This window comes from Deltaproteobacteria bacterium (assembly GCA_009930495.1).
Taxonomy (GTDB): Bacteria; Desulfobacterota; Desulfovibrionia; order Desulfovibrionales; family Desulfomicrobiaceae; genus Desulfomicrobium.
Window position 1 is genome coordinate 1 of the sequence record RZYB01000005.1, and the last position, 41,424, is coordinate 41,424.

At 57.6% G+C, this 41,424-nt stretch carries 47 protein-coding genes; 10 read left to right on the forward strand and 37 right to left on the reverse strand.

Annotation, left to right across the window (positions count from 1 at the left end; all coding sequences use genetic code 11):
* The 4 genes from EOL86_01185 to EOL86_01200 all read right to left on the reverse strand — a co-directional run.
* Positions 1 to 611 (reverse strand): transposase (locus EOL86_01185; GenBank protein NCD24195.1); only part of this gene is annotated, 611 nt, incomplete at its 3' end.
* Positions 611 to 835: a type II toxin-antitoxin system HicA family toxin gene (locus tag EOL86_01190; protein NCD24196.1), complete on the reverse strand. Its 225-nt coding sequence runs from the start codon at positions 833 to 835 to the stop codon at positions 611 to 613. The genes EOL86_01185 and EOL86_01190, both read right to left, overlap by 1 nt.
* Position 836: 1 nt before the next feature.
* Complete coding sequence (locus EOL86_01195) at positions 837 to 1,070, reverse strand: DUF1902 domain-containing protein (protein NCD24197.1); 234 nt, start codon at positions 1,068 to 1,070, stop codon at positions 837 to 839.
* Between the two features lie 326 nt (positions 1,071 to 1,396).
* Complete coding sequence (locus EOL86_01200; protein ID NCD24198.1) at positions 1,397 to 1,873, reverse strand: hypothetical protein; 477 nt, start codon at positions 1,871 to 1,873, stop codon at positions 1,397 to 1,399.
* Positions 1,874 to 2,182: 309 nt separating this feature from the next.
* Between EOL86_01200 and xrtD the strand changes: the two genes are divergently transcribed.
* Positions 2,183 to 3,742, forward strand: coding sequence for a VPLPA-CTERM-specific exosortase XrtD (xrtD, locus tag EOL86_01205; GenBank protein ID NCD24199.1), 1,560 nt, complete (start codon positions 2,183 to 2,185; stop codon positions 3,740 to 3,742).
* A 125-nt stretch (positions 3,743 to 3,867) separates the two neighbouring features.
* Here xrtD and greA read toward each other — a convergent pair whose 3' ends face one another.
* The 18 genes from greA to EOL86_01295 form a co-directional block, all read right to left on the reverse strand.
* A complete protein-coding gene (gene greA / locus EOL86_01210; GenBank protein ID NCD24200.1) occupies positions 3,868 to 4,356 on the reverse strand; it encodes a transcription elongation factor GreA in 489 nt (162 codons plus the stop codon).
* Positions 4,357 to 4,518: 162 nt separating this feature from the next.
* On the reverse strand, positions 4,519 to 5,301 hold the full coding sequence (locus EOL86_01215; GenBank protein ID NCD24201.1) for a VacJ family lipoprotein: 783 nt from the start codon (positions 5,299 to 5,301) through the stop codon (positions 4,519 to 4,521).
* Positions 5,294 to 5,872: an ABC transporter substrate-binding protein gene (locus tag EOL86_01220; protein ID NCD24202.1), complete on the reverse strand. Its 579-nt coding sequence runs from the start codon at positions 5,870 to 5,872 to the stop codon at positions 5,294 to 5,296. Before EOL86_01220 ends, EOL86_01215 begins: the two co-directional genes overlap by 8 nt.
* Positions 5,869 to 6,321 carry an outer membrane lipid asymmetry maintenance protein MlaD gene (mlaD, locus tag EOL86_01225; protein NCD24203.1) on the reverse strand — a complete coding sequence of 151 codons (453 nt, stop codon included), beginning with the start codon at positions 6,319 to 6,321 and terminating at the stop codon, positions 5,869 to 5,871. The genes EOL86_01220 and mlaD overlap by 4 nt, the downstream gene beginning before the upstream one ends.
* A gap of 2 nt (positions 6,322 to 6,323) precedes the next feature.
* A complete protein-coding gene (locus tag EOL86_01230) occupies positions 6,324 to 7,511 on the reverse strand; it encodes an ATP-binding cassette domain-containing protein (protein ID NCD24204.1) in 1,188 nt (395 codons plus the stop codon).
* Positions 7,512 to 7,514: 3 nt separating this feature from the next.
* Entirely contained in the window at positions 7,515 to 8,309 is a 795-nt protein-coding gene (locus tag EOL86_01235) for an ABC transporter permease (protein NCD24205.1), read from the reverse strand.
* A 91-nt stretch (positions 8,310 to 8,400) separates the two neighbouring features.
* The gene (locus EOL86_01240; GenBank protein NCD24206.1) at positions 8,401 to 9,270 is read right to left on the reverse strand and encodes a pyridoxamine kinase; all 870 of its coding nucleotides are present in this window, start codon (positions 9,268 to 9,270) and stop codon (positions 8,401 to 8,403) included.
* Positions 9,271 to 9,375: 105 nt separating this feature from the next.
* Positions 9,376 to 9,651, reverse strand: coding sequence for an integration host factor subunit beta (locus EOL86_01245; GenBank protein NCD24207.1), 276 nt, complete (start codon positions 9,649 to 9,651; stop codon positions 9,376 to 9,378).
* A 272-nt stretch (positions 9,652 to 9,923) separates the two neighbouring features.
* Complete coding sequence (locus tag EOL86_01250; GenBank protein ID NCD24208.1) at positions 9,924 to 11,351, reverse strand: PAS domain S-box protein; 1,428 nt, start codon at positions 11,349 to 11,351, stop codon at positions 9,924 to 9,926.
* Positions 11,348 to 12,454, reverse strand: coding sequence for a glycosyltransferase (locus EOL86_01255; GenBank protein ID NCD24209.1), 1,107 nt, complete (start codon positions 12,452 to 12,454; stop codon positions 11,348 to 11,350). Before EOL86_01255 ends, EOL86_01250 begins: the two co-directional genes overlap by 4 nt.
* Positions 12,454 to 13,395, reverse strand: a complete 942-nt coding sequence (locus tag EOL86_01260; protein ID NCD24210.1) for an aminodeoxychorismate lyase — start codon at positions 13,393 to 13,395, stop codon at positions 12,454 to 12,456. The genes EOL86_01255 and EOL86_01260 overlap by 1 nt, the downstream gene beginning before the upstream one ends.
* A 102-nt stretch (positions 13,396 to 13,497) precedes the next feature.
* Entirely contained in the window at positions 13,498 to 14,526 is a 1,029-nt protein-coding gene (locus tag EOL86_01265) for an aspartate-semialdehyde dehydrogenase (protein NCD24211.1), read from the reverse strand.
* A 13-nt stretch (positions 14,527 to 14,539) separates the two neighbouring features.
* The gene (metF, locus tag EOL86_01270; protein ID NCD24212.1) at positions 14,540 to 15,427 is read right to left on the reverse strand and encodes a methylenetetrahydrofolate reductase [NAD(P)H]; all 888 of its coding nucleotides are present in this window, start codon (positions 15,425 to 15,427) and stop codon (positions 14,540 to 14,542) included.
* A 17-nt stretch (positions 15,428 to 15,444) separates the two neighbouring features.
* Positions 15,445 to 16,650: a type II secretion system F family protein gene (locus EOL86_01275; protein NCD24213.1), complete on the reverse strand. Its 1,206-nt coding sequence runs from the start codon at positions 16,648 to 16,650 to the stop codon at positions 15,445 to 15,447.
* 380 nt (positions 16,651 to 17,030) lie between these two features.
* Positions 17,031 to 18,971, reverse strand: a complete 1,941-nt coding sequence (locus tag EOL86_01280; GenBank protein NCD24214.1) for an ABC transporter ATP-binding protein — start codon at positions 18,969 to 18,971, stop codon at positions 17,031 to 17,033.
* Between the two features lie 116 nt (positions 18,972 to 19,087).
* Positions 19,088 to 19,510: a hypothetical protein gene (locus EOL86_01285; GenBank protein ID NCD24215.1), complete on the reverse strand. Its 423-nt coding sequence runs from the start codon at positions 19,508 to 19,510 to the stop codon at positions 19,088 to 19,090.
* A gap of 45 nt (positions 19,511 to 19,555) precedes the next feature.
* Positions 19,556 to 20,554 carry a glycosyltransferase gene (locus EOL86_01290; protein NCD24216.1) on the reverse strand — a complete coding sequence of 333 codons (999 nt, stop codon included), beginning with the start codon at positions 20,552 to 20,554 and terminating at the stop codon, positions 19,556 to 19,558.
* On the reverse strand, positions 20,551 to 22,026 hold the full coding sequence (locus EOL86_01295) for an FAD-dependent oxidoreductase (protein ID NCD24217.1): 1,476 nt from the start codon (positions 22,024 to 22,026) through the stop codon (positions 20,551 to 20,553). The genes EOL86_01290 and EOL86_01295 overlap by 4 nt, the downstream gene beginning before the upstream one ends.
* A 143-nt stretch (positions 22,027 to 22,169) precedes the next feature.
* Between EOL86_01295 and mutY the strand changes: the two genes are divergently transcribed.
* Positions 22,170 to 23,270: an A/G-specific adenine glycosylase gene (gene mutY / locus EOL86_01300; GenBank protein NCD24218.1), complete on the forward strand. Its 1,101-nt coding sequence runs from the start codon at positions 22,170 to 22,172 to the stop codon at positions 23,268 to 23,270.
* Entirely contained in the window at positions 23,267 to 24,106 is an 840-nt protein-coding gene (locus EOL86_01305; GenBank protein NCD24219.1) for an alpha/beta fold hydrolase, read from the forward strand. The genes mutY and EOL86_01305 overlap by 4 nt, the downstream gene beginning before the upstream one ends.
* A 5-nt stretch (positions 24,107 to 24,111) precedes the next feature.
* On the opposite strand, the gene EOL86_01310 is transcribed toward EOL86_01305, so the two are convergent.
* From EOL86_01310 to EOL86_01375, 14 genes are all read right to left on the reverse strand, one after another.
* Positions 24,112 to 24,957, reverse strand: coding sequence for an outer membrane protein assembly factor BamD (locus tag EOL86_01310; protein ID NCD24220.1), 846 nt, complete (start codon positions 24,955 to 24,957; stop codon positions 24,112 to 24,114).
* 30 nt (positions 24,958 to 24,987) lie between these two features.
* Complete coding sequence (trxA, locus tag EOL86_01315; protein NCD24221.1) at positions 24,988 to 25,305, reverse strand: thioredoxin; 318 nt, start codon at positions 25,303 to 25,305, stop codon at positions 24,988 to 24,990.
* A 3-nt stretch (positions 25,306 to 25,308) separates the two neighbouring features.
* The gene (gene tsaD / locus EOL86_01320; GenBank protein NCD24222.1) at positions 25,309 to 26,376 is read right to left on the reverse strand and encodes a tRNA (adenosine(37)-N6)-threonylcarbamoyltransferase complex transferase subunit TsaD; all 1,068 of its coding nucleotides are present in this window, start codon (positions 26,374 to 26,376) and stop codon (positions 25,309 to 25,311) included.
* A gap of 9 nt (positions 26,377 to 26,385) precedes the next feature.
* On the reverse strand, positions 26,386 to 27,399 hold the full coding sequence (locus EOL86_01325; protein NCD24223.1) for a class 1 fructose-bisphosphatase: 1,014 nt from the start codon (positions 27,397 to 27,399) through the stop codon (positions 26,386 to 26,388).
* Positions 27,400 to 27,408: 9 nt separating this feature from the next.
* A complete protein-coding gene (locus EOL86_01330; protein NCD24224.1) occupies positions 27,409 to 28,101 on the reverse strand; it encodes a hypothetical protein in 693 nt (230 codons plus the stop codon).
* 65 nt (positions 28,102 to 28,166) lie between these two features.
* Complete coding sequence (locus EOL86_01335) at positions 28,167 to 28,943, reverse strand: tetratricopeptide repeat protein (protein NCD24225.1); 777 nt, start codon at positions 28,941 to 28,943, stop codon at positions 28,167 to 28,169.
* Positions 28,906 to 29,181, reverse strand: coding sequence for a septum formation initiator family protein (locus EOL86_01340; GenBank protein NCD24226.1), 276 nt, complete (start codon positions 29,179 to 29,181; stop codon positions 28,906 to 28,908). Before EOL86_01340 ends, EOL86_01335 begins: the two co-directional genes overlap by 38 nt.
* A 6-nt stretch (positions 29,182 to 29,187) precedes the next feature.
* On the reverse strand, positions 29,188 to 29,775 hold the full coding sequence (locus tag EOL86_01345; GenBank protein NCD24227.1) for a hypothetical protein: 588 nt from the start codon (positions 29,773 to 29,775) through the stop codon (positions 29,188 to 29,190).
* 13 nt (positions 29,776 to 29,788) lie between these two features.
* Positions 29,789 to 30,964, reverse strand: a complete 1,176-nt coding sequence (locus EOL86_01350) for a PilT/PilU family type 4a pilus ATPase (protein ID NCD24228.1) — start codon at positions 30,962 to 30,964, stop codon at positions 29,789 to 29,791.
* Between the two features lies 1 nt (position 30,965).
* Positions 30,966 to 32,048, reverse strand: a complete 1,083-nt coding sequence (locus tag EOL86_01355; protein ID NCD24229.1) for a type IV pilus twitching motility protein PilT — start codon at positions 32,046 to 32,048, stop codon at positions 30,966 to 30,968.
* Between the two features lie 75 nt (positions 32,049 to 32,123).
* Positions 32,124 to 32,663 (reverse strand): CDP-diacylglycerol--glycerol-3-phosphate 3-phosphatidyltransferase, encoded by a 540-nt coding sequence (pgsA, locus tag EOL86_01360; protein ID NCD24230.1) that lies wholly within the window; start codon positions 32,661 to 32,663, stop codon positions 32,124 to 32,126.
* A 5-nt stretch (positions 32,664 to 32,668) separates the two neighbouring features.
* Positions 32,669 to 33,268: a lytic transglycosylase domain-containing protein gene (locus EOL86_01365; protein NCD24231.1), complete on the reverse strand. Its 600-nt coding sequence runs from the start codon at positions 33,266 to 33,268 to the stop codon at positions 32,669 to 32,671.
* An 18-nt stretch (positions 33,269 to 33,286) separates the two neighbouring features.
* Entirely contained in the window at positions 33,287 to 34,192 is a 906-nt protein-coding gene (locus tag EOL86_01370; GenBank protein ID NCD24232.1) for an ATP-binding protein, read from the reverse strand.
* Between the two features lie 68 nt (positions 34,193 to 34,260).
* Positions 34,261 to 34,938: a protein-L-isoaspartate(D-aspartate) O-methyltransferase gene (locus EOL86_01375; GenBank protein NCD24233.1), complete on the reverse strand. Its 678-nt coding sequence runs from the start codon at positions 34,936 to 34,938 to the stop codon at positions 34,261 to 34,263.
* 136 nt (positions 34,939 to 35,074) lie between these two features.
* Here EOL86_01375 and EOL86_01380 point away from each other — a divergent pair, with 136 nt between their 5' ends.
* On the forward strand, positions 35,075 to 35,509 hold the full coding sequence (locus EOL86_01380; protein NCD24234.1) for a CBS domain-containing protein: 435 nt from the start codon (positions 35,075 to 35,077) through the stop codon (positions 35,507 to 35,509).
* Between the two features lie 108 nt (positions 35,510 to 35,617).
* Here EOL86_01380 and mgtE read toward each other — a convergent pair whose 3' ends face one another.
* Positions 35,618 to 36,955 (reverse strand): magnesium transporter, encoded by a 1,338-nt coding sequence (mgtE, locus tag EOL86_01385; GenBank protein NCD24235.1) that lies wholly within the window; start codon positions 36,953 to 36,955, stop codon positions 35,618 to 35,620.
* Positions 36,956 to 37,085: 130 nt separating this feature from the next.
* Between mgtE and bioB the strand changes: the two genes are divergently transcribed.
* The 6 genes from bioB to EOL86_01415 all read left to right on the forward strand — a co-directional run.
* Positions 37,086 to 38,051, forward strand: coding sequence for a biotin synthase BioB (gene bioB, locus EOL86_01390; GenBank protein NCD24236.1), 966 nt, complete (start codon positions 37,086 to 37,088; stop codon positions 38,049 to 38,051).
* Positions 38,042 to 38,359 carry a hypothetical protein gene (locus EOL86_01395; protein NCD24237.1) on the forward strand — a complete coding sequence of 106 codons (318 nt, stop codon included), beginning with the start codon at positions 38,042 to 38,044 and terminating at the stop codon, positions 38,357 to 38,359. Before bioB ends, EOL86_01395 begins: the two co-directional genes overlap by 10 nt.
* A complete protein-coding gene (locus EOL86_01400; GenBank protein NCD24238.1) occupies positions 38,302 to 39,066 on the forward strand; it encodes an SDR family oxidoreductase in 765 nt (254 codons plus the stop codon). The genes EOL86_01395 and EOL86_01400 overlap by 58 nt, the downstream gene beginning before the upstream one ends.
* Entirely contained in the window at positions 39,063 to 39,428 is a 366-nt protein-coding gene (locus EOL86_01405) for an acyl carrier protein (GenBank protein NCD24239.1), read from the forward strand. The genes EOL86_01400 and EOL86_01405 overlap by 4 nt, the downstream gene beginning before the upstream one ends.
* Positions 39,412 to 40,572, forward strand: a complete 1,161-nt coding sequence (locus EOL86_01410; protein NCD24240.1) for a beta-ketoacyl-[acyl-carrier-protein] synthase family protein — start codon at positions 39,412 to 39,414, stop codon at positions 40,570 to 40,572. The genes EOL86_01405 and EOL86_01410 overlap by 17 nt, the downstream gene beginning before the upstream one ends.
* Positions 40,544 to 41,424: aminotransferase class I/II-fold pyridoxal phosphate-dependent enzyme (locus tag EOL86_01415; protein ID NCD24241.1), on the forward strand; the 881-nt coding region annotated here is incomplete at its 3' end. The genes EOL86_01410 and EOL86_01415, both read left to right, overlap by 29 nt.

A 41,424-nucleotide genomic window follows, 5' to 3' on the forward strand; every position in this document is an offset into this window, starting at 1 on the left:
GCTGTCCAGACATCATCACGGCACAGATGCCCGCGCCTGACCACGTTCTCCACCCAGCCTGCATAATGCTTCGGGAAATCCGGATCATCCGGCATGCCCGCCAGCCTGGACAGCTCGGACAGATTCACGGTCCTGTAGCGCTGCTTGGGCTTCACGATCTCCTGGAAACCACCATGCTTCCACTGTGAAGGATGCCTAGCCACTCCGGCCCGGATCATGTTGGTGTCAATGTACAGCGAGCACCGCACCAGATGTTCGCCGCTCTCCACCGCCGTGGCATGATAGCGACGCTCCCAGAAGCTCCCCTTGCGGTCGGTCTTCTTGTTGTAGGTAGCAGCCACCTTTGAACCCAAGTCCCGCATCATCCTAGGTATCGCGTTCCTGTCTGCTGGGCTAACCACAAGCAAATGAACATGGTTGCATGTGACCGTGAAGTTGAGCACCGGCACCCGGTAGCGGGCCTGGTTTTCAAAAAGCACATCCACGAACAGTTTGCGGTACAAGACCTGACCCAAAAGAAAGTCCCGATTGTGGCAGCGGGCAGTCAGATGCCACACATTGCCGGGCTCAAAAAATCGTTGCGGATATCCCATCTCAAACTCAGCATTCATCAAACTGAAAGAAACGCATCCGGATCAACTCCTGCCTGTTTCAGGATCGCTCGAAGTGTCCCCTCCGGCATTTCACCTGGATGATTGGGGATCGTTGTAAATTTTTGCGTCTCTGCATTATACCAGATTTCATGGCTTCCGGCCGCTTGGCGGTCAAAACAAAAGCCCAACGCACGAAGTCGGCGAATAATCTCGCGATATCGAAATCCGGAAAGCCGCCCCATCTCAACAACCAACGACAATCTGAAGATCGAACGCGCGTTGGATGCGTGGCTGCTCACAGCTTGACACGCTGTATTCAGCCTGCGCTTCGAGCAGCCGTCTGGCCACGTCGCGAGCAATATCCAATGTCTCGGCGATTGTTCGGCCTTGAGCCACAAGCCCCTGTACCTCATCCGACGTTGCCAGATACATTCCCCCTGGCAACTGCTCGATATGCAAACGGATCATTCGTTCCATGACTGCTCCTGCCTGTGCTTGGGTCTCTGAGACCAACAAGATGCCAATTTCATTCACTTTGCACTCAAAAAAGACCCTTGGTACGACCTTAAAAACGCATCAGTCGCCCAATGCCTGCGGTTGCCGCGTTTCATAGCGCCATCCATCCCCACAAACAACTGCCACACTTCCCTGGCGACGTCCCGGTAACATCCCCGGTACGCGGCCCGACTCCTGGCCAAAAGACTCGGGCTGTAAACTGCATCGCCCAGGAATCATCCACAAATTTAGTGTCGGGCCAGCTTGTAATGCGGTCGACCAAGGACCAAAACAACGCTTTCATCGGATCAATCACGGTCCGTGTCCCGCCTCTGCCGGCGCAGCTCGTCGAGGCGCATCTGTTCCATCCGCATCCAGTCCCGATGTTCGCGCTGTTCCTGCTCCAGGCGCTCTTCCTCGAATTCCGCCCGCTGCCGCATGCGCATGAGTTTTACGGCATGGGCCACATCAATGTCGCGGCCCGGTACGCTGGGCCGAAAAAACGTAAAATTCTGCTCACGGCCATGGGCCGGGTCCACAAGGATCCTGTCCACCCGCTCTTCGGCTCCGCTCGCCCACACGGCGCGATATCCGGTCAAAATCATGTGGCCGCGCGCTTTGTCCTGATCCGAAAACGTGTACTCCATGCAAAATGGCGCATGGCCCAAAAACTGGCGATCATGATAGACAGCGGCGCCCTGCGGCTCGGATGTGTACAGCGTGGTGACCGTGGCACAGCCGCCAAGATACAAAAGGATGAAAAAAATTCCAAAGCACCGCATCATCGCATCGTCCCGCCTGAAAAACGGTTGCACTTGATTTTTCGATTTCTCGCGCGATCAGTGCATGCACGAGAATCAAAACCTCCGTCCAGAACAAAATGTACGCCAGCCGCCTTCACCAAGGAGGCAGCCACGTCATCCCTCGCGGACCGGCCCACGCACCGAGTCGTGGTCCCTATTCCTTGCGAAAAAAACATCGTCCAAAACGCCTTGAGCCGGGAACACAGGCGGCACGCTATTTCATCTTGAAAAATTGTCCAGCCCACGGGCAACACTCCGGCCGTGGGGCATCCAAAAGGCTTGACCCCATGCATGGGAGTTGGCGATGAATGTCAAATAGGAACACAAGGAGCGTGTATGCCGCGTATCAATTGGCTGGGCTGGGGGACTGGGTTTGTTGTTTTGGCGGGAGTATACCATTCCGCCCTATGGCGGCTGGTGGCTCACGACTGGCAACGAACGGACTTCGATTACTGCTACCTCGTCCCTCTTGTCAGCCTTTATTTGATTTGGGAACGCTCAACGGATTTGGCCCGACTGCCATCCCGTCCTTCCTGGGGCGGCATCCTGGCCTTCCTGGGGGCCGTATTCTTCCTTCTGCTGGGCGAATTGGGTGGGGAATTTCTGTCCCTGTATCTGTCCTTCTGGCTGGCCTTGTTCGGACTCTGCTGGACGATCCTGGGCTGGCGCAAGCTCTCGGTCATCCTTTTTCCCGTCTGCTTCCTGCTGACCGCCTTTCCGCCCCCAAACTACCTGTATGGCCGCCTGACTCTGGGCATGCAGCTCCTGTCCACCCGGCTGGGAGTGGATGTCTTGCACATCCTGGGCATTCCGGCCTTTCGGGAGGGAAACGTCATTGACCTTGGATTCACGCAACTTGAAGTCGTGGCGGCATGCTCAGGCCTGCGTTTTCTCATCCCGCTCATTATCGTCGGCATGATCCTGACCTACTATTTCCGGGAAAAATGGTGGAAACGGGCTCTGCTCATGGCCTCGACCCTGCCCCTGGCCATCGCCATGAACGGATTGCGCATCGGCGTGACCGGGATTTTGACCCGCGCCCATGGGCCACGCTTCGCCGAGGGCTCGGCCCACGACCTGATGGGCTGGATCATGTTCGTCATCTCCACCCTCGTTTTGTTGGGATTCATGCGCCTGCTGACCACGCGCGGTCTGCCCACGACCCCGCCACGCAGTTATCAGTGCGGCCCGGCCAGTCCGACATCTTCCCTGCTTCCGCGCCTGGGCGTTGGCCTGCTCCTGCTGCCGATGGTGTTTGGTTTTTTGCGCTACCGCGATATGTCGCCACGGATCATGCCCAAAGCGGGCAACCTGGATGAATTTCCGACCGTTCTGGGCGAATGGACTGGTCGAAAAACAGCTCTCGAAGCCAAATTCATCACGGCCCTACATTTCACGGATTACGTCCAGATCGATTACCGCGACCCCAGTGGACGGACCGTGGATTTTTATGTCGCGTGGTACGAGTCGCAGAGCAAGGGAGAATCCATCCACTCGCCGGAAACCTGTCTGCGCGGCGGCGGCTGGTCTTTCGAGCGAACAGGTTCCGAGGAAGTCAATGTGCCGGGATATGGTCCCGTGCGCGTCAACCGCAGCCTGCTCGAACAGTCTGGACAACGCATGCTGGCCTATTTCTGGTTTCCGGTGCGCGGCCGATTCCTGACCAACGGGGTGGAGCTCAAAATTCACACCTTGCTTGGGGCTCTGACGGAGCGCCGCACCGATGGAGCCCTGGTCCGCCTCATCACGCCATTGGGTCCGGACGAAGCCGAAACGGACGGCGCCAAGCGCCTGACCGCCTTCATGTCTCAGGCGCTGCCGCTCTTGGACAAAATTCTGCCAGGGGCCTGACGGGGCATCGCGCAGGCCGCGAGGGACATCCGAAAATCCCGTCGCCACGTCCCCGGCCCCTGGAAATGAAAAAGCCTCCCCGGGGGATATCCCGGGGAGGCCATGACCGCGCGGACAAGGCAGGCCTATTTCAAGCCGGCCGTTCCATGAAAATTCACAGCAACAATCTCGTAATCCACCCGGCCACGTGGCACCTGCACGGAGATTTCGTCCCCTTCGCTCTTCCCGAGCAGGGCCTTGCCCACTGGCGATGCGATGGAAATCGTCCCCTTGGTGTGGTCGGCCTCGTCCGGGCCCAACAACGTATACGTTTTGCGCTCTCCGGTTTCCATGTCCTCCATGGTCACCGTGGCGCCGAAAACGACCTTGTCGCTGTGCAAGGTATCGATGTCGATGATGTCGAATTGGATCATCCGGGACTCAATGTGGCTGATGCGGGCTTCCAAAAGACCTTGGCGCTCCCTGGCCGCGTCGTAGCCCGCATTCTCGCGCAGGTCGCCTTCCTCTCGGGCCTCCTTGATGGCCTGGATGATGGCCGGTCGCTCCTTCTTGAGTTCTTCCAATTCCTTTTCCAAACGCTTGAAGCCATCAACTGAAATGGGAATCCTGCTCATCGCTATCCTTTATTCATGAAAACGGTTGGCCAATAAAAAAGAGGCTTTGCTTATCCTGGCCCAGACAAGCAAAGCTCTGACTACATCTCGAAATGACTTTTTGGGTACTAGTTCATCCGCTCCCAGGGGTCAAGCGTGGCGCCAACGGACAAAATCCCGTCGTTATTCCGCCTCCAACCCTTGTCGATACTGAAAATACACGTCCTTCATGCTGGTATAGTGATCAAGGGACTCCGCCTTGATGTCCTGATAGGTCTTCATATTGGCCGAAATCGTGTTCGTCTTGTCGTGGGCCGTGAAGGCGTATTTGGTCGTGTCCGGCTGAACCCAGGTCAGGGGGTAGAGCAACGAGTCCGCGACCAGGCCAACGGTGTCGCGCACCGAGGACGGCCCGAGCAAGGGCAGGACGACATACGTTCCGGATCCCACGCCGTAAAAGGCCAGGGTCTGCCCGAAATCCTCGGGCGAGGACTGGAGGCTGGCCATGTTTTTGGTCACATTGAAGAAACCGGCCGAGCCGAAGGTTGTATTCAAGACGAACGACGCGGTTTCCTTGAACATCTTGTCAAACTTAAACTGAAGCAGGGCGTTCACGAAACGTATGGGAAAGGCGATGTTGCGATAAAAATTCGAAAACCCATTGCGCATGTCCGGAGGAAAAAAACCGGCGTAAACCGTGTGCACCGGGGTAAAGACATACGAAATGAGGACGTCGTTGAAGGAAAATACCTTGCGATTGAGTTTTTCCAGGGAATCCGGATGGACGCGGGTATCACTTGGCGCGAAATCATCCGTGGATGATTCATCCGGGCCGCCATTCTCGGCACCATCCGAGGCCGGCGGGTTCATCCCTCCGGCCGAAGACGCCACCTTTTTCGCGCATCCCGCGCCACACAGGGCCAGACTCAGCACCAGAAAAACCACGCAAAACAATCGGTTACTCATTGGTTTTCTCCCTCAATATGGAAATCAGGTGCGCGGGTGGGTTGTTCTGCAAAATTCCCTGGAATTGGGAGCGATAATTCTTAACAAAACTGACGTTTTCCACGGATACATCATACACCTTCCAGGCCGAGTCGCGCTTTTTGAGGTAATAAATCAACTTGGTGCGTACATTGGCCCCGACAATGGTCGAAAAAACCTCGGCCCATTCGTCGGACTTCATGATTTCCTGATCAACGGTGACCTGCTCGTTGTTATAGGCGATGGATTTCCGCAAATAAACCTGTTTGATCAATTTTAAAAACAAGCCTTCGAACTCCACCCGCTGTTCCGGCGAAAAAAGACGCCAATACTGTCCCAGTGCCCGTCGGGAGAGCTCTTCGGAGTCAAAAAAATCATCGACCAGGGTTGACAGTCGCCGGGCCTGGGCCTCGCGCATGGCCGGAGAATCCCCCTGGGTTTCGGCGAGGATGGTGATGACGGCGTCAACATTGGCCTGAATATACGCCGTCGGAGTCGAGGGCGAGGCGAAAGCCAGGGTCGGCAACAAGAATATCAGGGCAAAAAACTTCATTTGTTCACACTTCCAAAGACATATTTTGAGATGAGGTCCTCGATATCAACCGCGGCCTGCGTATCCATGATCACACCGTTATGGGCGAGAATTTCGTCGCTCCCCCCGGGGGTAATGCTGATGTACTTGTCTCCGATCAGGCCGCTGGTCTTGACCGAGGCCGTCGAATCCGAAGGGACCGCGACCTCGTCTTGAATTTGCATGGTCACTTCGGCCTGATACAACTGCTGATCGAGGTCAATACGGGCCACCTTGCCCACGTATACACCCGAAATTTCGACGTTGCTTCCGACACGAAGGCCATTCACGGCTGAAAACTTGGCCGTCAGGTGATATTGCCCCCGTGAAAAAAGAGTCGTGCTGGCCAGGGTCAGGGTCAGGTACGCCACGCAGGCCAAGCCGATGATCACAAAAACGCCGACCGTGGTTTGAAGGGAACTATTCTTCATGATTACGCCAATTGTTTTGCCGTGTTCAGGGTTTTCCGCACAAGGGCGTGCATGTCATCGTCCTTGGCCATGGGCGAGCAACCGATTTCCAAGGCGAGATCGTTCTCGCGAAAAGTGGACTGAGCGACTCCTTGGCCAAAATACGCTTTGAGCTCATGAACCAAGGCCAATACCGCGGCCTTGTCCTCGATACGGGCAAAAATCAAAAAAACACCCCTGGAATAGGCCCCGGTAAAAATCGCCGCGTCATCCAAGGAACCCAAAAAACGCGCCACATCCTGGATGAGTCCGTGGGCGAAAAGATTTCCCCGAAAATCAATCATCTCGTGCAAGCCCCTGATACGCAGCGCGAAACAGTACCGGGGAGAGGCGGGATCCAGTGTTGACAGCAATTCCGTGAATTTTTCCGAAAGAGCCAGCCTGCTCCGAAGGCCGGTAATATCATCCACGAGCAAATCCTGCCCGTGGGTGTACAAATACAAGGCCGGATGATTGGATTGCTCCAGTTCGATGGGCGTTCCGGAAAACACGATTTTTCCCTCGTCAAGGATATGCACCCGGTGGGCGATGTAAAAAATGTCCGGAACATCGTGCGTAATGATCACGGCTGTGAAATTCAAACGCTGATGATAATGATGGATCATGGAAAAAACGGAATTTTTCCGAATGGGATCCAGGCCCGTGGTCGGCTCGTCAAAAAAAATGATTTCCGGCTCGGTGATCAGGGCCCGGGCCAAGGCGACGCGCTTCTGCATTCCACCGGAAATCTGCTTTGGATAGATGCCGGCCACCTCGCCCAGATCCAGCTGGTCGATCCGGAAGGCGACCTTGTCCCGGATTTCCTGCTCCTTGAACGCGGATTTTTCCCGCAACGGCAGGGCGATATTCTCGAAAACCGTCAAGGAATCGAACAGGGCGTTATGCTGGAACATATAGCTGCATCTGTCCTTGATCTTCGAAAACTCCTTGCGCGTGATGGCGGAATACGAAACCCCGTCAAAAATGATTTCCCCCGCGTCCGGTTCGATCAGACCGATGATGTGCTTGACAAGAACACTCTTGCCGACACCACTTTTGCCGATAATGGCCGTGATGGCATTCTTCTCGATATCAAGAGAGACGCCATCCAGCACGACACGGGAGCCAAAGGCCTTGGAGATATGTTGCAGTTGAATAAGTGGCGTTGACATGGCTCACATCAAAAACGAGGTTATGACGTAGTCGGCGATCAATACATATACACACGACTGCACCACGGCCGATGTCGTGGAATTACTGACGCCCTGGGCGCCAGCGCTGCCTTGATTCAAATGCGTGTAATAGCCGCAAAAACACGTGATGCTGATCACGATAAAGGAAAACACCACGGACTTGATAAACCCGCCGGTGATGTCGGAAAGCAGCAGGCTTGATTGTATCTTGCTGAAAAAAATCCCGGAACGGGAACTGAGCAGCACGGAGGAAAAATAGCCGCCAAGAATCCCCACGCAATCAAACACCGCTGTCAACAAGGGAAAACAGATAAACGCGGCGATCATCTTGGGCGTGACCAGATATCGGACCGGGTCGATGTTCATCGTGGCCAGGGCGTCGATCTGCTCGGAGATGCGCATGATGCCGATTTCCGCGGTAATGCTCGAACCGGCGCGACCAATGAGCATGATGGCCGTCAGAACCGGGCCGAGTTCCCGGACCAAGGACAAGGCCACGGCCACGCCGAGCATGCCCTCGGCGCTGAATTTGATCAGGGTGTAATAGCCCTGCAGGCCCAGAACCATCCCGGTGAAAAATGCCACCAGGACAATAATGTTGAGCGATTTGAATCCAATAAAGTGAATATTATACAGAATTTTCGGAAGCATGTTCCTGAGGGAAAAAACATGCGCCAAGCTCGAACAGGAAAAGATGGCCCACAATCCGACAGTTCCAGCCAGTTGCGTAACCTTTTCCCCAAGGAGGGCGGGCAAGGCCGAAATTGATTTCAACATGGCAAACTCCAGGTGACGGCGCCTTGCCACGGACCACGGAGAACGTGGCCCAAGGAATTACCGGAGGTGTTGAAAGCGGCGGACATGGATTTCATATGAGTTCGTAGCTGCTCAGGGAAACCGGGGCGTTCAGACTAGGGAGAACGCGTTCCAAAAAAACGCCATCCCGTTCCGGAAAATCGTATCCAAAAGTCGCCCGGATGGCCATGGACACGAATTGCACGGCCCGGTCCAGAGACAGGGGCAGGGAATCGCCCTGCAACAGGGACCCCGTGATCACGCTGGCGAAAATATCGCCCGTGCCGGGGTAGTGGGCGGGAATATATGGGCAGGAGACCTTCCAGAAGCGTCCGGTCGATCGGTCAAGGGCGATGACCGAAGTGCCCCGGCCCTCGTCCTCGGGCACGCTGGTGATAATGACGCACCGTGGGCCCATATCCGCCAATCCGCGCACCCACTGCTTGAGCTCGGCCATGGCGATGGACGAAACAGGAGCCGCGCCGAGCAAAAAGGCCGCCTCGGTGATGTTGGGCGTGATCACGTCGGCGCAGGCCACCAGGCGCCGCATTTCCAGGACCATGTCCGAGGTCATGGTCTCGTAGAGCATCCCGTCGTCACCCAGGACTGGATCGACAACAATCAAGGGACTGCCCTGGGAGAAATCCCGAATCAGCTCCTTCACGATGCCAATCTGGGTGGGCGACCCGAGAAAACCAGAATAAATACCGGCAAACGACAGTTTCAAGCGTCGCCAATGCGCCACGATAAGCGGCATGTCCTCGGTCAAGTCGCGAAAATGGAAATCGGTGAAGCCCCCGGTGTGGGTCGACAAAATGGCGGTCGGCAAGGTGCAAACCTGGATGCCCATCACCGAAAGAATCGGGATGACCGCGGACAGGGACCCTCCTCCAAACCCGGACAGGTCGTGCACCGCAGCGACACGCTGAATTACTGTTTGCACTTTTGAAAACCCCATGTGACGGCCTTCGCGCCGGAACATCCAGCCCTCCCCGCCTCAAGCTTGCCGCGAGCAATGGCGCCGAACCCAGGCGCTGTCAACAGCGGGCTAGCTATTGAGATAGTCCAGAAGGCCCTTGCCCGCCTTGAAAAACGGCATTTTTTTCGGCTTGACCTGCACGGACTCACCCGTTTTTGGATTGCGGCCGACATATCCCTCGTATTGTTTGATCTTGAAGCTCCCAAAGCCCCTGATTTCAACCCGATCGCCACGGAGCAGGGCGTCCCGCATGGAGTCGAAAAAGGTATCGACAATTCCCGCCGCTTCATCGTTTGAAACCTTGATTTTGTCGGCAAGAGACTGAATAAGCTCACTTTTATTCATCATTCACTCCCCCGGGCCCACCAACACGCCCGAGCTGGTTAAATTGCGACGCCCACCATCCGGCGTCTTCGCGCATTGCCGCTTCGTTCCTGAACGACCCGTACCGCCACCGCCACGAACATACCAAACGCGGGGCGGTCAGGACATTGGCACGGTCCGGAACGTTGGTTCCGCTCGGCCCCATGCCTCTTTTATCCTGGCATTACGGCCTTATGCACAAAAAAACAATGCTTGTCCAAGGATGCGACACCCACGTTTTGACCGGGCCACATCTACCTGAACTTCAGATCGAAAAGAATGCCCCCGATTCCATCCGAAACGGGCTTGGGCGGTTCGGGCTTGTGATAAATTTTACGGACCGCTCCTCCCAGCTGCTTCAATTCGGACACGATATTTTCGGAATCCGCGATAACCTCGAGGATCTTGTCCAAATATTTGACTTTTTGAGAGTCATCCGCACAGGTTTCAATGCTGCCCATGTAATCGTGAATCAGTCCGTAATGCATGACCTGGACCTGGATCAGATTATTGAGGCGATCCGAAATACCACCCAGGGTCCGGCGGTATGTCTCCAATTCCGTGCGTTCGATAATATGCCGTGTGTCATGGATGATGGCCTGGTAGGTTTCAAAACGACCGGTGCGTGAATTTTTCTTGCATCCGGCCGTTATCATGACTTCAATCACGCCGCCCGAAAACGTCCGGATTTTGACGGGATAGTCGGTGATGCTGCCGTCGGCCCAAATTTTTTCAATCATCACGTCCCGCTCACGAGGATCACAAAAATAGTCCGAGGCATTGGCGGACAACGCGTCGGCCTTGTCGGCGAAACCCAACAGGCGGATGGCCGCGTCGTTGATATCGATGAATTTTCCATCGGCCGTGGCCACGAAAATCGGATCGGTTGAGTGCTCGAAAATTCTTCGGTATTTGCGCTCGCTGATGCGCAACATTTCAACGTCCTGCTTCCGCTCCGTGATGTCCTTGATAAAATGGTAGACCTGCTGAATCTTGCCGTGCCCATGTTCCTTGTAGATCACCTCGCCTTCGTCCCGAACCCACTTGGTTTCACCGGCGGCGGTCACGATGCGGTACTCGATCTTTTCGTACTCCAAATCAACCAAGCCATAGTAGAAGGCTTTGACCCGTTCTTGGTCCTCGGGCACGACGAGATCAATCGGATGAAAAAGGTTCTGCTCGAACTGCTCCGCCGGAATGCCATAAATTCCCTCGGTGGCGCTGTTGGCGGACACAATTTTCCGGTGGTGGCGGTCAAAAGCAATGATCACTTCGGGGATCGAATCCATGACCCGACGAAGCTCCCTGGTTTTTTTCAGCTTTTCCGTGATGTCATTCAAAGAGCACAGGATCGCGGGCTGACCGTCGTACTCTATTTTTTTCCCGCTCAACTCAAGGACATATTCCTTGTCATCACAATTGATAAAGTTGAACTCAAAAACATTGCTCACGCAAAACGTGCCGCTTTCCTTGATCGACGACAAATATTTACAGACCTTGTTACGGTCATTGTCCATGACAAATTCGAAAAAATGCATGCCACGCAAGCCGCGACCACAGTTACCAGCCAGCTGCGCAAAACAATTATTATGATATAAAATTTTGTAATTCGCGATAATAACAATGCTTTGATTGATAAAATTGAGAATATCCGTACTTCTTTCGCTAAAAATATGCTTCATGACTGGCCCACGAATTTATTATTCTTCTTGCACCCGTAATCGCAAAACGCAACATAGGCATGAACATACAATTCATGCATGCGCGCTGGTGCGTACAATTCGACATCTTTACAGCCTTGGGCCACAAGGGTCTTCACCAAGGCTGGTTCCTTGCGCAAACGTTCAATCTGCGCGGCAAGATGTGCAACATCTCCATTTCGAAACACCAATCCATTAACTTCGTTCTGAACCAACTCTTCATTGGCGGGCAAATCCGAACAAACAACAGGGACCTGGGACACCCATCCTTCCTTGATCACCCCGCTGGAGCCCTCGCCATGAGCCGACGGGACAACGAGAATGTCCAAAAAGGGCAAAACCTGAAAACTCTCGACATGTCCTTTCCAGACGATGTGCCCGTCCAGGCCAAGTTGACTGGCCTGGGCGCGTAATCCGGATTCCAGCTCGCCGGCGCCGACCACCCACACTTCTGGAATTTTTTCCAGCCGCGCCAAGGCGGCAAAAAACTGGGCATGCCCCTTTTGGGGCGACAAGGCGCCAATGACCCCGATTCGGCCGCCATTTTCGTGGCCACGCGGCGTGTAGCGTTCCAAGGGGATCGTGCTGGCAATGACCCTGGTCCGGGCAACTCCCGCCCCACGAACCACGTCCTCGACCTCGCGGCTGACACAGACCACGCAATGACCGCGCCGATATTTCCACCGACTCCAGCCCTGGCCCAGGGAATAGCTGACCCGGCGGGTGTGCACTAGGCAAACCCGCCACCGCGCCAGCGAAACCAACGCGCCCAGGGATGCGCCACGCGCGTCATGGGTGTGAAGGATGGTATCGCTGCCACCGCACGCCCGCGCCAGACAGAAGATGTTGCGCGGGTCGAAATCGTACCGCGCGGGAAGAATCACGACCGGAATCCCCATTCGCCCGGCCATGTCCAGGATGGGAGCGCCCTTGGGGCTTGCCACGCGAACATCCATGCCCGCGCGCAGCTGCTCGCGTGCCAGATACAAAACCTGGCGTTGCCCGCCCCGGTATTCCATGCCCAAATCGACATGAAGGACTCGAAAAGGCGGAATTCGGAAAACCGTGTCGACCTGGGTCGCCATCAAAACCTCGTGGCCCGGGCCCCTCTGTCGGCCACCAGCAGTTCGCGCAACTGGCCTGCCACGGGGCCTGGTTGTCCATCGCCAACGACACGCCCGTTATACCGGACCACCCCCACGGCATCGATGCTTGTCCCAAGCAAGATAATCTCCCGGCATCCATACAATTCTTCTTCCGGCACCGGTCGGGTCGCGACAACCATGCGCGCCCGCATGAGGTCCATGGCCCGGGCCAAGGTCGTGCCGGTCAGCGCGTTTCTCAGTTCGGGAACAACGAAAATCCCGGCCGCATCGACCAAGACCACATTCTCCGTGGACCCCTCGGCCAGACAATCATCGGCGTCAAAACACAGCGGATAATCCGCGTCGTGCTCGATGGCGTCCTTTTTCATGAGCACGTTGGGCAAATAGTTGACACTCTTGATCTGGGACATCCATCCCTGCTTGGCGGGAATGCTGGTCCGCATGGCACTGACACCTTGCGTCCAGAACGAATCCGGCTTGCGGGCAAATCGTTTGGCCACGATATACAGGCTGGACCGGGGGCATTCCCGGTAATCCAGGGTGAACCCGCCTGGACCGCGCCCGCAAAAAATCAGCACATTTCCCTCGGCGGCCCGACTGGCCTGACACACCTCGAAAACCAGGGACCGAAGGACATCCACGTCCACTGGCGGGATCAATCCAATGGCCCCGGCGGAACGCGTCAAGCGGCCCAGGTGTTCATCGAGTTGGTAAATTGCCCGGTTTTCAAAACGCAGGGCTTCAAAAACACCGTCCCCTCGATGGACCAGATGATCGTCCAAAGGAATGACCATGAGCCGTGGGTTGGTGAAGATGGCGTCCATGCCGTGGTCATAAAAGGCCAAAATGTTTTCCTCGCCAGGCCGGGGAGAGCCCAGCAAGCGATCCACGAAATACTGCTCTGTTTCCAGTTTAGCCATGACGAGCTCCAGCAAATAACCATGATGCGAAATTCTGACGAAGCACGCCCCAGACCGTTTCCGGACCGGGGCGTGTAGGATACGCGAAACGCGAGGAGGATGCTAGGGGACGCGCAACAAATTCCGCTGCAGCAGGACCTCGGCAATCTGGACGGCGTTGAGGGCCGCGCCCTTGCGGATGTTGTCGGCCACGACGAACAGGTTCAGTCCGTTCTCGATGGTGTCATCCTCGCGGATACGTCCAACAAAGGTGTCATCCTCGCCCGCCGCCAGGATGGGCATGGGGTAAATTTTTTCGCTCGGGTTATCCAGGACGCGCACTCCTGGCGCCTGGGACAAAATGGCCCTGGCTTCCTTGGAGGTCAGCTTCTTCTCGGTCTCGATATTCACGCTTTCACTGTGCCCGTAAAAAACCGGCACGCGGACCGTGGTCGCCGTGACCCGGATGCTGTCGTCGCCCATGATCTTTTTGGTCTCGTGGACCATCTTCATTTCTTCCTTGGTGTATTCGTTGTCCAGGAAGACATCGATCTGCGGCAGGCAATTGAAGGCGATGCGGTGCGGATAAACAGCGCATGAGGCGTCCTGACCATTGAAAAGCTGACGCACCTGGGTCTCCAGCTCGACGATGGCTTTTTGCCCCGTGCCAGACACCGCCTGATAGGTGGAAACCACGATGCGCTTGATCCGGGCCGCGTCGTGCAAGGGCTTCAAGGCCACGACCATTTGAATGGTGGAACAGTTGGGGTTGGCGATAATGCCCTTGTGCCAGGACAGGTCGTCGGGATTGACCTCGGGAACGACCAGGGGCACGCCCGGGTCCATGCGCCACGCGCTGGAATTGTCCACGACCACGCACCCGGCCTTGGCCGCGCACGGAGCGAATTTCTCGGAGGTCGAGCCGCCAGCGGAAAAGAGCGCCAAGTCGACGCCGGCGAAGGAATCCTCGGTGAGCTCCCGCACGGTCAAGGTACGGCCGCCAAACTCCACCGTGGTCCCGGCCGACCTGGACGAGGCCAGGGCCCGAACCTCGGAATGGGGAAAATTTCTGCGGACCAGGGTATCAAGCATTTCCCGACCCACGGCGCCCGTTGCGCCCACTACTGCCACGACTGGTTGCTGTGTCATTATCGCCTCCAAAAAGTTACTCGCCCCCAACCCGGTCTCCGAATTCCTTCCAAATTTCCAGGCAGGTATCGGCTTTGTTGAGAGTGTACAGATGCACGCCAGGAGCTCCCCGGTCAAGCAGATTTCGGATCTGGTTCTTGGCATGGCCAAGGCCCAGACCGCGCACCCCGCTGTCCCCATACGCGGCATGAACGTGTTCCAAGTCCCGCATGTAGTCGTCGGGGACGCTGGCTCCGCAAAAGGACAACATGCGCTTCAACGCGCCCAAATTGGCCACCGGAAGCACGCCGGGTATGATTGGAACCGTGATGCCCAGGGCCCTGGCCCTGTCCACGAAATCAAAATACAGATCGTTGTCGAAAAAAAGCTGGGTGATGACAAAGTCCGCCCCGGCATCGACCTTGCGCTTCAGATTGCCCAGATCAACCTCGGCCGAGGGGGCTTCCGGATGCGTTTCGGGGTAGCCGGCAACACCGATGCACAGCTGGGGATACGCGTCGTGGATGAACGAAACCAGATCATTGCCATGCCGGAACGCCTCGCTGTCCGGCACGAACGCGTCGGCTCCGCGCGGCGGGTCTCCCCGCAGGGCGAGGACATTTTCCACGCCGCCCTCCCGGGCATTGTCCAGAAAGGAACGAATCCGGCCGGCATCGGCCCCGACACAGGTTAGGTGGGTCAACGGCTCCAGACCATACTCCTGCTTCATGCGGGTCACGACTTCCAGGGTGTTGTGCTGGGTGCCGCCACCGGCGCCATAGGTCACGGAACAAAAAAGCGGCGCCAGGCCCTTGAGCTGGCGGACGACGTCAAAAAACGCGGGCCATTGGACCCGATCCTTGGGAGGAAAAAATTCCAGCGACAAAAATGGTTTCCGCCGCTGGATCAAATCGATGATACGCACGATATCTCCTCGAAATGTTACGCCACGGTATCCGCAATGGAGAATATGGGCAGATACATACTGACGACCAGTCCACCAACGACCACGCCCAGAAAAACGATCATGATCGGCTCGATGAGGGAGGTCAGGGCGTCCACGGCCACGTCCACCTCGTCGTCATAGAAATCGGCGATCTTGGACAACATGGAATCCAGAGCGCCGGTGGTTTCTCCGATGGAAATCATGTGGATGACCATGGGCGGGAAAACCCCGGTTTCCTCCAAGGGATCGGCCAGACTTTGCCCCTCGGCGATGGACCTTTTGGCGTCCAAAACACCAAGCTCGACGGTTTTGTTACCGGATGTGCGCGAAACAATATCCAAGGCGTTCAGGATGGGGACGCCGCTGGAAACCATGGTCGAAAGGGTTCGGCTGAACTTGGCCACGGCCGCCTTGCGCAGCAAGGGGCCAAACACGGGCAAAAAGAGCACCCAGCGGTCCACCAGGATCTTGCCCCGTTCCCATTTGTAGAAAAACTTAAAACCCACGAAAAAAGCTATGATCCCAGCAACAAGCAACAAAAAATTCTGGGTCACGAAATTACTCAGGCCAATGACGAACTGGGTTGGGGCCGGCAGTGCCCCGCCGGATTCCCGGAACATCTGTTCGAAGGTCGGGATGACGAAGATCAGAATGACCGCGATGACGCCCACGGCCACGGTCACGACCACGCCCGGATAGATCATGGCGCCCTTGATCTTGGCCTTGAGCTTGGCGGCCTTCTCGATGTACTCGGCCAACCGCAGCAAGACCGTGTCCAGGATACCACCAGTTTCGCCAGCGTTGACCATGTTGGTATACAGGGCATCGAAAATATCCGGATGCTTTTTCAGTCCATCGAAAAGCGAGCTGCCGCCCTCGATGTCGTTCCGGATGGAGTAAAGCTTGCGCCGCAATTTTTGGTTTTCCGTCTGCTCGCACATGATCTGCAATGCCTGCAAGATAGGAACGCCGGCATTGATCATGGTCGCGAATTGGCGGCTGAAAACAACCATGTCCCGCGACGAAACCCCTCCCTCCAAAAACGTTCCCTCCAGCAGATCCTTGGGCTTTGGCTTGACGCGGAGATCCGTGTAGCCCTTGCGGCGGAGAATGCTTTCGGCAAATTCCAACGTGGGGGCGTCCAGGTCGCCCTTGATCGTTCGGCCACTGCGGGCTTTGGCTTTGTACAAAAAAACAGACATTGGGCTTCCTCCAAAAATAGAGATCACGGGTCGACCCGGGGCACGGCATGGTCTTATCCCAAAGCGTGGGCACCACCAAGTCCGCTTCGTCCAAGACGAACACACGAAAAAATCCCGACCAAAACCACCCAAACAGAGCCTCGCGCCTCGTCAGCCGCTGGCGATCCACCAAACCCAGGACATGACGTGGGCTCCGATCACGGAGCTCATAACTTTTGTTGCCCGTATTTTCCAGAGGGAAAACAGCCAACCCGCGCTATTGGGCGCTAGGTCAAGGGCAGTTAGCCCCCCATCCTCGCCAAAATTTCGCGCCACCACATTATTTTCAAGGACACGGCGCCATGTCGCGGCAAGACACCAGCCAGTTTGCCACGCCCCGGTCAGCACCGCCCTTCCATGTCTTGGAGTTCCTTTTCCAGATAGGCCAGATCGGACATCAGCTCCTCGGCCCGGTTCTGAAGCTGGCTGAACCGCAGCCCCGCTTCACGCGACGCCGTGACGTCCTCATAGGTGGCCGGGTCGGCCAGGATCGCCTCCAGGGCGTCCTGTTCGAGCAAATTGGCTTCCAGCTCCGCCTCCAGCTTTTCGTACTTGGCGCGCAGGGGTTTGGCCTGGCGATGCATGCGATTGCGGGCCTCGGCCTCTTCCCGCTTCTTCTGTTTGAGGTCCTGGCGAACGCCCTTGGCCGTCTCGGGCTTCCTGGCCTCCCGTGCCGCCTCCTGGGCCTTTTTGTGGGCGTGATATTCATCGAATCCGTAGTGGTGCATCTCGATCCGGTCCGGATGCAGTTCCCAAATCTCGTCCACGACCTCGGACAGCAGATAGCGATCGTGCGCGATCACGAGCATGGTCCCGGTATATGCGCACAGGGCATCGACCAATGCCTCCCGGCTTTCCATGTCCAGGTGGTTGGTCGGCTCGTCCATGATCAAAAAATTGGCCCGACTCAAAAACAGGGAGCACAGCACCAACCTGTTTTTTTCGCCGCCACTTAAATCCTCGACCTTTTTTTCCCAGTAGGACTCGCCGAGCATGAACAACCCCAGCACGGACTTGAGCTGAAAATCCGAACTGGATGGCGAGGCCAGGCGCCTGATTTCGGACATGACCGTGAAGGCCGGCCGCAGGATGTCGGTCTGGTGTTGGCTGAAGTACCCGGTGGAGATGCTCGAACCCAAGGCGACCTTGCCCTGGGTCGGAGCCAGGCTGCCGGTGATGAGCTTGATGAGGGTTGATTTGCCCCGGCCATTGGGGCCGACCAAGCCAATCTTCTGACCACGGTAGATATGAAAATCAAGGCCTGAAAAAAGCGGGGCGTCGGCGAAGGAAAAGGACAGGTTCACGGCCGAGAGCACGGTCTGATTGCCGCGCTCGGGCTCGGGCCACGTGAAGGACAGGGTGCGGGAACGGCTTTCGGAAGTCAGGGTTTCCAGCTCGTTCTGCAGTTTGTCGATCTGCCCCAAGCGGCTCTGCGCCTGCCGCGCCTTGGTCGCTTTATAGCGAAACCGATCGACGAAAGCCTGCTTCTTGCCGATCTCGGTCCGCAGCTTCTCGGCCTGACGCCGCGCCTGCTCGCTCCGTTCGGCGTTCCACTGCACGAATTGGGAAAAATTTCCGTCGCGCAGGACGGGCTTTTCCCCACCCAAAAACAAGATCTTGTTGGCGGCATGGTCCAGGAAATAGCGGTCATGGGCGACAAAGACGAGCACGCCAGTAAAGGCGCGAACATAGTCCTCGAGCCACTCCACGGCTTCCAAATCAAGATGGTTGGTGGGCTCGTCCAAAAACAAAATATCGGCGCCCGCGACCAGAACCCGGGCCAGCTTGGCCCGCTCCCGCCACCCGCCGCTCAATTCGCCCACGGGGCGCGGGAATGTGGATTCGGAAAAACCCAGGCCACCCAGAATAGCCTGGGCCCGGTGCTCGGGATTGTAGCCGTATTGATGCTCCAACTCCTCCTGTCGGCGGGCCAGACGAATCAGGGCACCGTCGTCTCCGGCATCCAAGGCCGCGCGCCATTCATGCCAGAATTCGGTCCAGGACGGCAAAACCTCGAGGACGAAATCCTCCAACGTTTTTTCCAGATCGGCCCCGCCCAATTCCTGATGGACGAATCCAATCTGCGTGCCCTTGGGAATGGTCACCTTGCCACTGTCCGGCGACACTTCCCCGGCCATGATTTTCAACAGGGTGGACTTGCCGCATCCATTGGGACCGACCAAGGCCAAACGGGTGCCGGCGTGCACTTCCATGGACAGTCCGGAAAAAAGATCCACACCGGAATAGGATTTGGAAACAGCTTGAACTGTGATTTTACTCATGCGTGATATGCGTGGGAAACGGCGCGGCGGGCACCCGGCCGCGCCCGTCGGGCACAAAATGCGCCGACGGGCGCGAACACGGGGTGCTCGCGGCCATGGTCTATGAAAAACGAAACTTACTCGGCTTCGAAAAAGATGGACATCTGGGTCATGAGCGAGGTGATGGACTTGGAGAACATGTCCTCGGAAAACTCCGAGGCCACGAACTTGGTCTGCAACATGAGGAATTCCTCCTGCTCCTCGCCCAGGGGCGGGGTGATGGTCAGGGAAGCGCCCAGCAAATCGCCGTTGATGATCAAAAGATCGACGAGGTCGTCCTTGCCAATGTCCTCGATGGCGCCCAAGGACAGGGAGATGGTCACCGTGGGCACGTCGAACGTACCCTGGTTGGATTCCAGGGACACAAAACCACTGGCATCGTCGTCCAACTCGAATCCCCACAACGCACCGTCCTCGCTGGCCGGAGAAACAAGATCGATCTCCGAGGCGGCCTTGCGCAAAACTGTTTCGATTTCCTTTGAAAATTGTATCAAATCCATGGTTCACCTCCACGGGTGATGGTTGCTGTGTTCACGCCGACGCCCCTAGGCCGCCAGCAAAAAAGTTCGTCCCGGCACGTGGCCGCGCTGGACCAATTCCCGGGAAATACGCGCCCCGGCGCCTCGGCTGCCGACAAAGGACAGCACGAATTCCGTGTCCGGAAGATCCGCGCTCCAGGAGCAGACCGGCCGGCCATTGACGACATGCCCGATCTTGTCCGGATCGACATCCAGCCAGCGGGTGATGGCGATGCCGTGGTCCTCCAGCATCAGGGCTCGGCGACGGGTGACGCGGCCGGCTCCGACCACGGCCACCCGATACACGCCGCGCCCCGTCAGCCAACGAGCCAGATACTCGGACTTGACACGGTAGAACGCATCCACGGCGTAGCGGGAATCCGTGCGGGACAGGCGGGTCGGGGGATCGTTCCAGATCAGCACCTCGCGCGCCACCTTGTCCATGCGCACGCCGGCGTCCAGCCAGCGCAGGATCAATTCGTAATCCTCGGGAAACGGGCCGTCATAAAACGCCCCATGCCGGCTGACAAGCTCTTTGCGGAACATGATGCTGGGATTGGCGAAGGGCGATTCGACAAACCGGCCCAACCGGATGTCCTCTTCCGAAACCAGGGAATTGGTCCAGTCCACATAGGCTCCATAGCCCTTGCCGGCCAATGGGTCGCCGCCAAAACGAACCAGCCCGCCGACCAATCCGATATACGAATGCCGGTCCAGATGGGATTTTTGCACGGCCAGGCGTTCCGGGAGGCAAATGTCGTCGCTGTCCATGCGGGCCACGTAGTCCCCCCGGCACGATTCCAGGCCAAAATTCATGGCCTGGACAACGCCGCCATGGGGTCGGGCAAAAACGCGCACTCGTGGGTCACGAAGGGCAAAGGCATGCAGGACCCGGAGACTTGCGTCCGTGGACCCATCGTCGACGGCCACGATTTCGAAATCCGTCCAGGTCTGGGCCAGAAGGCTGTCCAGGCAGGCCGGCAGGGAACCCGCGGCGTTGAAACAGGGCAGAACCACGGAAATCATGCGTCGTCCTCGTTTAGGCCGCAGACTGAGCCGTCGGCCCGTCCCTTGAGCTGAAAAATCAGGGCCAGCCCCTTGCGAACCCGCTCCGAGAAGAGCTTGCGGCCAACCAGGCTGCCCGCGACGCGTTTGCTGATCTCGCCCATGGTCGGATACGGAAACACGGCGCCGGCAAGGGCCGGCAATTTCATGTTACCCGCGAAAAAGGTGGCCCACACCCCAAGCAGCTCTCCGGCTCGCGGTCCGTAAATCTGCACCCCCAAGGGCCGTTCCCGTTCATCCACCAACATCTTCAGCATCCCCCTCCCCTCGCCCTCGGCCAGGGCGCGGTCGTTGGCGGCGAAGTCCTCCGTCCAGACCGCATGGGCGATTCCCCGGGCCAGGGCCCGCTTCTCGTTCAGACCAATGGAGGCCAGCTCCGGCTCCGTGTAAACGCACCAGGGCATCCAGGTGTGATCGGCCTTGCGGGGCAGGCGAAAAACCGTATTGGCAATGACCACCCCGCCCTCATAGCCAGCGGCATGGGTAAATTGGTACTTCCCGGTCACGTCACCAGCCGCGAAAATATTCCCGTGAACCGTGCGCAATCGGGAATCGACGGCCAAACCTTGCGCGCTTTCCTCGATTCCCAGTCCACCCAGACCCAGGCCGGTGGTATTGGCCCGTCGCCCCCGCGCCACCAGCAGTCGTGCTCCTTGAAAAACGCAGGCTTGACCGTTTTGCTCGCCCCGCGCGACAACGAGACCGTGTTCCCGGGTCACTCCCGTGGCCCGAAATCCAAGCACGCAACGCACGCCCTCCTCTTCCAACCGACCCTGGATCAACGCGGCCATGTCCGGATCCTCGCGGCTCAGGAGCTGGGTTCCGCGCTGCAAAATCGTGACCGTGCCGCCGAGCCGGGCAAAGGCCTGGGCCATTTCCACGGCAATGGCGCCACCGCCCAGAATGAGCAGGGACGACGGCAGCTCGTCCAGGTCGAAAAGCTCCTTGTTGGTCAGAAAGGAGATGTCGGGCAGCCCCGGTACATCGGCCATGGCGGGCTCGGAACCCGTCGCCACCACCCAGAATCGGGCCGAAACCCGCTCCGATCCCAATTGCACCAGATGCTCGTCGACAAATTCCGGCTGTCCCTGGCGGACCATGGCCCCCAGACCACAAAAACGGGCCGGAGAATCATGGGGTTCGATGGCCGCGATGACCTCGCGGATGCGGGCCCGGACCCGCCGAAAATCCACGGGACCCGGAGTGACGGCCGGCAATCCGAAGCGGTCCATGGTGCGAGCCTGATGATAGAGGCGGGCCGCGTGCAGCAGCGTCTTGCTGGGCACGCACCCGTGATGCAGACAGTCGCCGCCAAGCCGCCCCTCCTTTTCGATGAGCACGACCCTGGCCCCCAGCCGGGCAGCCCCGGCCACGACGGTCAGTCCCGCCGCCCCGCCACCAATGACGCCAATGTCATAATCAAAAGTGGCCATCTTTCCTCCACGGTCACCCGTTCACATTGGGTCCTGAATTTCATATTTCCCTGGGGCGGTAAATACGGTAGCGCCGGGGGCGGCCCACGTTCCCGAGCATGGCGCATGAGCCGGATTCCGACATGACCGCGACGGAGAACTTCATGACCGCACCCAAGCCCCTGACCCAGATCCTCATGGACTGGTTCCAGGCCAACAACCGTCCCCTGCCCTGGCGCCGGACCTACGCCCCTTACCATGTCTGGATCTCGGAGGTCATGCTCCAGCAAACCCAGATGGAGCGTGGCGTGGCCTATTTCGAGCGCTGGATGGAACGCTTTCCGGATATCAGGACTCTCGCCGAGGCCAGCGAGGACAGTGTGCTCAAGGCCTGGGAAGGATTGGGTTATTACTCGCGGGCCCGCAACCTGCACCGCGCGGCGCGCCAGATACTGGCCGAGCACGGTGGTCGCGTCCCCGACGACATCCAGATCCTGCGCGGCCTGCCCGGTATTGGCCCCTACACCGCTGCGGCCATCGCCAGCATCGCGCACGGCCAGGACGTGCCCGTGGTCGATGCCAATGTGGAGCGGGTCATGAGCCGACTTTTCGATATCGCCGAACCCATCAAATCCCGGGCGGCCCAAAAACGTATCGCTCGGGAATGCTCCCGGCTCCTGCCTCGCGGCCAGGCCCGGATCTTCAATCAGGCCGTGATGGAATTTGGAAGTCTGGTCTGCACCCCGCGCGGGCCATCCTGCGACGCATGCCCGATCGCATCCTGGTGCCAGGCGGTCAGCCTGGGGCTACAGGAAGAACGTCCCGTGACGCCCAAGGCATCCACGCCCATCCACCTTTCCATGGCCACCGGCGTCTTGGTGCATGACGGGCATGTTTTCGTGCAACAGCGCAATGCCGACGATGTCTGGGGCAACCTGTGGGAATTTCCCGGAGGCGTGGTCGAGGAGGGAGAAAGCCCGGCCGCGACCGTCGTGCGCGAATACATGGAAGAAACACGGCTGCGGGTCGGTCGGCCCGAGCCCATCGATGCCTTCAAGCACAGCTACACCCGGTACCGCGTGACCATGCACGCCTTTTTCGTCGAACTGCAATCCGACCCAAAAACCGTGACCCTGCACGCCGCCCAGGAATACCGCTGGCTCGGGTGGTCGGAAGTAAAAAACCTCGCTTTTCCGGCCGGCCACCGCAAGCTCATCGAAAGCCTGGACGCCAACACCCATTTCCAAAAACGAGTCCGTCCATGACCATCATCGTGCTCTTCGTCCTCGGAATTCCCGCCCTGGCAACTCTTTTGACGTACACCTTGTTTTGTTACGAAGAGGCCAACCGAACCGGCCAGGATCTCGGCTACTTCCTGAAATTGGGCAGCCTAGCGGCCATCCGGAGCGCCCTGAGCGAAGCCCTTGTCCTCGCCCTCCATCCCCTTGGACTCTGGCCAGGATTGTGGCGCGACGCCCAACCAGGGACCGCGCCCGTGGTCGTCATGGTTCACGGCCTCTTCCACAATCCAAGCGCTTGGATTCTGTTTCGCCGCTGGTTTCACGCACGGGGCTTCGCGACGGCATGCATCGGCTACTCCAGCTGGGGGGCGGCCGACCTTGATCAAACCATCGCCAACGTCCGCCAACGCGTGGAACGCATCCGCCAGGAGCATCCAGGCCGCGAAATCCACTTGCTTGGCCACAGTCTGGGAGGCCTGCTTCTCCGCGCGGCCGTGGCCGAGCTGTCGTGCTGCCCGGAAATCAAAACCCTGACTACCCTGGGCGCGCCCTTTCAAGGCAGCAAGCTGGCCCCTTTTGCCATGCACTCACTGGGACGGTTTATTTGGCACGAGAGCCCGACAATCCGCCACTTGGCCGCCCTTCCCTTTCCCAAAAGCATTCAAGGGTTGGCTTTATGGTCCCGAGCCGACAACATGGTTCTGCCCACCTCGGCGCTCAGGTGCCCGATTCCCGGATGGAAAAATCAAAAAACAGCGGACATCAGCCACATCGCCATGCTGCATTCCCGGGAGATCTTCGAGGAAACATTGCGGACCATACAGGCCGCGAGGCAAGAACCTCGCGGCAGCATGAATTGAAAAATCTAAAGCCAGTCAAAAAACTTTTTGAACGTGCTCGGCTTGCGAGCCTTGTCGTTTTCTTCTTCCTGGTAATAATAAAAAGCCACTTTCTGCTTCGCCGCCGCCAGATCAACCAGTTCTTTTTGTTCAGGGTAGTTGTTGATCACTTGCGAATAGCGTAACCAAGCGGCCTTATATTCCTTGGACTTGAAATAATAGTCCGCGACATACAATTCGTGCTCGGCCAAGAGTTTGCGACATTTCACGATGTAATCGCTGGCCTGATCACGGTAGGCGCTCTGGGGATGGCCCTCGACGATCCGCCGGAATGATTCGATGGCCAGGGCCAGTTCCGTCTGCGGCAGATCTATGGATTGATGCGCATTGTACTTGGCGACTCCAATCTGGAACAACACATAGTCGATATTTTCGTGGCGGGGATGCATGCTGGAAAAATCTTCGTAAACATCCACCGCCTCAATGTACTGCTCATTCAAGAAAAAGGCATCACCAAGCATCAGCCTGGCCTGTACAGCAAAGGGGCTGAATGGATAGCGGTCATTCAGCTTGGTCAGCGCCTCTATGGCGGGAGGGTATTCCTTGTCCGCCATGTTCGTCTTGGCGTTTTCAAAAAGCTCCTGGGCCGTATCCTCTGGCGGCGCTAAAAAATAATAATCAATAACTCCGCACCCATTCACAAAAAAAAGGCAAACACAACAAAGAAAGAGTTTACGCATGAGACAAATCCGCTTCATGGATAAAAGATGATGAGCGCCCCTTGTCACCGGACAGGAGGGTCCGTGATCCACGGCATGTCGAGACCTTCCAAGGACAAAAAAAAGAGAGGGTGACCGACGAAGCGTGGCCACCCTTCAAAAATACATACGGACCGAACAGCCCTAGGCCTTGTCGCTCAGCATCTGCTTCAGACTGGCCTTGGACACGGCTCCGGTCACCTGCTCCGCGACTTCGCCGCCCTTGAAGAGAATCAGGGTCGGGATGGCGCGAATACCATATTTGCTCGGAGTGCTCGGGTTTTCGTCCACATTCATCTTACAAATTTTTACCTTGCCCTCGAACTCCTGGGACAGTTCCTCGATCACGGGGGCAATTGCCCGGCAGGGACCACACCATGGGGCCCAAAAATCGACCAGAACAGGAAGGTCGCTTTTCAAAACTTCAGCGTCAAATCCAGCATCACTTACTTGGGCTGCCATTATTCACTCCTTGAAGAAAGGGTTTACGATGTAGTCATTCGGGACCGGCTTTCCCCGGGGGATAGCCTCGAAGTCCAGGGCGCTGGCAAGGCCCCGCGCCGCGATTCGTTGTCCTGTGTACGCTATCATAGCCCCATTATCACCACAATAGTTTTGGCCAGGAACCAAAAATTTGAGGCCATGAGCCGTGGCAAAATCAAAAAACTCACGCCGCACCATGGAATTCGCGGCAACCCCGCCAGCCACGCACAAGGTCCGGGCACCTGGATGGGCATCCAGGGCGCGACGTGTCTTTTCAAGCAACGTCTGGACGATGGTCAGATTCACCGAGGCGCACAGGTCTTTAATCACCGTGGGAATCGCGTCCACCTGGAATTGCGCGTAATCGATCCGGGGCAGGTCATGGCCGGCGACATAGTGCGCCACGGCTGTCTTGAGCCCGCTGAAACTGAAGTCGCAATTGGAATTGTTCAGGTATGGACGGGTGAATAACCGTGGATCCGCCGTTCCATGCCCGGCCAGAATATCGATATATTTCCCACCTGGATACGGAAGATTCAGCAGTTTGGCGATCTTGTCGAAAGCCTCTCCCGCAGCGTCATCCAGGGTTCTGCCCACAAGTTGGAAATCCAGTTCGTCCCGCATCCAATAAAGATGCGTGTGCCCGCCGGAAACGAGCAGGCCCAACGCGGGGTACTCGATCGGCGCCTCGAATTCGCAGGCGAGCAGATGCGCCTGCAAGTGGTTCACGCCGACAATGGGCACATCCAAGGCCATGGCCAGGGATTTGGCGTAGGCAATGCCGACCAAAAGCGCCCCCAAAAGGCCAGGGCCCCTGGTCACGGCAATCACGTCCAAATCGCCCAAATCGATATTTTCATCCCGGACCAAGCCCTGCATCAGGCCGTCCAGCTGGCGCAAATGCTCGCGGGACGCAAGCTCCGGAACAACGCCTCCAAAAACCGCGTGCATCGGAACCTGGGAGTGCACGACATCCCGGACGCCATGCTCCGGACGCCAGATGCCGACGGAGGTTTCGTCGCAGGATGTTTCAATTCCCAGACAAATCATATGATCACTCTACGCGGACGCCTGCGCGTAATACTGGCGCACGATCTCGACATCGGCCTTGGAACCAACGAACAAGGGCACCCGTTGATGCAATTCCTGGGGTTCGATGTCGAGAATGCGGCGCGTGCCATCGATCGCCATACCACCGGCCTGTTCCACGATCATGGCCATGGGCGAGGCCTCCAGCATCAGACGCAGTTTTCCGGCCGGCTTGCGCGGATCGCGGGTGTCGGCTGGGTACATAAAAATTCCGCCATAGATCAAATTTCTATGGAAATCGGAAACCAAGGAACCAATATACCGCAAACTGTACGGAGTCCCCAGCGCATTGTTGGAAGACTTGAAGTATTCGACGATCTTTCGGGTCGGCTCGTCCCAATATGAACAGTATCCCTCGTTCACGGAATAAATCCGGCCTTGCTCGGGAATTTTGATATCTGGATGTGAAAGCAAAAATTCGCCCACGCTGGGGTCCAGGGTAAAACCGTGCACGCCGCTGCCGGCGGTATAGACCAGCATGGTTGACGAGCCGTAAATGATGTACCCCGCCGCGACCTGCATCGCGCCCTTTTGCAGAATTTCGCCAACGGTCACGGCTGACTGGCTAAACGATGTCCGCCGGTAGATGCCGAAAATAGTGCCAATACTGACGTTGGCGTCGATATTGGCCGATCCGTCCAGCGGATCAAAAACCAAGATATAGTCGCCAACGGGATAATGACGGGGAATCTCGATAAAATCCGCGTTTTCCTCGGAAACCATGGCGCAGAGGACACCGGCTCGTTCCATCCGTCGGATGATGACCCGATTGGCGAAATCATCGAGCTTCTGCACGGCCTCGCCTTGGACGTTGACCTCGCCCGTGGCGCCCAGAACATCCAACAGGCCCGCTTTTGAAACTTCGCGGCCGATAATCTTGGCGGACAGGATGAGCTCGGTAAGCAACCGGGTGAACCGCCCGGAAGCCATCGGGCGTTCTTTCTGACTGAGCAGCAAGTGCTCGACCACTGTGACTTGTCTCATGGCAAACTCTTATTTTGCATAAAAATATACAATGTTATCGGATGCATGGCTACGAATCCAACGATATTTCCCGGTCCCGGAGGACACGGAGCCAGAATAGTCCCGGTCCGTGGAAACCCGGTCAAAGGCCGTCGAATCCAAAAAACCACCGTCGCCCCCGACCACGACCCGGTCTCCCACGGCGACAATTAGACCATCCAAGGCAAGACCGTCGACAAGGGCCGAAAAATCCAAATCCAGCACCGCGAAGCGGTAGGTATCCAACTTGGTTTTCACGGTGTTGACCATGAAATAGCGATCAAGGTCATGACGCAAAACACTCCCAGGTTGCTTGTCCAGTCCCACGAGCATTTCACGAATGCCTGTATCGTAGGCAAGCGCCTCGCTTCCGGAAGTAAACATGCCCTCGTTGTCGTAGAACCCGATGTCCCGTACCCACGGATAGGTGGCCCTCAGCGATTCGAACCATTGCGCGTCAACGCCGGCCTCGACCATGTCGATCTGATTGCGCAACGACACCAGACGACTGTCCACGGCGTAATACCTGTCCAAAAATTCGGAGGGAATGTCGGCGTCCTCGACATTGTCATAATCAACGACAGCTTTTGGGTTCACGTATTCGTTGTAATAAAGCTTGGTTTTATGGAGAGCTTGGCAGCCCGAAAAAATGAGCATGGCAAGAAAAAGAACTAATAATTTCATATAAATTCCAGAGTATTTATGGTTAAACGGCTATAAAGTAATCGCGGCGCGGTCGCCCGGAACGGTCACGAAATGGTTTTTCGCTCCAGGCGGTCGGCCAGAGAATTCAAAAGTTGGTACAGTTTGGCATTTTGTCCTGATTCCGGGATATCCCGTGCCCCGATTTTCTTCCGAGCCCCTGTCCGCAAGCCCGTCAACTCCGCCCGCTCAACGGGATCGTCACAGGCGGCAATCAATTCATCATAGATGCGCACGGCTTGCTCATGCTCTCCTTGCGAGGAAAGTAGCTTGGCCATGGTTTTCGTCCTGATCCCGGAGTTGATGCACAGCTGTGCCACTTCCTCGGCATCGAGATCCTCCTCGGGTTCCCGCGTGACAGCGTCGGGTGGACTCATCGTATCGAGGTAGTGGGAAATACCGGCTCGCATCACGGCAAACAAATCCACGGGCCGATTCGCGGCCGCTTGTTCAAAGACAAAGGCGGCGGTCAACAGATCGTCCTGCTCCGACTTGGCAAAAGCGGAACGCAGGGAGGTCCAGAAACGTCCGTACGTGGCGAGCTTTTCGTGAATGGCCCGCGCCACGTCCTCCGCTTCCACATTCGCGCCGGTTTCGTGGAGAAGTTCTATCAGGAACAGTTGGGCTTCAAGATAATCCGGATGAAATTCAAGACCTTTTTTCAAAATCTGGATGGCGCGGGGAGCATTGCCCTGTTTGTTGTACAGGCGAGCCAACGGGAAAAAAATCTTGGATCCAGAATCATGGGCAAGGAGTTCGTCCAAAAGCTGTAACGTGTCGTGCATATTATTTGAAAATGTACATTGTTTCGTTTTCGGCCACATAAAAAAGTTCACGTTTTACGAGGCGCTCAATATACTTGTCGTCCTTCTTCACGACACGAATCTCGGAACTGAGTTGGCGGTTTTGCGCGTCGATATCCTCAATTCGTGTGTTTATCGTGGAAATCTTGTCCTTGAGATCATTGTAGGCGGGCAGTCCGGTTTGCCCGTCAAAAATTTGGATGGCGAGAAAAAAATTCACGAAAACCAAAAGAACCACGAAAAAACCCGTTTTGCTCATAAGCGTCTACCCCTGGGCTCGCAAGCGCTGTGCCGCAAGGCTCCATGGCTCGATATATTTCTGGTAGTTCCCAAGGGAAAGCTCCATGAATTTCTCGATTTCGTCGTTGTCCGTCTTGGAAATCACGGAATTGACGCCACGCATGAAGGCTTCATGGCCGTGCAGGCTTTGGCAATTCCCGCCGACAACTATGATGTTCACATCCCGTCGGCGCAACCCGTTCCATTTTTTAAAAATTTCATGCAAGGGAAGTGAGTTGGTCGAATCTTCAAGAACTATTATATTGTAATAATTTATGCGAACCTTCTCGACTGCTTCCGTGATTTCCGTCGAGTCGGAAACATAAATACCATTTTTTTTGAAAAAGCTCTTGAGGCGCTGGCTTAAAATCGCGTCGGCCACGAAAAGAAAGGCCACTGTCGCGTCATGTGGAAAGGTCTCGATCATTGTCCCTGATTCCGAACTCGTTTCGGACATATCGACAATGATCGGCTCGCGGCACTTTGGACAATTCAACTTGAACTTTTTCGCTTCCGGAATCCGATCATCGGGCAAAATAAACGTCGTCTTGCAATGCGAACAGGAAATTTCCATGCATCCACCTCAATCACAACATAACATTCTTGCGATCATAATCTTGATCAAGCTCAAGACCTTCAATTTCCGTCACTTTTTCTCCCCGGGCAGATTTTATTTTGTCGATCATCTGCGCGAGTCGTGACTTATCCGAGGCATTGAGCATGGCCATCTCCTCGGAGACGATGTTTTCGTAAAAAAGATTCGCCAAATATTTATCGAAAGATATCATTCCGTAGGCATCGCCACCGTCGACTATGGAGTAAAAAGTCTTCTCCTCGGTTTCGCCGTTGAGGATGACTTCCCTGATGCGCATATTGGATTTCAAAATCTCGAACGCGGGAATCCGGCCCCCGCCAATCTTGGTCAGCAATCGCTGGGAAACAATGTATTTCAAACTTTCCGCCAACCGGGATCGGATCAAGCGCTCTTCCTGCAATTCAAACATACCGATGATGCGGTTGATAGTCTGGCCGGTATCGCTGGTGTGCAGGGTACCGAGCACCAGATGGCCCGTTTCCGCGGCTTCGAGCGCGATGGAGATCGTTTCCCGATCACGGATTTCACCAACAAGGATGACCTTCGGCGCCTGACGCAAGGCGGCGCGCAAACCGGAGGCAAAGGTGTCGAAATCCATGCCTAGCTCGCGTTGGTTGACCGTGCCCAGCTTGTGCTCGTGGACATATTCTATCGGATCCTCGAGGGTGACGATGTGTTTGCGGTTGAGCACATTGATATTGTCGATCAGGGCGGCCAAGGACGTGGTCTTACCGGTTCCCGTGGCGCCCGTGACCAGGATCAAACCAAATTTTTCCTTGGTCATTTCATGAAAAACATCCGGCAGGCCCAAGTCCTTGATCGTGGGTACCTTGGAGGTCAACCGACGCAAAACAATGGCCATGGATCCTTTCTGCCCCAAAATATTGACACGGAACCGACAGCGACCAGATAATTCATAGGATAAGTCACAAGAGCCCGTGCGAAGCTGATCCTCGTACAGGCGTAACTGGCGTCCCATCAGACACATGGCGATGGCCTCGACCTGAAACGGAAGCAAGGGGCCGGGATTCGGGGAAACACGGGCATCACGCAGCTCGCCATGGACCTCGACCTGAATCGGTTTGTTGACCGTGAAAATGATATCCGAGGTTCCCGAAGCAAAATCCAGAACCTGGTTCAACATGTGGTCCAGCTGGGCGCGCTGCATCCTACACCTCCGTGAAATCCTGAGGAGGAGTTGTTAAAAATTCCCGGAATTTCGACTTTGTGGCCGCTTTGTTGTACGCTTGTTCAGGATCGATGATGCCCGCCGTGAGCAATTTCAAAATCGCCTCGTCCAGGCTCTGCATGCCGAATTTTTTCCCGGTCTCGATCACGGAATTGATTTGGAAAATTTTGTTCTCGCGAATCAGATTGCGGACAGCTGGAGTCGCGATGAGAATTTCGATGCCCGCGACCCGGCCCGGACGATCGACACGCTTGAACAGGTTTTGCGCGATGATCGCCCGCAGGGAATCGGCCAGGCCGGACCGGATTTGGCCCTGCAAGTCACCGGGGAACACTTCGATGATACGGTCAATGGTCTTGGAGGCGGAAATGGTGTGCAAGGTGCCAAAAACCAAATGACCCGTTTCCGCCGCTTCCAGGGCCAGCTGGATGGTTTCCAGATCGCGCATTTCACCAACCAGGATAATATCCGGGTCTTCACGCAAGGCACCACGCAAGGCCGCGCTGAAGGACATGGTGTCTCGTCCGACCTCGCGTTGGTTGATGAGGCAATTCTGCGGCTCGTGCACGAATTCGATGGGGTCTTCGATGGTCAGGATATGATCCTTGCGGATCTTGTTCACATAATCGATGATCGCGGCCAAGGTCGTGGATTTACCACTTCCCGTGGGGCCCGTGACCAAGACCAAGCCCTTGGGCAACAAGGCCAGATTCTTCAACACGCCTGGCAAGCCAAGATCATCCAATGAAAGAATCTTTTGTGGAATTTCACGAAACACGGCCCCGATGCCACGCTTTTGCATGAAAAAATTCGCGCGGTAACGAGCCAGATGAGCGACTTCATAGGAAAAATCAACATCGCCCGTTTCCTCGAAAATCTTCGCTTTGTTTTCTGGAGTTATTTCATACAAAAGCTTCTTCAGCTCTTCATGCTCAAGAACCTTATATTTGATGCGCTGCATTTCACCTTGAAGACGGATAATGGGCTGCGAACCCGCGGAAAGGTGTAAATCCGATGCGCCAAGTTCGTGCATCATCTTGAAAAAAGCATCAATTTGGGCCATAAAAGCATCCTTCTGCTAAAAATCCGCGTATCGTGGAATTGTCCCCAAAAACACCCAGGGCGGGAGCACAAAAAACTAATCCGTCCAAACCTGATAAAACCCATGCAAATAATTCCATCCGGAATACACGGTCAAAAGCATGGCGATAAAGAGCAAAACCTGGCCTAACGAGGCGCAATCCAAGCCAAATACGGGGTAGTGGTATAAAAGTGGCACCAACGCCACGCTTTGCATGATTGTCTTCATCTTGCCATATTTGTCGGCGGCAATGACATGTCCCTTGTCGGCGGCGATGGCCCGAAGCCCCGTGACCATGATTTCCCGCGCAATGACGATGATGGCGATCCAACCAGGAATCCAGTTGAGTTGGACCAGCATGATCATGACCGAGGCAATGAGTATTTTATCGGCGATGGGGTCGAGAAATTTTCCGAAATTGGTCACCAGGTTGTACTTGCGCGCGATGAAGCCATCCGCGAGGTCGGTCAAAATCGCCACCAAAAAAAACACCGTGGCCAGGACGCAGGTGACCCGTCCAGGAAAATAAAGCAGGGCCACGATGAACGGGACGGCGCAAATCCGAAAAATAGTCAGGGCATTTGGTAGGTTAAGCATTTTTATCATTCGTAATGTTGCAGTCGAGCACAGACCTTTTCCACATAGTTTTGGGTCTCGCTGTAGGGCGGAATACCGCCGTACTTTTCCACGGCGTTCGGGCCGGCGTTATACGCGGCAATGGCCAATCGCCTGTCGGGGAATTTATCCAGTAAAAAACGCAAATATCGGATGCCCGCGTCGATGTTTTCCGTCGGATTGAAGGGATCGACCAAATCCAGATCCTTTCCCGTGCTTGGCATGATCTGCATCAGGCCACGGGCTCCCGCCGAAGACACGGCTCCCGCATTAAATCCCGATTCAACATCGATCACGGCCATGACCAAACTCGTGTCGATGCCATACTTCGCGCACAAACCAGAAACAATCCCCTCGATCTCTTTCACGCTGCGCCTATCCCGCTTGAAGGCGATCAGCGCGTTCCGGATATAATTGATGGACCGTTTGAATCTGTACGGCTTGAACCGCGCGGACGAGGGGATATCCGTGATGCACAACGAGCCATCATCCTTGACTGTGTAATAAAAACCCTTGGCCAGCGCGGATTCCCACGCTGGCAAGGATAATATCAGGCCCAGCAAACCAAAGGTCACCAAACGTAACATGGATCTTGAGTTCCTGGTTCAGACGTGACTGCTCGAAGCGGCCTCCAGACTATTTTCGGCCGCCATGATGACCCGCTCGGCCAAATCGAGCAACGCTTTTTTTGCCGGGCAGTCAACATCGAGCATCACAACCGGTTTGCCCAGATCGCCAGCGACCACTGTCGCGGGGTCAAGGGGTATGGCGCCCAAAAATTCCAAGCCGTATTTTCGCGCCAGTTCCTCTCCACCGCCCGTCTTGAACAGGTCGATTTTCTGGGAGCAATGGGGACAGATGAGTCCGCTCATATTTTCCACCACACCCAAGATGTTCGCCTTGACGTACTGCAAAAAATTTATCGACTTTCTCACGTCGGCCAGGGAAATTTCCTGAGGCGTGGTGATGACGATGCTCAGGGCGTCCGGGACTGTTTTCAAGACCGCCATGGGCTCGTCACCCGTGCCTGGAGGGGAATCGATGACCAGAAAATCCAACTCGCCCCAGTCCACGTCGGACACGAATTGGCGAATCGCCGAAGTTTTCATGGGGCCCTTCCACAACACGGCCTGATCCGGGTCCTTGAGCAAGGACTCCATGGACACCACCGACAGGTTCTCGCTGTATCGTTTCGGAAGAATACCGTGGTTTTGATCGATCTCCAACAAGCCGGTCAGTCCAAGAAGATGGGGCACGCTCGGGCCGTGGATGTCCACGTCCAATAATCCGACCTTGTACCCCTTGAGAGCCAGGGCGGCGGCGAGATTGGTGGACACGGAGCTTTTTCCGACTCCGCCCTTGCCGCTCATGATAAAAAGCTTGTATTTAATCTTCGACAAGGTGGAAGCAATGACCTTGTCCTGGCGTTCCATTTTGGATTCAGGACTGTCCTGAATCTGGCCCAGTGAATTCTTGCCCGCGCAGGAGGCGCGGGACGACTTTTCAGACATAGAATCTCCTTGCAAAAAAGAACCACGCCCGGCGAAGTGACTAGGTCTTTCCGACCGATCCGTGGATATTACCAGCCATGGGCCCCGACAAGATCGACAAATGCCACGGAGCCATGGTTTTCGTGATGAATCCGCCCTTCCTTTTTAAAAATGCGAAGCAGCCGTTGCTCGCGTTTGGCCTCGCCCACCGGGATGACCAAAATCCCGGGATCCGTCAGCTGGTCCAAAAGGGGCTCGGGCACCTTGGGACCGCCGGCGGTGACGATGATCCGATCAAATGGCCCTTGTTCCGGCCAGCCCAGGGTACCGTCATCAAGCTTGAGCCACACATTGTGGAACTTCATCCGCGAAAGACGGCTTCGGGCCATGTCGTACAGCGGTTTGACGCGCTCGACGCTGTACACGTCCGCTTCCATGGCCGCGAGAATCGCGGCTTGATAGCCGGAGCCGGTACCTATTTCAAGGATGCGCATTCGGGGGCGGACAACCAAAAGAGAGGACATGAGGGCCACGATGTAGGGTTGGGACAGGGTCTGCCCCAAACCGATGGGCACGGCATGGTCGCCGTAGGCTTGAGCTTGAAGGGCTTCATCGACAAAGAGGTGTCTGGGTACCCGACGCATGGCCGCGAGCACGCGTTGGTCCGTGATCCCGCGAGCCTCGATCTGCTCCAGTACCATTCGTTCGCGAATCCGACGCAAATCCCTCAAGGAAACTCCCAGCACGTGAAATTCATGAAAAAACATTGCCAACACGTGCAAACCAAATTTCACATCCCAAGTCAACACAGAGCGCCGAATCGACCCTGTAACGCCGCGAAAAAAAACCTTTTGCTTGCCCGAACGAACGGATTCATGAACAATATGGGAAAAGGAGACAGCCATGTTCCAGGTAAAAGACATCATGACCAAGGACGTTTTCACTCTGAATAGGCGGGACACTCTGAGCGCGGCCAAGGATCTGATGGACTTGGCCCGAATCCGACATATCCCCATTGTCGACGACCAGGGAAACTTCGCCGGATTGCTCACCCACCGCGACATCCTGGCCGCGACCGTCTCGGTGTTGGCCGGCCTCGACCGCGAAACCCAAAATGAGATCGAGGCCAGCATTCCCATCCGGGAAATCATGCAGACCGACGTGGTCACGGTCAGCGCCGATCTGTCCCTCAAAATCGCGGCGCGGATGCTTCTGGAGGAAAAATACGGGTGCCTGCCCGTGGTCTGCGACGGGCATCTGTGCGGCATCATCACCGAAGCGGATTTTCTCCGCCTGACCATGGACCTGATGGACGCAGTGGAGCCGGATGAGGATTAACTGTCAGCGCCGCGAACTCTTTTCGGACGACATGCAATCAAAGCGGGCCAAAGCCGATATACCCGGCTTTGGCCCGTGAATGTCGAGCGCCCCAAAAACGCCCCGTGATCAAAACAAAAATATCGCCGCCAGACCAAGAAAAGTAAAAAAACCAAGACTGTCGGTCAGCGTGGTCAAAAAAATACTGGAGGCCTGGGCCGGATCTCGGCCGATCTCCTTCAAAATAAGCGGAATGGAAGCTCCGGCCACGGCCCCGATGAGCATGTCCACGCCCAAGGCCACGGACATGACCGCGGCCAGGGCCAAATTCCTGGTCCAGCCAAAAAGGCCGGCAAAAACCAAGATTCCGACAATAAGTCCGTTGGCCAGCCCGATCTTGGCCTCCCGGGCCACGGCCACCCAACTTTTCTTGCGGTTGAAGCGTTCCATGGCCAACTGCCGGATCATGACCGCCAGGGACTGCTGGCCGGTGTTTCCGGCCTGATTGGCGACAATGGGCATGAGCGCGGCCAGGATGGCCATCTGGGCGATGGTCCCCTCGAACATATGGACCACGAAAGCGGACATGGCCGAGTTGAGCACATTGAGCACCAGCCATGGCAGACGCTTGCCCAGGGAATACGTCCAGGGCGAGTCCACGGTCTCGTCGGCGCCGGCGCCGACCATGGACTGCATGTCCTCGCTGGCCTCTTCCTGGATGATGTCGATGACGTCATCGACCGTGACCATGCCCAGAAGCCGTTGCTCGTGATCCACGACGGGCAGGGCGAAAAAATTATAGCGGCTGATCAGGCGGGCCACTTCTTCCTTGTCCACGTCAAAGGAAACATAAATCAGATTCTGCTCGTGCAGGAGATCCTTGAGGATGGTCCGACCCGGGCTCAGCAGCAGGTCGCGCAGGGAGAGCACGCCCTTCAAATGGCGGTATTCGTCCACGATATAGGCGTAATACGGGATTTCGCTTTCCTCGACCCGGTCCCGGACAAGGGTGATGGCCTGTTGGGCGTTCATGTGCTGATCCAGGGCCAGAATCTCGGTGTTCATGACACCGCCGGCGCTGTCCGGATCGAAGCGCAGCAGGTCCGAGATTTCCTCGGCATCCTCGCGCTCCAACTTTTTGAAAATGCCGGCTCGCGCCTCCTGGGGCAAATCCTCCAGGATGTCCGCCGCGTCGTCCGGTGACATGACTTCCAGAATGGCGGCCGCGAAGGACGGAGACAATGTGCTCACGAGGGCAATACGATCGTGCCGTTCCATTTCGGTGATGGATTCGGCCGCGTCCTCCACGTCCATCTCCTGGATATATTCGAGCTGTTCGGTCAGGGACAGATTTTCCAACTCGTCGGCCGTGTCGGCCGGATGCTGGCTGTCCAGGGACGTGGCAACCCAATCCACGAGGGCGTGGCTCAAAGGCGCGTCTTCGGGCGTATTTTTCTCGGTATTCATGACGGATATGGCCTAGTCCAAACGTCTTTACAGGTCAAAGCGCATTTCGGATCATCGCTGAAATTTCACACACCGCCCTGGTTTGACATCGTCCAAGCCCCCCGCGTATTGCCCGGCCACGGGAAAAAATATGCATCATATCATCACAACGCTCACCCAATCCATCCAGAACGGCCTGCGACCGACCGAAGCCCTGGGCCGCGAGCTGGCCCGACTCGGCGACGAGCACACCACCGCCCTGCTCTGCGCGGCCAACACCATCAAAAACGCCTTTGGCCTGGCGCATTTCACCTGCTCCATCACCAACGCCAAGTCCGGTCGTTGCTCCCAGGACTGCGCCTTCTGCGCCCAGAGCGCGCACCACGACACCGGCGCGCCAGAGCACCCGCTGTTGCCCCTGGAGCAGATGATTGAGCGCGGCCTGGCCATGCACCGGGCCGGGGCGCGCTGCTATTCCCTGGTCACCAGCGGCCTCATGCTCTCAAGCCAGGAAATCGACCAGATCTGCGCCTGCCTGCGCGCCTTGCGCGAACAGACGGACCTGGAACTGAGCGCCTCCCTGGGCCTGCTCACGGACGACTACGCCACCCGCCTCAAAGCCGCTGGTCTGACCCGCTACCACCACAATCTGGAAACGGCCCGCTCCCATTTCCCGCGCATCTGCACCACCCACGCCTATGACGATGACATCGCCACCATCCGCCGGGCACAGGCGCACGGACTCAAGGTGTGCAGCGGCGGCATTCTGGGCCTGGGGGAGAGCTTTGATCAACGCATCGAGCTGGCCGCGACCCTGGCCGAACTGGGCGTGGACACCGTGCCGCTCAATTTCCTGTCCCCCATTCCGGGCACGCCCCTGGGCCAAAGCCCCCTCCTGACGCCGCACGATGCGCTCAAATCCGTGGCCCTGTTCCGGTTCATGCTGCCCACGGCGCACATCACCATCGCCGGCGGTCGGGAACGGGTCCTGGGCGATTACCAATCCTGGCTGCCCCTGGCCGGGGCCAACGGACTCATGATCGGCAATTACCTGACCACCAAGGGCCGCGGCCTGGACCAGGACCGGCGCATGCTGGAGCGGGGACAATGGATCTGAACCTCGTTTCCGCCAGTGCCGAAGAACGGATCTACGCCTGCCGGCTCGCACCGGACGATGCCTGCTTCCACGAGCATTTTCCGGACAATCCGGTTCTGCCCGGATCGCTGGTGGCGGCCTTGAGTCTCCAGGTCGTGCGCGAGGATTTCGGCCGGACCGACGCCCTGCGCATCGAGCGCTTCACCTTTCGTCGCTTCGCCGCGCCCGGCGCCTACGAACTGCGGATCACGGCCGATGACGGCGCTTTCCGATGCCGGCTGCTCCAGGAAAACATCATCCATGCCGAGGGGCGGATCACATGCGTCTGACCTTCACGGGCGCGCGCGTGCTCATCCTGGGCGGAAGCTGCTCCCTGGGCCTGGCTCTGATCGATCTGACGCGCGAAACCGGCCTGGCCATCGTCCCCACCCACTCCTCGGATACCGGCCACGCGGCCCTGGCGGAACGTTTTCCGGACCTGGCCGCGCGCAGCCCGCGCCTTGATCTGGGAGATCCGGCCAGCGTGGACGCCCTGGAACGGGACGCGGATTATGTGATCGACTTCGCCCACGCCCGCTTCGAAGCCCTCATGGCCGCCAGCACCGAAGCCGACGCCTATTTCGCGGCCCAGATCGCCGGCCGCCAGCGCCTGCTCCGCCACCTGGGACGGGCCATGCTGACCCGACGCTTCGGCCGCCTGATCCATGTCTCGTCCACGGCGGCCTGCCTCCCGGCCGAGGGCCAGGGGTTTTACAGCGCGGCCAAGCGGGCCGGCGAGGCCCTGTATCAGGCCCTGGGTCTGGAACTTGGCCCGCGCGGCGTGACCAGCGTCAGTCTGCGCCTGGGCCTGCTCGATGCCGGGCGCGGTGCGAATTTTCTGGACACGGCCGACCGCCGCGCCACCCTCAAAGCCCCGCTGGTGACCACGGACCAGGCCGCGTCCACGCTTCTTTTCCTGATGTCGGACCAAGCCCTGGCCTTCACCTGCACGACCCTGACCATGGACGCCGGACTGACGGCGCGCAAACACATATGAACACCTTGGAAACCATCCGCTCCATTCTAGCCGAAATTCTCGATCTGGACCCGACGGACATCACGGCCGACACCTATGTCATCCGCGACCTGGAAGCCGAATCCATCGACCTGCTGGAAATCGGCGTGGCCATCCAGCATCGTCTTGGGACCCAGGTCGACGACGACACCCTGTTCCTGAAAAACCTACGCATCCAGCTCGCGCGGGCCGAACAGAACCAGACCGCGCCCCTCGATCTTCTGACCGAAACCTACCCCCACCTGGATGCCGCGCGGCTGCGCCAGATACTGGACGATGTCCAGGCCGGACCGGTGCTGCGCGTGCGCGATCTGGTCGCCTATGTCGATGCCGCCCACAGCTGAATCACCGCGCCGGGTGGTTGTCACGGCCAGCGGATTCCTCCTCCCCCTGGGCCGGGACGAGGTCAGCCTCCTGGCCGGTCTGGACGCGCCCCACGGCCCCTTCGTGGCAGCCCTCCAGGACCCGGAAGTGGCGGTCTGTCCGGTTCCGGACTTCGACCTCAAAGCCTTCACCGGCCGCTTCAAGGACGCCCGCTACCTGACCCGTGGCCAACAACTTTGTCTGGCCGCGGCCATCCGCGCCGTGGAACGCTCCGGCCTGAACCCGACCGCCCTGAATCAAGCCGGGCTGTTCCTGGGCCTGGGGCCCAATCTCGAAGCCAGCCCCCGTACGGACAGAGCCCTGTGGCTCCTTGACTACCTGCCCAACACGGTCGCCGCCGCCATGGCCAAATTTTTGGGAGTGCACGGTGAAAACCTGACCATCCTGACGGCCTGCGCGGCCTCGACCCAGGCCTTGGGCCAGGCTTTCCGGGCCATCCGTCACGGTCTGGCCGACGTGGCCCTGGCCGGCGGCGGGGACTCGCGCCTGTCCGGCCCCGGCATCGCCGCCTACAAGCAGGCCGGTGTTCTGGCCTCGGGCTGGAGCCGGCCGGAATTGGCCTGCCGCCCCTTTGACCGCGCCCGCTCGGGCTTTGCCATCGGCGAGGGCGGGGCCATGTTCGTGCTTGAAAGTCTGGAGCACGCACGAAAGCGCGGGGCCGTCATCCTGGCCGAAATCACCGGCGCGGCCTCGTCCCTGGACGGTCACGCCCTGACCGGCCCGGACCCGGACGGCCGCGCCGCTCGCCAGGCCGTGGCCCGTTGCCAAAACGAACCCGGCGCGGTCATCGTCGCCCACGGCACGGGCACGGTCCTGAACGACGCCATCGAGGCCGAAGTCCTGGCCGCCAGCGCGCCCCTGGCCGTTGTCGCCTTCAAATCGCGCATCGGGCACCTAGCCGCGGCCTGCGGCGCGGCGGAACTGGCCCTGGCCCTGGCCTGCGCCAAACGCGGCCTGTTCCCGGCCATCGCCAATCTGAACGATCCGCAACGGCCGGACCTGCCCTTTCTGCGCCTCCCCACGCGGCTTGCGCCCAAAACCCTGCTCATCCAGAGTTTTGGGTTCGGCGGCCAGAATGCCTGCCTGGAGATCCGGCCATGGTAGGCGATTTCACGGCCCGCTTCGATCCGGCCCTGGCCCTGTGGCGCATCGAGGCCTGCTCGGCCACGGCCATCACGACCCGCACGAAGCCCAACCCGCCCGACTATCTGATCCTGGAAGCCCTGGCCCAGACCTGCGGCATGCACGCCCGCTGGCTGCACGATTTCCGCGAACAGGTCTTTCTGGTGTCCCTGGCCGGCCTGGTTTATCCCGACGATCACGGCGCGGCCGGCTGCCTCGTCCAGGCCGAACTGACCGGTCAGACCGGCGCGGCCTTCAGCTACGCGGCGCGCCTGGACAATGGCCCGGCCTGCCGCGTGACCATGGGCCGTCTGCCCACCGCGCCCGACACGACTCTTTTTCGCGAGCGATTCCAATGCTTGATCACCCCATCGCCCAACGTCTGAAGGCCGAAATCGCGGCCAGAACCGCATCCGGCCTGGGACGACGATTTTTGCCGATCCAGGCCCGCGACGGCGCGCGCCTCGTCGTGGACGGCCGGGACATGCTCAATTTTTCCGCCAATGATTTCCTGGGCCTGGCCACGGACCGCGCGGCCGCGTCCGAATTGGCCCGCCTGTGCGCGGCCCAGGGCTGCGGAGCCGGGGCCTCGCGTCTGGTGACCGGCACCACGGCCTCCATCCTGGCCGCCGAGGACGCCCTGGCCGCCTATTTCGGCTTCGAGTCCTGCCTGATCCTGGGCAGCGGATTTCTGGCCAACCTGACCCTCATCGCCACCCTGTTCTCGGCCAAGGACACCCTTATTCTGGACAAACGCGCCCACACCAGCACCATGGCCGGCGTGCGTCACAGTGGAGCCGCCTTTCACACCTTCCGGCACAACCGCATGTCGCA

Coding starts and splice junctions, on each gene's coding strand:
- mgtE (NCD24235.1), bottom strand. CDS start 36,955: ATGAATACCGAGAAAAATACGCCCGAAGACGCGCCTTTGAGCCACGCC.
- EOL86_01200 (NCD24198.1), bottom strand. CDS start 1,873: ATGATGCGGTGCTTTGGAATTTTTTTCATCCTTTTGTATCTTGGCGGC.
- EOL86_01305 (NCD24219.1), top strand. CDS start 23,267: ATGACCATCATCGTGCTCTTCGTCCTCGGAATTCCCGCCCTGGCAACT.
- EOL86_01290 (NCD24216.1), bottom strand. CDS start 20,554: ATGATTTCCGTGGTTCTGCCCTGTTTCAACGCCGCGGGTTCCCTGCCG.
- EOL86_01375 (NCD24233.1), bottom strand. CDS start 34,938: ATGTTTTTTCATGAATTTCACGTGCTGGGAGTTTCCTTGAGGGATTTG.
- mlaD (NCD24203.1), bottom strand. CDS start 6,321: ATGAAGAATAGTTCCCTTCAAACCACGGTCGGCGTTTTTGTGATCATC.
- EOL86_01365 (NCD24231.1), bottom strand. CDS start 33,268: ATGTTACGTTTGGTGACCTTTGGTTTGCTGGGCCTGATATTATCCTTG.
- greA (NCD24200.1), bottom strand. CDS start 4,356: ATGAGCAGGATTCCCATTTCAGTTGATGGCTTCAAGCGTTTGGAAAAG.
- EOL86_01345 (NCD24227.1), bottom strand. CDS start 29,775: ATGGAAATTTCCTGTTCGCATTGCAAGACGACGTTTATTTTGCCCGAT.
- EOL86_01330 (NCD24224.1), bottom strand. CDS start 28,101: ATGAAATTATTAGTTCTTTTTCTTGCCATGCTCATTTTTTCGGGCTGC.
- EOL86_01255 (NCD24209.1), bottom strand. CDS start 12,454: ATGGCGACCCAGGTCGACACGGTTTTCCGAATTCCGCCTTTTCGAGTC.
- mutY (NCD24218.1), top strand. CDS start 22,170: ATGACCGCACCCAAGCCCCTGACCCAGATCCTCATGGACTGGTTCCAG.
- EOL86_01405 (NCD24239.1), top strand. CDS start 39,063: ATGAACACCTTGGAAACCATCCGCTCCATTCTAGCCGAAATTCTCGAT.
- EOL86_01260 (NCD24210.1), bottom strand. CDS start 13,395: ATGGCTAAACTGGAAACAGAGCAGTATTTCGTGGATCGCTTGCTGGGC.
- EOL86_01400 (NCD24238.1), top strand. CDS start 38,302: ATGCCGGCTGCTCCAGGAAAACATCATCCATGCCGAGGGGCGGATCAC.
- EOL86_01350 (NCD24228.1), bottom strand. CDS start 30,964: ATGCAGCGCGCCCAGCTGGACCACATGTTGAACCAGGTTCTGGATTTT.
- EOL86_01220 (NCD24202.1), bottom strand. CDS start 5,872: ATGAAGTTTTTTGCCCTGATATTCTTGTTGCCGACCCTGGCTTTCGCC.
- pgsA (NCD24230.1), bottom strand. CDS start 32,663: ATGCTTAACCTACCAAATGCCCTGACTATTTTTCGGATTTGCGCCGTC.
- EOL86_01195 (NCD24197.1), bottom strand. CDS start 1,070: ATGGAACGAATGATCCGTTTGCATATCGAGCAGTTGCCAGGGGGAATG.
- tsaD (NCD24222.1), bottom strand. CDS start 26,376: ATGATTTGTCTGGGAATTGAAACATCCTGCGACGAAACCTCCGTCGGC.
- EOL86_01395 (NCD24237.1), top strand. CDS start 38,042: ATGGATCTGAACCTCGTTTCCGCCAGTGCCGAAGAACGGATCTACGCC.
- EOL86_01285 (NCD24215.1), bottom strand. CDS start 19,510: ATGGATTTGATACAATTTTCAAAGGAAATCGAAACAGTTTTGCGCAAG.
- EOL86_01280 (NCD24214.1), bottom strand. CDS start 18,971: ATGAGTAAAATCACAGTTCAAGCTGTTTCCAAATCCTATTCCGGTGTG.
- xrtD (NCD24199.1), top strand. CDS start 2,183: ATGGGAGTTGGCGATGAATGTCAAATAGGAACACAAGGAGCGTGTATG.
- EOL86_01190 (NCD24196.1), bottom strand. CDS start 835: ATGGGGCGGCTTTCCGGATTTCGATATCGCGAGATTATTCGCCGACTT.
- EOL86_01295 (NCD24217.1), bottom strand. CDS start 22,026: ATGGCCACTTTTGATTATGACATTGGCGTCATTGGTGGCGGGGCGGCG.
- EOL86_01370 (NCD24232.1), bottom strand. CDS start 34,192: ATGTCTGAAAAGTCGTCCCGCGCCTCCTGCGCGGGCAAGAATTCACTG.
- EOL86_01235 (NCD24205.1), bottom strand. CDS start 8,309: ATGTTGAAATCAATTTCGGCCTTGCCCGCCCTCCTTGGGGAAAAGGTT.
- trxA (NCD24221.1), bottom strand. CDS start 25,305: ATGGCAGCCCAAGTAAGTGATGCTGGATTTGACGCTGAAGTTTTGAAA.
- EOL86_01335 (NCD24225.1), bottom strand. CDS start 28,943: ATGTGGCCGAAAACGAAACAATGTACATTTTCAAATAATATGCACGAC.
- EOL86_01230 (NCD24204.1), bottom strand. CDS start 7,511: ATGTCAACGCCACTTATTCAACTGCAACATATCTCCAAGGCCTTTGGC.
- EOL86_01250 (NCD24208.1), bottom strand. CDS start 11,351: ATGAAGCATATTTTTAGCGAAAGAAGTACGGATATTCTCAATTTTATC.
- EOL86_01380 (NCD24234.1), top strand. CDS start 35,075: ATGTTCCAGGTAAAAGACATCATGACCAAGGACGTTTTCACTCTGAAT.
- EOL86_01275 (NCD24213.1), bottom strand. CDS start 16,650: ATGTCTGTTTTTTTGTACAAAGCCAAAGCCCGCAGTGGCCGAACGATC.
- EOL86_01215 (NCD24201.1), bottom strand. CDS start 5,301: ATGAGTAACCGATTGTTTTGCGTGGTTTTTCTGGTGCTGAGTCTGGCC.
- EOL86_01355 (NCD24229.1), bottom strand. CDS start 32,048: ATGGCCCAAATTGATGCTTTTTTCAAGATGATGCACGAACTTGGCGCA.
- EOL86_01245 (NCD24207.1), bottom strand. CDS start 9,651: ATGAATAAAAGTGAGCTTATTCAGTCTCTTGCCGACAAAATCAAGGTT.
- bioB (NCD24236.1), top strand. CDS start 37,086: ATGCATCATATCATCACAACGCTCACCCAATCCATCCAGAACGGCCTG.
- EOL86_01340 (NCD24226.1), bottom strand. CDS start 29,181: ATGAGCAAAACGGGTTTTTTCGTGGTTCTTTTGGTTTTCGTGAATTTT.
- EOL86_01410 (NCD24240.1), top strand. CDS start 39,412: ATGCCGCCCACAGCTGAATCACCGCGCCGGGTGGTTGTCACGGCCAGC.
- EOL86_01325 (NCD24223.1), bottom strand. CDS start 27,399: ATGAGACAAGTCACAGTGGTCGAGCACTTGCTGCTCAGTCAGAAAGAA.